This window comes from Cellulosimicrobium sp. CpK407 (genome assembly GCF_051844275.1).
GTDB classification, from domain to species: domain Bacteria; phylum Actinomycetota; class Actinomycetes; order Actinomycetales; family Cellulomonadaceae; genus Cellulosimicrobium; species Cellulosimicrobium cellulans_G.
In genome coordinates this window covers 1-40,817 of the sequence record NZ_JBGNYC010000041.1, presented here as the reverse complement: position 1 = coordinate 40,817, position 40,817 = coordinate 1, and the positions used below count along the sequence as shown (strand labels likewise).

Below are 40,817 nucleotides of genomic sequence, written 5' to 3'. Positions count from 1 at the left end.
GCGACCCCGCAGGTCGAGGAGGTGCGGTCCAAGACGGTCGTGCTGTCCTGGGACCCGCCGAACAACAACGGCGCCGAGATCACCGGCTACACCGTGCGCTCCCAGAACGGCTACGAGAAGGCCTGCGGCACCACGACCTGCACCCTCGACGGCCTCACCAACAACGTCAAGTACACCTTCACCGTGTTTGCGACCAACGCCGTCGGCGACGGACCCGCGTCCCCGCCCTCGGCCGAGGCCCGCCCCGACGAGAAGCCCGACCCGCCCGCCGCGCCCACCCTCGAGTTCGGCGACCAGTCCTTGACCGTCACTTGGACCAACAAGACCTACACCGACCGCTCGCCCATCGAGACCGTCAACCTGGAGATCTCCCCGGCACCGCCGAGCGGCGCCATCCAGATGCAGTCCCTCACCGGGAACCAGACCGTCTGGACCGGGCTGAAGAACGGCGTCGCGTACCGGGTGCGCGTGCAGGCCGTGAACCTCGCCCCCGACCCCTCGGAGTGGGGCGACTACTCCGCCGAGGAGATCCCGGCGGGTCTGCCCGACGTCCCGAAGACGCCCAGCGCGACGCGCGCCTCCGACTCCCCGCTCAACGGCGGGTCCATCGACGTGTCGTGGGAGCCGCCGTTCGAGAACGGCGACGCGATCAAGGCGTACAGCCTGCAGCGCTACAAGAACGGCGCGCGCGACGGCGCGCCGACCTCTCTCACGGGGACGAGCCACAAGGCGACCGGGCTCGACAACGAGTCGTCCTACACGTTCACCGTGACGGCCGAGAACAAGGCGGGCGTGACGGCGGAGAGCCCGCAGTCCGCCGCGGTCGTGCCGTACGGCCGTCCCGAGGCGCCGCCGAAGCCCACCGTGCAGAACGTCGGGTCGTCCTCGCAGGACAGCGGCATCCCGCGCGTCTCGTGGGGAGCCGCCGACGCCAACGGCAGCCCGATCACGTCGTACACGGTCAAGGCCACTCCTGGTGGGACGACCAAGCAGGTCAGCGGGACCTCGGTCGACTTCACCGACCTCGCACCCGGGTCGTACACGTTCACGGTCGTCGCGACGAACAACGGCGGCACCTCGACGTCCAGCCCCGCGTCGGCATCCATCAACGCCTACCAGAAGCCTGGCGTGCCAGGCGTCACCGCGACGAAGTCGAGCGGCACCGCGGGAACGTTCACCATCACCGCCCCGTCCTCCAACGGCGGCAACACCATCTCGCGGTACGAGTGGCGGCTCACCGGGACCCAGAACAAGACCGGCACCACGACGAGCGTCGCGATCAGCGGATACTCGCAGGACGTCTACCTCGACGCGCGGGCGTGCAACGCCGCGGGGTGCGGCGACTGGAGCGCGAAGAAGCGGATCCAGACCGACGCCCCGCCGCCGCCCCCGGACCCGCGGGCGTGGGTGGTCCGCGGGCCACGTTCCGACGTGTCGGGCTGCGTCGGGTCCATGTGCACCCAGTTCCGCGTGCAGGCCAACGCGGACTTCCCGTCGGGCTCCTACACGTTCGAGTGCTTCTGGGACGGCAACAGCGTCTCCGGCAACAGCTACACGCGCCAGCTCAATGCCGGCAGCTACGTCGACCTGCCCTGTGTCCTCGGCAACCCGTACGGCACGCAGCGCACCGCGCAGGTCTGGGTGAGCATCTCGCCCGCCAACGGGATCACCGTCGAACGCCGGTCGTGGCCGATCTGGTGATTCACGGTCGAGGACGCGACGATCTGCCGTCGGCAGATGAGCCCACGGCAGATCGTCGCTCCTCCGATCCGCGCCGGGGCGCACGCTGGTCGCATGACCACGCACCCGACCCACCACCAGACCGGTAACCCGCTGGGCGAAGCCCGGAGACCGCACGCGGAGGCCGCCGCCCCGGCGTCGTCGTCCTTCGACGACCAGCTCACGACGCGCCTGCTGCACCAGCGCATCGTCGTCCTCGGCTCGGCCGTGGACGACGCCGTCGCGAACCGTCTGTGCGCGCAGCTCCTCCTGCTCTCGGCGGAGGACCCGCGCGCGGACGTCGCGCTGTACATCAACTCCCCCGGCGGCTCGGTGAGCGCCGGGCTGGCGATCTACGACACGATGCGGCTCATCCCCAACGACGTCTCGACCGTCGCGATGGGCTTCGCCGCGAGCATGGGGCAGTTCCTGCTGTGCGCGGGGACGCCGGGCAAGCGGTTCGCGCTGCCGCACGCGCGCATCATGATGCACCAGCCGTCGGCGGGCATCGGCGGCACCGCCGTCGACATCGCGATCCAGGCCGAGAACCTCGTGTACACCAAGGGGCTCATGCACCGGCTGACCGCGGAGAGCACCGGCCAGAGCGTCGAGACCATCGCGGACGACTCCGACCGCGACCGCTGGTTCACGGCGCAGCAGGCGCTCGACTACGGCATGGTCGACCGGATCGTCGAGTCCGTCGACGACGTCCGTCCCGCCCGCGCGGCCCGGAAGGTGGGACTGTGATGGCGAGCTACACGATCCCGACCGTCGTCGAGAAGACCCCGCTCGGGGAGCGCGCGTTCGACGTCTTCTCCCGCCTCCTGTCGGAGCGCATCGTCTTCCTCGGCACGGAGATCGACGACGGCGTCGCGAACGTCGTCATGGCGCAGCTCCTGCACCTGGAGTCGGACGCCCCGGACCAGGAGATCGGCCTGTACATCAACTCCCCCGGCGGCTCCGCGACCGCGCTCATGGCGATCTACGACACGATGCAGTTCGTCCGCTGCGACGTGTCGACCATCTGCATGGGCCAGGCGGCCTCGGCCGCGGCCGTGCTGCTGGCGGCGGGGACGCCGGGCAAGCGGTTCGTGCTCGAGCACTCGCGCGTGCTGCTGCACCAGCCCTCGGGCGGCGGCGAGGGCACGATCTCCGACCTGTCGATCCAGGCCGAGGAGATCCTGCGGATCCGGTCCGAGACGGAGGAGGTCCTGTCGCGTCACACGGGGCAGACCGTCGAGCGCCTGCGCGCGGACACCGACCGTGACCTCGTGCTCACGGCGCGCCAGGCCGTCGAGTACGGCGTCGCGGACGCCGTCGTCACGTCGCGCAAGCTCGCCGCGGCGGCCTGAACCCGGGTCGAGCGCTGCGTCCGCGGTCGACGGACGCGTCCCGGGACGCATCTCTCGGCCGCAGACGCAGCACTCGCGGTGCGCTGCCGCACGGGGCCTACCCGCGTCGCCGGAACCAGGAGCGTCGACGCGGCTCCTGCGCGGGCTCGGCCGCCAGGCCCGGTTCCTCCGTCGACGCGGGCTCTCCGGGTTCCGGCACCTCGGCAGCGTCCGGGTCGGGGACATCGGCGGTGTCCGCGTCGGGCACGTCGGCGGTGTCCGCGTCGGGCACGTCCGCGGAGTCCACGTCAGGGTCGACGGCGGTGTCCGCGCCGGGCGCGTGGGCGTCCGGATCCGCTGCTCCCGGCTCGGGATCGTGCGCCGGCGCGGACACCGCGCGCCCCGTCGCCGCGATGCCGGCGATGCGGCCGCGCTCGTCGAACCGGACGGTCACGCTCCCGTCGGGCAGGGCGAGCTCGACCGCGCCGTCGCCCTGCGCCGTCCGGAGCCCGCGAGCGACGGCGTAGGACGCGACGGCGCGCCGGTGGTCGACGACCGTCACGGACAGCAGGCCTTCGCTCAGCACCCGCACGACGCGCGGCACGCTCGGCGCGGGCAGCGCGAGATCGTCGGCGTCGAGGAGGAACCAGGCGCGCGTCCCGCCGCCGACGGGTGCGCTGTAGTGGGTCCAGGTCCCGGTGACGGCCTTCGCCGCGAGCGCGAGGCGGTACGGGAGGTCGTCGGTGAGCGGCAGCTCCGCCTCGGTCGCCTCGCGCAGGCCGGTCTCGCGGGTCTTCTCGGCGGCGCGCAGCACGTCGTCCGGGAAGTCGTTGACGTTGTTCCACGCCCACATCCAGCTCCCGGGGCCGGGCGCGGCCGTGCCGAGGAACTGGAGCCGGCACGTCGTCGTCCCGCCGTCCGGTGCGGTGAAGGTGAACGTCCCCGTGGCCATCTCGGCGCCCCACGCGTCGTCGCCGTGGCGGTCGACGAGGTGGAGCTGGTGCTCGTGCGAGAGGAACGCGGCGTCGTCGACGAGCTCCTGGAGGGCCGGGGCGGTCTGCTCTGCCGTGCCGTGCGCGGTCTGCGGCTCCGTCATCCCTCGACGGTAGCGGCGCCCGCCGCGCCGCGCCGGGGCGCGACACGCGGTGCCGACCAGGAGCCGGCCAGGTGCGGGCCCCGTGCCGGCCGCGCGTCAGCCGGTGCGGCCGGCCCCGCGGGAGTCAGGCCGCGAGGAGCAGCACGTCGGCGGCGCGCACGGTCGCCCGCGCCGCGAGCGTCGTGCGCGCGACCGGGAGGTCGCGCACGGGTTCGCTGGCGGGTGCGGGGTCCCGCGGCGCGGAGAGCGCACCGCGCTCCCGGACGGAGGAGAGCACGCGCACGGGGGCGAGCGGGCGCAGCTCCTCCCCCGTGCGAGCCACGAGGTCCACGAGGCGCAGGCCGAGGGCGCCGCAGACGGCGGCCAGGACCTCGGACGACGCCTCCTTACGGCCGCGCTCCACCTCGGACAGGTAAGCGGTCGAGACCCGTGCGGCAGCCGCGACGTCGACGAGCGTCCGACCCTGCGCGAGCCGGGCCCGTCGGAGGATGCCGCCGATCACGTGGCGCAGGAGCGGTTCCGGCCGACCGCCCTCCCGGGACCGGGGGCTCGCCGGCACTCCGCCCGGCACTCCGCTCGGCCCTGCGTTCGGCACCGCGCTCGTCGCGTCCATGCGGTCACGCTACCCGCGCCCCGCCCGGGTGCCGAGGCACCCGGGCGAGGATCTGCTCCTGGCGTAAGGCCCGACGTCGGGCGCTCACCGGTCCGGGAGGGACGTCACCACCGCTCGAGCGACCACGCCATCTGCCAGAACCGGATCTCGTGGCGGCAGCTCAGCTCGAACGCGCGCTCCATGCGGGCGCGCTCCGCCTCGCCCGCGTCGGCGGCGAGCGCGTCGAGCCGCTCGCGCAGGTCGGCCAGGACCCCCTCGGTGCGCTCGGCGGCGTAGAACTCCCACCAGCCCGCGAGCGGGTGGTCGTCCCCGATCGCGCCGGGCGTCGTCTCGCGCTCGGCGAGCCAGAACCGCCGCGCCGACCAGATGTAGGTCCACGGGCACGGCAGGAGGGCGGCGAGCAGCACGCCGAGCGAGTCGCGGCCCGCGGCGAGCATGTGGTCGACGTACGCCTGCGCGCTCGGGGCGAGGCGGTTCGTCTGCGCGTCCTCGTAGGCCACGCCGAGGAAGTCGCACATCGCGTGGTGGGCGTGCGACTCGTCGTCGAGCAGGAACCCGGCCTTCTCGTGGAAGTACGCGGCCCACTCGCGGTCCGGCGCGAGCGCCATGCCGAGCCCGTAGCAGCGCAGGTACGCCGTGAGGTACTGGTGGTCCTGGCCGACGTAGTGCCGCACCGCGTCCGGCTCGACCGACCCGTCGCGCAGCCCGGCGAGGAACGGGTGGTCGTAGAACTCGTCGAAGAGGTGCGCGTACCGGCGCGCGAGGTCGACCGTGAAGCCGGTCTCCCCCGGCCGGACGAGCGCGGTCGGGTCGTCCGCGAGGACAGGGTTCAGGGTGATGGCAGCAGGCGTCGTCATGCCCACGTTCCTCCGCTCGTGCTAGCGAGATCAGGTTCGACGGGTCCGGGCGGCCGTACCGCTCGTCTCAGTCCCTCGGCCCGGTCGCCCGGGCGGGACGCCCCGCGTGGTTCGCGGCGACCCTAGCAAGGAAGCGCCCCGCGTGTCGGGACCGCCCGACGGCGTGGTGGAATATAGTTGTAGCGACAACAGTTGGAGCAGACATGACCACGAGCACCCCGGGCGCGCCGACCGACCGCCTCCTGTCCCCGTCCACGAGCATGGACGCCGTCACGCTGCGCGTCGGCGACCTCGAGCAGATGACGTCCTACTACACGGGCGCGTTCGCGCTGGCCCCGCTCGAGGAGCGCTCGCGCGGCACCGAGGTGCACCGCGTCCTCGGCCGCGGCACGACGCCCATGCTGCGCCTCGTGCACACGCCCGGTCTGCCCGCCGTCGACCGGCGTCAGGCCGGCCTGTTCCACACCGCGTTCCTGTTCGACGACGCCGCGAGCCTCGCCGCGACCGTCTACCGGGCCGCGCAGGACCGTCGCGGGGCGTTCGTCGGGTCGAGCGACCACCTCGTCAGCGAGGCGTTCTACTTCACCGACCCCGAGGGGAACGGGGTCGAGCTGTACACCGACCGCCCCCGCGAGACGTGGGTGCGCGAGCGCGGCCAGATCGTCATGGCGACCGAGTACCTGGACCCGAACGCGTACCTGCGCACGCACCTCGACCAGGAGACGTTCGACGCCGGGCCCGCGCTCGCCGGGCGGGTGGGGCACGTCCATCTCCAGGTCGGCGACATCGCGACCGCGCGCGACTTCTACGTCGACGCCGTCGGGTTCGAGGCCACGGTCACCGAGTACAGCGGCGCCCTGTTCGCGTCCGCCGGCGGGTACCACCACCACGTCGCGATGAACGTCTGGAACAGCGCCGGCGCCGGCCCGCGCGCCGCGAGCCTCGGGCTCGGCGACGTCGCGGTCACCGTCCCCGGTCGCGACGACCTCGACGCGCTCGTCGCCCGCCTGCGGGCCCGCGGCCTGCAGCACGCCGACGACGGCCGCTCCGTCGTCGTGCACGACCCGTGGGGCACGCGCGTCACGCTGGCCGTGCCCGGCACGACGACCGACGAGCTCCTGGCGCGATGAGCGCGGCCACCGCGCTCGTCGCCGTCCGCCCCGACCCGGGCCCGGCAGGACAGCCCGCCGCGGGGCCCGTCGTCGTGCTGCTGCACGGGTACGGCTCGCACGAGCACGACCTCGCGGGCCTCGGCCCGCACCTGGGCGCGCCGTGGGTCTCGCTGCGCGCCCCGCTCCCTCTCCCCCACGGCGGCTTCGCGTGGTTCCCGATCGTCACGCCGGGCGACCCCGACCCGGAGTCCGTGGCGCGCGCGACCGAGGCCGTCTGGGCGTGGGTCGACGCCGAGCTCGGCACCGACCGGCCGGTCGTCCCCGTCGGGTTCTCCCAGGGCGGGCTCATGGCGACCCAGCTCCTGCGCACGCGCCCCGAGCGCGTGGCGGCGACCGTCGTCCTCGGCGGGTTCGTCCAGGCCGCGGAGCAGCCCGCGGACGCCGCTCTCGCCGCGTCCCGGCCGCCCGTGTTCTGGGGCCGCGGGGCCGAGGACCGCGTCATCGCGCCGCACGCGATCGAGCGGACGACCGCGTGGTTGCCGGGCCGCACGACGCTCGTCGAGCGCGTCTACCCCGGCCTCGCGCACGGCATCGACGCGCGCGAGCTCGCCGACGTCCGCGCGTTCCTCGACGACGCCCTGGGGCGGACCGCCGCCTGACCGCAGGCGCGGGCGGCCGACCCGACGGCGGCGGCCCGGCCCGGCCCGGCCCGGCCCGGGGAGCGCACCCGACGCCGGGCGCGCACGATGGGAGCACCCACCCGTGCGCACCGAGGAGCCAGGCCGATGTTCCGCAGCCTCTTCCCGATCCTCTCCGTGGCCGACGTGGAGCGGTCGCTCGTCTTCTACCGCGACCTGCTGCGCGGGACCGTCGAGTACGCCTTCCCCGACGAGGGCGCGCCCGTGTACGTGAGCGTGCACGTCGGCGGCTCGCCGCTCGGGATCGGGCTCGACGACGGCACGATGCCCGCCGGCGTCGCGCGCACCGCGCTGTGGGTGTACGTCGACGACTGCGACCGGGCCGTCGAGCACCTCGCCGCGGCCGGAGTGCCGGTGCTCCAGCCGCCCACGGACCAGCCGTGGGGCGAGCGCGTCGCGCGCGTGCAGGACCCGGACGGCACCGTCGTGATCCTCGGCCAGGAGGCCGCGCCGCCGCCCGAGCCCGAGGGCCCGACCGGGCTCTCGTGACGTCGGTGCCCCCACCGGGACTCGAACCCGGAACACGCCGGGTTTAAGCCGGCCGCCTCTGCCAGTTGGGCCATGGGGGCGCGGCCCGAATCTACCGCGACCGCGGACCGAGCCGGGACGGTCGACGCCTGCCGAGGAGGCGCCGGACACGTCGGGACGCGACGAGGGGCGAGCCGCACCGGCGGCTCGCCCCTCGTCGTCGGGCACGGCTCCGGGGTCGCCCCCGGACGGCGGTCAGGACGCCTTGGCCGGGACCTTCTCGTCCGCGTCGGCGGAGACGCCCGCCTCGGCCGCGGCGGCCGAGCCCTGCGCGGTCTGCTTGACCGGCTCGCCGTCCTTCTTGGGCGGCACCGACGCGGCGCGGAACTCCGCGCGCGGGTCGTGCAGGGAGCCGAGCGACACGAGCTCGCGACCCAGGAGGAACTGCCCGATCCAGCCGATGAAGATGCGGATCTTGCGGTTGCCCGTCGGCATCGCCATGACGTGGTAGCTGCGGTGCATGAGCCACGCGAGCACGCCGCGCAGCTTGAACACGCCGAACAGCTCCGCGACGCCCTTGTACAGGCCGAGGGACGCGACCGTGCCGACGCTCTTGTGGCGGTACTCGACCGGCTTCTCGCTGTGCAGCTCGAGCGCGAGGTTGTCGGCCAGGCGCGTGGCCTCGCGGATCGCGTGCTGCGCGTTCGGGGGGCAGAACTTGCCCGGGTTGAGCACGTCCGGGACGGCGGCGCAGTCGCCCGCGGCCCACGCGTTCGGCACGACGTTGCCGTCGGCGTCGGCGACCTGGAGCGTCGGGAGCACCGTGACGCGGCCCATCTTGTCCACGGGGAGGTCGGACGCCTCCTTGATGACCGGGTTCGCCTTGACGCCCGCGGTCCACACGATCGTGTCGGAGTCGAACTCGACGCCCGTCGACGTGACGACGTGGCCGTCGACGCACGACGACAGGAACGTGTTGAGGTGGAACTCGATCCCGCGCTTCTTCAGCTCCTCGAGCGCATAGCCCGCCATGGGCTCGCTGAGCTCGGGCAGGATGCGCCCGGCGCCCTCGATCATGACGAAGCGGAGGTCCTTCTCCTCGATCGTCGCGTAGTTGCGGGTCGCGTAGCGCGCCATGTCCTCGATCTCGGCGATCGCCTCGACGCCCGCGAACCCGCCGCCCACGAACGTGAACGTCAGCATGCGGCGACGCAGCCCCTCGTCCCACGTGGACGACGCGACGTCCATGCGGTTGAGCACGTGGTTGCGGACCGCGATGGCCTCCTCCACGTTCTTGAAGCCGATCGCGTTCTCCGCGAGCCCGGGGATGGGGAGCGTGCGCGACACCGAGCCGAGGCCGACGATCAGATGGTCGTACGTGACCGAGTAGTCGTCGCCCTCCTCCGGGTGGATCGTCACGCGGCGCGCGGCGTGGTCGATCGAGACGACCTTGCCCTGGAGCACGTCGACGCCCTTGAGGGCGCGGCGGTGCGGCGCGACGACGTCGCGGCCGTCGATCGAGCCCGCGGCCGCCTCGGGGAGGAAGGGCGCGTACGTCATGTACGGGCGCGGGTCGACGACGACGATCGCCGCCTCGCGGCGACCGAGCTTCTTGCGCAGTCGGCGCGCGGCGTACAGACCCACGGAGCCGCCGCCGAGGACGACGACGCGGGGCACCTTGCGGGGCCGCGGCGAAGCGGTCTGGGCACGGCTGACCGAGGTCAGGTCATTCTGAGGCATGGTTCCAGAGTATTACCGGTTGCGGCACAGGCGAGCCGGAGCGTCCGTCAGACGGGCGTGACGCGCCCCACGCCCGCCCTGCGCACCGGGCAGACCCGACATTCCGCGCGGCACGGACGGCGCCGAACCCGGGGTCGCTCCCGACGGCGACCCCCGGCTGGGGAGCGATCCCGGGCTCGGCGCCTTTCCGTCAGCCGATCGCGCCGACGACGGGGGTCGGTCCCGTCGGTTGCGGCTGCGTGCCGCCCGCGGGCGGGGTCGGCGCGGGCTCGGGTGCCGTGCCCTCGGCCGGGTCCGTCGCGTCGCCGGACGGCGCGGGGTCGTCGGCGTCGCCGGCGCCCGGCTCGCCCGTGCCCGACGTCGCGTCGTCCGCCCCGACGCTGGAGGGCACCGCGGTGGGCGCCTTGAGGAACGGCCACGGCATCTCGCGCGTGCGCGTGCCCGTCGCCGGGACAGGGCGCCCGTCGCCGTCCGCGTACTCGACGTCCTCCTCCGCGACCGCGCGCAGCGGGTAGACGTTCCAGCGCTCGCGGCCGTCCGTCGAGAGCGTCGGCTGGAAGTACCACGCGCCCTCGACGTCCGGCACCGACCACGGGCCGTAGGCGCCCTCCTCGGTCACGGTGCGCACCTGGCGGCCGCGGTCGTCGAAGATCTGGACGTCGCGCACGGGGTCTCCCGCGGCGTCGTAGACGAACAGGTTGGAGACCTGCATCCCGTCGACCCACACGCCGTCGCCGCCCGGCCCCGAGGGGCCGCCGTAGGAGACGGGCTGCGTCCCGCCGCTCGCGTCGGCCCACCCCTGCTGGTAGCCGCTGTCCCACCCGGACACGGAGACCGAGGCGCTCGCCGCGGTGACGTAGAGCACGGTCGGGACCGCCGCGACGGCTGCCGCGACGGATAGCGGGCGCACGACCTTGGGCAGCCAGGTCGTGGGCAGCCAGCGACCCCGACCCCACTGGACGCTCACCACCACGGCGGCGAGCAGCACGACCCGTGCGGAGAGGTCCCGCGGCAGGACCGCGACCTGGTAGCCGCCGAGCAGCGCGAGCAGGAGCGTCGCCACGACCCAGCCGCGCAGGATCCACCACGCGGGCGTCAGGGTCCGCAGGAACTCCATGACGGAGGCCCACTGGGGCGTCGAGGTGACGGGCCGCCACAGGGAGCGCCACCCGGACGACAGGATCCCGCCGAGCACGAGCAACCGCCCGCGCAGCCCGATGCGGGGGCGGCGCGCGCCGCCCGGCGCGGCGACCGGCGGGAGCCCCGCCGCGGCGCGCAGCTCGGCGGCGTACTCGGCGGGCGGGCCGAAGAACGCGACGAGGTCGAGGCTCGTGTCGTCGGCGACGGCTCCGCCCGGGTCGGCCGGGCCGCCGACGGGCAGCGGACGAGCGGGACCACTGCGGCGCGGCAGCGCGCCCGGCGCGTCGACGACCGCCTCGGCGAGGTCGGCCTCGAGCCCGTCGGTGAGCTCCTCGACCTGCTCCGGCCGCAGGTCGGCGAGGTGCGCGCGCACCTGCTGCGCGTACGCGTGGACGTGCCCGTAGAAGGCCAGGCCCACGGGCGCCCCGGCGGGCTGCTGCGCGGGCGTCGTCGTGCTCATCAGGCGGCCACCTCTCCGGTCCGCAGCAGCGCGGACACGGTGCCCGCGAACGTCTGCCACTCCTTGCGGTGCAGGTCGAGCATCGCCCGCCCCTGCGCGTTGATCCCGTAGTACTTGCGGTGCGGGCCGGCGTCGGACGGCACGACGTACGTCGTCAGCGCCCCGCTCGCGTACAGGCGCCGGAGCGTCCCGTACACCGACGCGTCGCCGACGTCGTCCAGCCCCGCCGCGCGCAGGCGTCGCACGACGTCGTACCCGTACCCGTCCTCGGCCTCGACCGCCGCGAGGACCGCGGCGTCGAGCACCCCCTTGAGCAGCTGCGTGGTGTCCATCCGACCCTCCGTCGGGCGTGGCCCTGGTCCGTCCCGGCACTCGGCCCGCCGACACGACGGGCTCACGCGATGCACACTACCGCGCGATGCGCAGTACCACGCACACCGACACTCCGATGCTGGTCGAGGAGAAGCCGAACCCGGGGTCGCTCCCCAGGCCTCGGCGTGGGTAGGGAGCGACCCCGGGTTCGGCGGGCGGGTCAGGCGAGGGACCAGGCGATCCCGTCCAGGATGTCGTGCTCGCTCGTGACGACCTCGGTGAGCGAACCGCCCGCGGTGGCGACGTCGTCGCGCACGCGGCGCACGACCTCCGACCACACGAGCGCGCCCGCGCCGATGACGTCCACGCGGCCCGGGTGCATGAAGCCGAGCGCGGCGCGCTCGGCGCGCGAGCGGTGGAGCAGGTCGTCGCACGCCGCGAGGACCGCGTCGACCGGGAGCACGGCGCCGTCGATCCGCTCCCGCTCGTACCGTGCGAGGCCCAGCGCGTGGGCCGTCACCGTCGTGACGGACCCGGCGAGGCCCACGAGCGTCGCCGCCTCCCCCAGCGGGACGACGGCCGCCGCCTCGTCGAGCGCGGCCCGCACGTCGGCTCGGGCCGCGGCCTCCTCGTCCGCGGTCGGCGGGTCGGAGCGCAGGTGCCGCTCCGTCATGCGCACGCACCCGACGTCCATGGAGAACGCGGCGTCGGGCGTGGTCGTGCCGAGCACGAGCTCGGTCGAGCCGCCGCCGAGGTCGACGACCGCGTAGGGGCCCGGACGCAGCGCCGCGACCGTCGACGTCGCGCCGCGGAACGACAGCGCGGCCTCCTCCTCGCCCGAGACGACCTCGGGCTCCACGCCCAGCGCGGCCAGGACCCCCGCGACGAACTCGTCGCGGTTCTCGGCGTCCCGCGTGGCCGACGTCGCGACGAACCGCGTGCGCGTCGTGCCGAGCTCCGCGATCAAGTCGGCGTAGCGGCGCGCGGCGTCGAGCGTGCGCGCGAGCGCCTCCGGCGCGAGGCGGCCCGTGCGGTCGACCCCCTGGCCGAGCCGGACGACCTCCATGCGTCGGTCGAGGTCGACGAGCGTGCCCGCCGCCGGGTCGACGTCCGCGACGAGCAGGCGGATCGAGTTGGTGCCGCAGTCGATCGCGGCCACGCGCGAGGCGCCGGCCCCGGCAGGGGCGGGCGAGGGTGCCGTCGCGGCGAGCGCGCCCGGGTCACGGGTCAGGGGAGGGGTGGAGCCAGAGGTCATGCGACCAAGCGTGCCACGGCGTCAGCAGGTGCAGCGGTCGGGGCGCCAGACGTCGCGCACGCGCTCGAGCGCCTCGTCGCCCAGCGGGTTCACCCCGGGGCCGGCGGCCAGGGCGTGCCCCACGAGCACGTGCAGGCACTTGACGCGCGTGGGCATGCCCCCGGCCGAGATCCCGTCGATCTCCTCGACGTGGCCGAGCGCCTCGCGCTGCGCGAGGTAGTGCTCGTGCGCACGCCGGTACGCGGCGGCGAGCTCCTCGTCCTCGGTGAGGCGCTGCGACATCTCCTTCATGACGCCGTTCGCCTCGAGCGTCGACGCGGCCGCCACGGCACCGGGGTGCGTGAGGTAGAAGGTCGTGGGGAACGGCGTGCCGTTCTCGAGCCGCGGCGCGGTGCGGACCACGAGCGGGCGCCCGCACGCGCACCGCGCGGCGATGCCGACGACCCCGCGCGGGGTGCGCCCGAGCTGCTCCGCGAGGGTCTCGAGGTCGAGCTCGGTGACGACGGCGTCCGGGTCGTCGGCGGGGATGGCCAGGCGGGCGTCGGGCACGGGTGTTCCTTCGGGTCGGTCGGGCGCGTCGGGTCGACGCGTCACCCATTCTCCCCGCTCGACGGCGCCGCGCCGTCGCCGGCCGGGTCCTCGTCCGCGGGCGGGGACTCCTCGCCAGCCCCGTCGTCGGCCGCCCCGGCCCCCTCGCCCGTTCCCGACGACACCGGCTGCTCGCCCGCGACCTGCACCGACGCCCAGATCGCCTCGTACCAGGGCGTGCCGTCCTCGTAGCCCTGGACGGGGCCGTCGGTGATCGTCTGCCCGGTCTGCGGGTCGATGTCGTCGACGACGGTCTCCGGGTCGAGCACGCGCCACGGCCGCTCGCCCGGCATGACGAAGTTCAGGCGGTCCCGGGCCTCGCGCTCGACGTACGCCTGGTCGTCCCAGCGGTCCAGCTCGGACTGGAGGTCGTCGTGCTGGGCCTGCGCCTGCGCGAGGTCGTTGCGCAGCTCGCGCAGCTCCCCCGTCTGGTTGACGTACGCCCGCAGGGTGGGCAGCAGCAGCACCACGGCGAGCAGCACGACGACGGACAGCACGAGGGTCCGGACCGTCACGACCTCGGGAAGCAGGAAGCCGTACCGGCTGCGGCGCCGGTCCTCCGGCGCGGGGCCGGTGGCCCGTCGCGAGGGTGCCCGCTGCGCGCGCGTGGCGGGGCGACGCGCCCCCGCCGAGGCCTTCGCCCCGGTCGCGCGGCCCGTGGCCGCGCTCTTCCCGGACGTCGGCCTCGCGCCCGACGCGCCCTTCGGCGCGGCCGGCTTCGAGGCCGCGGGACGAGACGCACCGGACGCCGTCGAGCCGGACCGGGGCACCGGCTTCGACCCGGACCCGCGCGCAGGCCCGGTCCCCGGTCGCGCGGGGGCACCGGGGCGCGGAGGGCGGCGCGAGGACGGCATGGCCCGATTGTGCTGCCGCGACGGCCCCGGCCCCGGGAGCACGCGCGGTGCGTCCGCGAACGTGAGCCGATCGACACGACATCTTCACCCGCGGCCGTGACCCGCGGCGGGGTGCGGGTGCCCGCCCGGGCCCCGGACGCGCCGGAGCCCGGCGGGCCGACGAGCGGCCCTCCGGGCTCCGGGTGCCGGGTCGCCCCGGCGGCGTGCGTGACCCGAGGGTCAGCCCTGCACCGTCCAGCGCGGGAACGCGCCGCGACCGGCGTAGCGCGCGGCGTCGTCCAGCGCCTCCTCGATGCGCAGGAGCTGGTTGTACTTGTTGATGCGCTCGCCACGGGCGGGGGCACCGGTCTTGATCTGGCCGGCGTTCGTCGCGACGGACAGGTCGGCGATCGTCGTGTCCTCGGTCTCGCCCGAGCGGTGCGACACCATCGCGGTGAAGCCGTTGCGCTGCGCGAGCTCGACGGCGTCGAGCGTCTCCGTGAGCGTGCCGATCTGGTTGAGCTTGACCAGGAGCGAGTTCGCCGCCTTGAGCTCGATGCCCTTCGCGAGGCGCTCCGGGTTGGTGACGAACAGGTCGTCGCCGACGATCTGGACCTTGTCGCCGACCTCGGCCACGAGCTGCGACCAGGCGCCCCACTCGTCCTCGGACAGCGGGTCCTCGATGGAGACCAGCGGGTAGTCGCGCACGAGCTGCTCGTAGTACGCGATGATGTCGTCCGAGCTCGTCGCCTTGCCCTCGAACTGGTAGGCGCCGTCCTGGAAGAACTCGGTCGCGGCGACGTCGAGCGCCAGGGCCACGTCCTTGCCGGGGACGAACCCGGCCTGCTCGATCGCGACGAGGATCAGGTCGAGCGCGTCGCGGTTGCTCGGCAGGTTCGGCGCGAAGCCGCCCTCGTCGCCGAGGCCCGTCGCGAGGCCCTTGCCCTTGAGCACGGACTTCAGCGAGTGGTAGACCTCCGCGCCCGTGCGCAGCGCCTCGCGGAACGAGGACGCGCCGATCGGGGCGACCATGAACTCCTGGATGTCGACGTTCGAGTCGGCGTGCGACCCGCCGTTGAGGATGTTCATCATCGGCACGGGCAGGACGTGCGCGTTCGGGCCGCCGACGTAGCGGTACAGGTCCAGGCCGGCGCTCTTCGCGGCGGCCTTCGCGACGGCGAGCGAGACGCCGAGGATCGCGTTCGCGCCGAGCTTGCCCTTGTTCGGGGTGCCGTCGAGGTCGATGAGGGCGGCGTCGATGAGGCGCTGGTCCTCGGCCTCGAAGCCGATGAGCTCCGGGGCGATGTCGTCGATCACGGCGTTCACCGCGCCCTCGACGCCCTTGCCCAGGTAGCGGGACTTGTCGCCGTCACGACGCTCGACGGCCTCGAACGCACCGGTCGACGCGCCCGACGGCACTCCGGCGCGGGCGAACGTCCCGTCGTCCAGGACGACCTCGACCTCGACGGTCGGGTTTCCGCGGGAGTCGAGGATCTCGCGCGCTCCAACGGCTTCGATGCTGGCCACAGGTGCTCCTTCGGGGCAGGGCTGCGGGCGCTTCGAACGGTGGTGGCGGACCCGGGCAGGGAAACCCGGGACGCCGCGTGCGCGCCCGCGACGATGGTGGGTTTACGACCACAGCCTAGTGCCCGGATGTGACCTGCGCCGCTGCGTCCGGTCCGTGGGCCCCGGGTCGGGGACCTGCGCGACGACGATCGGGACGAACGTCCCGGTCAGGCCGTCCCCTCCGCGCGCCGCGTCTCGGCCGCGACGATCTCGCCCTCGACGCGCCGCAGCTCCCCGCGCAGCGCCGCCTCGGCGTCGAGCCCGTCCTCCTCGGCGCGCGCGACGAGGGCGAGCAGCTCGCGCCCCAGCCGCTCGTCCGCCGTCGTGCCCTCGTCGCCGACCGCGGCGGGCGCACCGCCCGACGGCGCCGCGAGCGCCGCGCCGACCACGTCGCCGAGGCCGCCGCGACCGGCGCGGGAGAGGACCTTCTGCGCGCGGGCGAGCGCGCCCTGGGTGTGCGAGATCCCCTCGAGCACGGACGTGCGCTGCTTCTCGGCCTTCTTGATCGCGTCCCACTGCTCGTGCAGGTCGGTCGCGTCGGCGTCGGCGAACACGTGGGGATGGCGTCGCACGAGCTTCGCCGCGAGGTCGGCGGCGACGTCGTCGACCGTGAACGGGTCCGGCTCCTCGCTCGCGATGCGCGCGTGGAAGAGCACCTGGAGCAGCAGGTCGCCGAGCTCCTCGCGCATCCCCGCGCGGTCGCCGGTCTCGATGGCGTCGGCGAGCTCGTGCGCCTCCTCCAGCAGGTACCGCACGAGCGACTCGTGCGTCTGCTCGCGGTCCCAAGGACACCCGCCCGGCGAGTACAGCCGGTCCATGACGGCGACGACGTCGCGCAGCGGGTCGGTCGCGGACACGGGCTGAGGAGCCGAGGGCACGGGTGCGGTCACCACGTCATCGTAGGTTCGCCGACCAGGCGATCCGTGCCCGCCGAGCAGGCGGTCGTGGCTCGTCCGGATCTCCGGACGGGCCACGACCACCTGCTCGCCGTCGGCGGGCGACGGGTTGGCGGGTCAGCGGGTCAGCAGGTGCGTGCCTCCACCGCGATGTCGCGCGTCGACGCGGGGCCGCCGGTCTCGAGCGTTGCCGTGATCGTGGCCGTGGTGGCCGGGACCGACGTCGCGCGGACCGCGAAGGACTGGTACGCGTTCGCGCCCGGCGCCACCGCCGGGAACGTCCGCGTCCCGTACGGGGTCGTGAGCGTCACGTCGACCGGCACGTCCTCGCGGTTCGTGGCCCGGACCGCGACGTACGCCTTGCCCGCGAGGCAGCGCGCAGACGCCTCGACGTCGAGCGCGACCTCGGGCGCCGTGCCCGCGCCGACGAGCCGTGCGACGCCCCAGCGCGCCGTCCACTGGTAGCCCGCCCCGGACGGGTCCGCCCAGTTGCGGATCGCGGTGCGCGTGCCCTCGGACGCGTCGTTGACCTGGAGGTCGAGCCCGTGGAACGTGCCCTCTCCGCCCTGGTCGGCGAGGTCGACGGCGAGCTCGACGACGTACCCGTCGGCCGTGCGCGTCGTCGCGCTGGTGACGCGCGCCCGCTGCGCCGCCTCGTCGCCCGTGCCGAACGACACCGCGTTCTCGGCGCTCACGCGGATCTGGGTGTCCAGGTCACGGTAGGCGCCGTTCTTGGCGTTGCCCGCGTCGACGTAGACCTCGACCGAGTCCTGCACCCACGGGTCGGAGCCGCTCACGTCCACCACCGGGTCGGCGACCTCGGCGAGCACGTAGAGCGTCCGGTCGCGCCACAGGGTGCGGACGGTCGCGACCGCGCCGCCGCTCCCCTGGACCTCCTTCGCGGTCGTCACGGGCGCGTTCGCCTCCGCCCACACGGCGTCGATGTCGCCGTCGACCGCGGGCGCGGCCGACGCGTGCGCGACCTCGAGGTAGGACAGCTCCTCGAGCAGGCGCAGCGTGCCCGTCGCGCCGGGCGTGTTCCAGGCGGACGTCGCGCCGCCGTCGGTCGCGCGCACGTCGAGCGCGAGCGTGTCGCCCACGGCGGCGGCGTCGAGCGGGAGGTGCGCGACGACGTCGTACCCGCCCGCGCGCTCGGTCACCTCCGCGGCGGCCCCCGCGCTCGTCGTCCCGTCGCGCCCGACGACGTGCTCCGCGCCGGCGAGCGCGAACGTCACGGCGTCGGCCGCGTCGGCGGTCGCGTCGTCGACGCTCGCGAACGCGGTGAGGTGGTCCGGGGCCCAGCGGAGCTGGAACCCGACCTCTCCCCCGGCAGCCCCGCCCGGCGCGGCGAAGGTGTGCAGCGGGAGCCGCTGCCAGTCCGGGGCCGCGGCGGCGTCGCCGTCGAGCGGGACGTCCCCGGCGAACACGTCGGCCGTGCGCAGCAGGGCGGGCAGCTCGCCGTCGACCACGCCGTGGTACGCGGGCTTGGCCTTCAGGGCGTCGTCGAAGACGAGCGGCGCGCCGCTGTCGACGCGCCAGCTCCGGCCGTCGGTGAGGCCCCACACGGTGACGGAGTAGAGGTCGTCCGCGTGCGCGCGGAACGCCCGGAACGCGTCGCGGTAGTAGTAGCCCTGCTCGACGAGGCTCGCCTGCGTGACCGGGGTCCCGGTCGTCACGTCGAGCTCGGTGACGGCCTGCGTCACGGGCAGGTCGGCGAACCGCTCGATCGCGCCCTCGAGCGCGGAGACCGGCATCGCGAGGCTCACGTGGAACTGGTGGCCCACGCCGTCGACGGGCACGCCGCGCGCCAGGAGGCGCTCGACGAGCGCGTGGTAGCGGTCCTGCTTGCCGCCCTGCTCGGTGTTGTAGTCGTTGATGAACAGCGCGACCGGACGCTCCCCGCGCTCCTTCGCCGCCGGGTCGGCGTAGACGTCGTTGAACGCCTCGTCGGCGTACGCGAACGCGAGGTCGAGGTACTCCTCGCCGAGGATCCGGAACCACTCCGAGCGGCGCAGGCCGTCGGGGTTCTCCGCGCCGTCCGACACGACCTCGTTCACCACGTCGAACGCCGTGAGCGGGTTGTCGCCGCCGAACGGGCCGTAGGCGTCGGCGAGCGCCCCCGCGACGGAGAAGACATGGGTCCGCAGGCGGTGGCGCAGGACCTGACGGTCCGCCTCGGACGTCGTCAGGGGCGCGCCGTCGGCGCCCTCGAAGAACCAGTCCGGCGTCTGCGAGTGCCACACGAGCACGTGCCCGTAGACGCGCAGGTCGTGGGCGGCCGCGTAGTCCATGAGCGCGGTCGCCTCGGGGTGCGTCCGGAAGGTCCGGTCCTCGTCGTACCAGGCCTCGGGCTTCATGTGGTTCTCGGCGGTGATCTGGTCGAAGTGCCGCAGGAGCAGCTCGGACGACGCGCCCGAGGTCTCCCGGCTGTCGATCGCGACCCCGACCGGCACGTCGACGGTCTCCTTGATGCCCGTGAGGTCCTCGACCGCGGGCGGCGGCGGCACGCGCAGCACGACGTCGTCGACGAGCAGGTCGCTCGTGTTGTCGCCGTTGTAGTCCGTCTCCAGGTACAGCAGCGCCTCGTCCGCGGCGGCACCCGGGAACGTCGCGGTGATCTGCGTCCAGCCGGTGCTCGTGATCCCCGAGAGCTGTGCGAGGGTCGAGTACGACGTCGTCCCGTCGACCGTGCGCGCGATGCTGAGCCACACGTCGTCCGCGGGCTGGCCCTCGGCGAAGCGGACCCACGCGCGGAGCTCGTACGTCGTGCCGGCGGCGAGCAGCCCGGTCACGTCGTGCCCGATGCCGTCGCCCTGGCCGTCGCGACCGGAGACGACCGCGGCCTGCGCGCCGCCGTGGGCCACGTCCGTGAGGTCGAGCGACGGCGTCGTCGCGTCGCCCGCGCGCGGCACCCAGCCGCCGAGGCCGTCCTCGAAGCCGGTCTCCAGCAGGACCTCGCCCCCGCGCGGCGGCGTGCCGACGGGGAACGTGAAGTCCCAGCCGGCCGCGAGCCGCTCCGCGACGACCGTCTCGACCGCCGCGAGCGTGCCCGCGCGGTCGCCGCCGCCGTCGTGCGCGAGCACGACCTCGCCGGGCCTCATCGCGGCGCGCAGGTTCGCGGTGAGGGTCTCGACGTCCTGGGTCTCCCAGTCGGAGATCGTGTTGACGACCGCGAGCGGCTGCATGCCGAGCGCGACCGCGACCTCGGGGGTCGCGCCCCACGAGCCGTTCGGCGCGCGGAAGAACGGGACCGGGTACGCCGGGTCGCCGAGCGCGTCGCGCAGGATGCCGAGGTTCTCGACGAGGTCGGCGCGCACCTGGTCGGCCGACCACGTGCCCATGTCGGCGTAGCCCGTCGAGTGGTTGCACAGCACGTGGCCCTCGTCGACGATGCGGCGCAGGAGCTCGGCGCCGCCCGGCGCCTGGACGTTCTGGCCGATGACGCAGAACACCGCGTGCAGGTCGTGCTCGGCGAGGAAGTCCAGGAGCGCGGGCGTCGTGCCGGGGTTCGGACCGTCGTCGAACGTCAGGGCCGCGACGTCGCCGGACCCCTCGGCGAGGCGCACCGGCGTCGGGACGGGGTTCACCGCTCCCCCGGGCACGACGTCGCCCGGGTCGGTCGCGACGGTCGTCACGCGGACGTCGTCCAGCAGGAACGACGGGTGCGCGCCCGCGACCGGCGCGGCCTCGACGTAGAGCGTCGCCGCGGTGAGGCCCGCGGGCAGGGTGTACGTCCCCCCGATCTCCACCCACCCGTCGGCCGTCGTCGCGACGGCCCCGCCGACCCACGTGTACGCGTCTCCCGCCGCGCCGGTCTCCTGCACGGTGAAGTGGACGCCGGACGATCCGGTGGCGCCCGCCGGCAGCTTGACCCACGCCTCGACGTCGTACGCGACGCCCGGCTCGAGCAGCGCGAGCGCGTCCGTCGCGACGCCGTGCCAGTCCGCGGTCCGGCCCGTCACCGCGAGGCTCGACGACCCGCCGTGCGCCTCCGCGTCGGTCAGGGCGACGGTGACCGGCCCGCGCGCGGTCCACGGCGCCGTCGTCGCCGACTCGAAATCGTTCTCTAGAACGATATCGATATCGTTATCGACCTGGGCAGACGTCGACACGCCCATCGCGTCCATCCCCATCGCCGCGCTCGCTCCCCCGCTCGCCACGAGGGTGGCGAGCACCCCCGCCACGGCGGTCCTCCACGTGCGTCTCATCGTCGTCGCTCCCTTGCGATCGGCTGCACGGGGCACGTCGCCCCCGGGCGCACCGGCGCGCCCGGGCCACACCCTAGGGGCACCCACCAGGTTCAGACAATGGTTGAACTATTTCCCGCCACGGTAGCGGCAGACCCCGCCCCGGTCTGGGTGAGACCGGGGCGGGGCCGCGAGGTCACGACCTCCAGGTGTCCGACAGCGTCACGGAGCCGTCCTGTCCGACCGTCGCGGTGCGGTTGCCGCCGCTCTCCCAGACGACGTTCCCGCCGCCGTCGCGCTTGACGTACTTGTACTCGAACGTCGTACCGGCCGGGAGGTCGAGGGTCGCGGTCCAGACGGGGTAGCCCGCCGCCGAGAGCGCGACGCCGTTCGCGGGCGCCCATGACCCGAGCGCCGGGATGCTCCCGACGACGAGCACGTTCTGCCCCCAGGTCGTCGTCGCCGTGACGGAGAACGACGCGTCGCCCTGGCCCTCGACGGGGCCGGGCCCCTCGCCGTCGTCCTCGCACGGGTCGCCCGCCGTGACCGTCCCGCCCGAGACCGCGACGGCGGCGCCCGACAGGGAGTAGTCCTTGCCGCCGTTGTTGTCCCACGCGCCCGAGCCGTTCGTGAACGCCGCCGTGACGGTCGCGGCGGCACCGGTCGCGCCGTCCGGCAGGACGATCTCCTTCGCGACCCAGCCGGTGCAGGCCGCGGTCATCGCGACCCCGGGCACGGCGGTCCAGGCGCCCGTGCCGACGCGGTAGTGGACGTTGTACGCGTTCCAGCCCCTGTCGGTCGCGTAGTAGACGGTCGTCGTGCCGCTCGGGTCGACGGGACCCGGGCCGCCGGTGCCGCCGTCGTCCACGGCGCCGACGTGCAGCGCGAGCGCCCCGTACGCCGGGACCGTCGCGGTGAAGGTGCCGGAGCCGGAGACCGTGACCGTCTTGGCGCAGTCCTTCGACGCGACGACGTCGCAGTACGTGCCCGCCGGGAGCGACGTCTGGTAGGTGCGCGTGACCGCGTTCGCGGAGTTGTTGATCGTCACGTACCCCTTGCTGCCGCGACCGTACGCGACGTGGTTGTTCCCGTCGTCCCACCAGTTCGTCACCGCGGTCCCGGCGACGGCGTTGTGGAAGCCGACCATGCCCGCGATCTCGGTCCAGCGCTGCGTGCAGACCCAGGCGCTGTTCGAGCAGCTCGCGTCCGGCACGGACGTCGCGGACGCGCCCGGGGCGCCGGCGTCCTTGTCGTTCCACGTATAGCCCGAGTAGACGCTCGGCGCGCCGTACGGCCACGAGAGCATGAACGTGTTCGCGAGCTTGTACTTGGCGCCCCACCTGTAGTTCATGGTCTCGCCGTTGCGCTCGGTGTCGTGGTTGTCGACGAACACGCCGGCGCGGTCCGAGGGCAGCTTGTTGTCGCCGATGGTGCGCAGGTCCTTGATCTGGCCGTCGAACCGGGACTTGAGCTCGCGCGCGTAGTCGAACTCGTGCGAGTCGCCCGAGCCGAGGTACTCCGAGGGCTGGATGGGCTCGCCGCCCGCGCCGATGACCTCGTGCACCCAGAAGACGTCCGGGTTCGTGAGCCGCGCCTTGATCGCCGCGAGGTCCGCGGCCGGGATGTGCTTCGCGGCGTCGATCCGGAACCCGGCGACCCCGAGGGAGAGCAGGTCGTTGAGGTAGCCCGCGATCCGGCCGCGCACGTAGTCGGAGCCCGTCCGCAGGTCCTGGAGCGAGACGAGGCGGCAGTTCTGCACCACGTACCGGTCTCCGTACCGGTTGCCGATGTTCTCCTTGCAGTCGTTGAAGTCGTTCGGCCCGTAGAGCCCGGGGTAGTTCTCGACGCCGTACGACGAGCCCGCGACACCCGTCCCGCCGCCCTGGTCCGCACCCGCCATGTGGTTGAGGACGGCGTCGGCGATGACGCCGACGCCCGCGGCGCGGCAGGTGTCGACCATGTTCTCGAACTCCGCCCGAGTCCCGAGCTTCGAGTCGATCCGGTAGCTCACGGGCTGGTAGGAGGTCCACCACGCGGTGCCCTGGATCGTCTCCTGCGGCGGGGAGACCTGGACGTAGCCGAACCCGGCCGGGCCGATCGTGCTGGTGCACTCGGCGGCCACCGAGTCCCAGGTCCACTGGAAGAGGTTGAGGATCACGTCGCCCCGGCCGTTCGGGGAGTCGACGACGGGCGTGGGCACGGGCGGCGCGGCCGCGGCGGGCGCGGCGACCGGGACCGTGGCGGCGAGCGCCGTCCCGAGCGCGAGGGCCGCCGAGGCGACGGTGGCGACGAGGCGCCGCAGCCGACCGTCGCGTCGGTCGGCTCGCGCTCGGCCGCGGTCCGCGGCGGGGGGTGCGGCGGGAGTGGGTGCCGGCGGACCGGCGGGATCGGTGGTGCGCGTCATTGCTGCTCCTTCGAGGTGCTGCGACCGACGGCGCGCTCGGCCTCGAGCGCGGGAGGGCCACGCGGTGCTGACTGCGCCCCGGGGTGTCGGGCGCGTCCGGGACTCGGCGGCGTTGCAGAGAGTTTCCGGATGTTGCTGCAACCTTACAGAGCGCTCGGTGCTCTGTCACGACCTCGTACGCGGCCCGGTCGACACGCCCACGTCGAGCGAGGGCGCTCTCGGCCGAGTGACGCACGTCGGGGTGCATCCCTCGGCCGGGAGGCAGCGCGCACCGGCGGGACCTCGGGCCGCCCACGAGCCATGCACCGTGCGCCCGGACGGCATAGCGTCGAGCCGTACGCACACGGGAGGAGACGACGACATGGGGACCAAGCGCCGCTGGAAGGACCTGACCACGGGTCAGAAGATCGCCGTCGGAGTCGTGGGCGCGGCACAGGTCACGCTCACCGCCGCGGCGTACCGCGACCTGCTGCGCCGCCCGGCAGAGCAGGTCAACGGCACCAAGCTCGCGTGGGGGCTCGCGCTGCTCGTCAACTGGGTCGGCCCCATCGCCTACTTCCTCGACGGCCGGAAGAGCTGACCCCCGCTCAGCGGGCGGCCGACGACGTCCCGACCGTCGCCGCCGCGCTCACCTCGCCGACGATCACGGCGTCGATGAGCTGGCGCGCCCACTCGAGCACCTCGGCGCCGCGCAGCGGGCGGCCGCCGATGCGCGCCGTCGTCGGGTACGGGACGAGGAACGCGCGGATCGCGGGCTTGAGGAGCGTGCCCGGGTAGAGGCGCTTGAGCCGGAGCTGCGCGGACTCCGCGAGGTCCACGGGCGCGAACCGGATGAACTTGCCCTGCGCGGTGACGTCCGTGAGCCCCGCGCGGCGCGCGTGGTTGCGGAAGTCCGCGACGTCGAACAGCGCGGACGCGACGTCCGGCAGGGCGCCGTACCGGTCGACGAGCTCGGCCCGGACCTCGGCGAGCTCGGGCGCGTCGGTCGCCGCGGCGATCTTCTTGTACGCCTCGAGCCGCAGGCGCTCGGTCGCGATGTACGACTCGGGCAGGTGCGCGTCGACGGGGAGCTCGATGGAGATCTCGGGCTGCTCCTCCGGACCGTCGCCGCGGTAGTTCGCCACGGCCTCCCCCACCATCCGCACGTACAGGTCGAACCCGACGCCCGCGATGTGCCCGGACTGCTCGCCCCCGAGCAGGTTGCCCGCGCCGCGGATCTCGAGGTCCTTCATCGCGACCTGCATGCCCGCGCCGAGGTCGGTGTGGGCCGCGATCGTGGCGAGGCGGTCGTGCGCGGTCTCGGTGAGGGGCCGCTCGGGCGGGTACAGGAAGTACGCGTACGCGCGCTCGCGACCGCGGCCCACGCGTCCGCGGAGCTGGTGGAGCTGGGAGAGCCCGAGCATGTCCGCGCGCTCGAGGATGAGCGTGTTCGCGTTGGAGATGTCGAGGCCCGTCTCGATGATCGTCGTGCAGACGAGGACGTCGAGCTCCTTCTCCCAGAACGCGCGGATCACCTGGTCGAGCTGGTGCTCGTTCATCTTGCCGTGCGCGACGCCCACGCGGGCCTCGGGGACGAGCTCGCGCAGCCGCGCCGCGGTGCGCTCGATCGTCTCGACCTTGTTGTGCACGTAGAACACCTGGCCCTCGCGCAGGAGCTCGCGGCGCAGCGCCGCGGCGATCTGCTTCTCCTCGTACGCCCCGACGTACGTGAGGACGGGGTGGCGCTCCTCCGGCGGGGTCGCGAGCGTCGACATCTCGCGGATGCCGGTGACGGCCATCTCGAGCGTGCGCGGGATCGGGGTCGCGGACATGGCGAGCACGTCGACGTTGGTCCGCAGCTGCTTGAGCGTCTCCTTGTGCTCGACGCCGAACCGCTGCTCCTCGTCGATGATGACCAGACCCAGGTCCTTGAACCGCACGCTGCCCGTGATGAGGCGGTGGGTGCCGATGACGACGTCCACCGTCCCCTTGGCCAGCCCGTCCACGACCTCCTCGGACTCCTTGGGGGTCTGGAAGCGCGACAGCGCCTTGACCGTCACCGGGAAGCCCGCGTACCGCTCGGAGAACGTCTCGAGGTGCTGCTGCACGAGCAGCGTCGTGGGCACGAGCACCGCGACCTGCTTGCCGTCCTGGACCGCCTTGAACGCCGCGCGGATCGCGATCTCCGTCTTGCCGTAGCCGACGTCGCCGCACACGAGCCGGTCCATGGGGACCGTCTTCTCCATGTCCGCCTTGACCTCGTCGATCGTCGCGAGCTGGTCCGGCGTCTCGACGTACGCGAACGCGTCCTCCAGCTCGCGCTGCCACGGCGTGTCCGGGCCGAACGCGTGGCCCTGCGTCGCCATGCGCGCCGAGTACAGGCGGATGAGCTCGCCCGCGATCTCCTTGACGTGCTTGCGCGCCCGGGTCTTCGTCTTGGCCCAGTCGGCCCCGCCCATCTTGTTGAGGCTCGGCGACTCGCCGCCCGTGTACTTGGTGACCTGGTCGAGCTGGTCCATGGGCACGAACAGCCGGTCGCCCGGCTGGCCGCGCTTGCTCGACGCGTACTCGATGACGAGGTACTCGCGCGTCGCGGCGTTGCCGCCCGTGCCGAGCGTGCGCTGCACGAGCTCGACGAACCGCCCCACGCCGTGCTGCTCGTGCACGACGAAGTCGCCCGCCTGGAGCTGGAGCGGGTCGACGACGTTGCGGCGCCGGCTCGGCATCTTGCGCATGTCGCGCGTGCTCGTCCCCGCGCGGCCCGTGAGGTCGGCCTCGGAGAAGACGGCGAGCCGCAGCTCGGGCGCGACGAAGCCCTTGCCGACCATCGCCGGGGTGACGAGGACGATGCCGCCCTCGGGCTCGTCGGCGAGCCGCGGCACGAGGCGCGCGGGCGTGTCCGCCGCGCCGAGCTGCTCGACCATGCGCTTGGCGGGCCCGTGGCCCTCCGTCGTGAGCACGAGCCGCCAGCCGGCGTGCTGCAGACCGCGCACGTCGTCGAGCGCGCGCGCCACGTCGCCGCGGTAGGACTCGACGTCGCGCGCGCCGAGCGTGAAGGTCGGGACGCCGTCCGCGCTCTCGCCCACGTGCGCGGCGGTCGTGCCCGACGCCGCGCCCGCTCCGGCCGCGTCCGGCGCACCGGCGTCGGACGCCGCGTCCAGGTCCGGGTTGTCGAGCGCGAACGACGACAGCGTCCACCAGCCCAGGCCGCGACGCTGCGCGACCGCTCGGACCTCGGCGAACGTCTCGAACGACGCCGCGGACAGGTCGACCGGCGCCTTGCCGCCCGCGACGGCACCGGTCCAGGCGGCGGCGAGGAACTCTTCCGTCGTCGCGACGAGGTCGTGGGCGCGGCGGCGCACGCGCTCGGCGTCGTCGACGACGAGCAGCGCGTCGTCGGGCACGAGCTCCAGCACCGGGACCATGCGGTCCACGAGCACCGGCGCGAGCGACTCCATGCCCTCGACCGCGACGCCCGCGGCCAGCCTGTCGAGCATCTCCGTGGCGCCCGGCAGGTCCTCGACGAGCGCCGCGGCCCGCGACCGCACCGACTCGGTGAGCAGGATCTCGCGGCACGGCGGCGCCCACAGCCCGTGCTCGGCGATCTCGAGGCTGCGCTGGTCCGCGACGGCGAACCAGCGGATCTCCGAGACCTCGTCGCCCCAGAACTCGACGCGCAGCGGGTGGTCCTCGGTGGGCGGGAACACGTCGAGGATGCCGCCGCGCACCGCGAACTCGCCGCGGCGCTCGACCATGTCGACGCGCGTGTACGCGGCCGCGACGAGCCGCTCCGCGACGTCGGTCAGGTCGGCCGTCGACCCGGCGTGCAGCTCGACCGGCTCGAGCTCGCCCAGCCCGTCCACGACCGGCTGGAGGAGCGCGCGCACCGGCATGACGAGCACGCGGACCGGGCCCGACGGTCCGACCTCCGGGTCCGGGTGCGCGAGGCGGCGGAACACGGCGATGCGCTTGGCGACGGTGTCCGCACGCGGGCTCAGGCGCTCGTGCGGCAGCGTCTCCCAGCTCGGCAGGACCGCGACGACGTCCGCCAGCTCGTCGGGCAGGTAGGCGCGCACGCTCGCCGCGAGCTCGTCCGCGTCGCGCCCCGTCGCCGTCACGACCACGAGGGGACGCGAGCCCGTCGCCCACGCGTCGCCCGAGGCCGCGCGCTCGTCGCCGCCGGTCACCCCGTCGGCCGGCCCGGTCGCCCGCGCCCCCGCCATCGCGGCGAGCAGCGGCGGGCGCGCGCCGGCCGGGCCGACCACGTCCGCCTCGCCACGGGCGCGCACGTGCTCGACCGCCGCCGTCGCGGCGGGGTCGGCGAGCAGCGCGGGCAGGATGCCGGTGAGGTTCATGCGGTGGGGTCCCTCCGAGGACGGTGGTCGGTGGCGTCGGCGGCCGCACGAGGCGGGCCCGGGTCGAGGACGGTGCCGGGGCTGGTTGAGGACACGACGGGGCAGCACGAACGGCCCGGACCGAGGCTCACCGGGTGGCGAGCGGGTCCGGGCTGGAGCCGTGCGAGACGACGGCTCCCAGCGTACGCCCCGGCGCCCACACGTCGACCGAGGGCAGCCGACCGGCAGCCGACCCTCGGACGTCCGGCAGGCGACCGGGGACGCGACGTTTTCACCCGGCGCGATCCGCCCACGACCGGTGACAGGGTCCCCGCCGCTCCGTCATGCTCGGGGCGTGTCCACCTCGGGGGCGCCGGACCCCGTGCCGCCCCGGCCTCGCTCGTCCGCGCTCCTCGTGCTGCTCGCGCTGGTCGTCGCGGTCTTCGTCGCGCTCTGGGCCGCCTCGCACCTCACCGTGGCCGGGCAGCAGGCCGACGCCGGGGCGTTCCGGACCCTCGCGCCCCTGCACGACGCCGGGCGCGACCTCGCCGGGGCGCTGCGCCGAGGCCTCCCGGTGGCGTGCGCGGCCGTCGTCGCCGTCCTGGGCGTGGTCGCGCTCGTGCGCCGCGCGTGGCGCGACCTCCTCGCCGCGGTCCTGGTCGTGCTGGGGACGGTCGGGATCGCGCTCGGGCTCCGCGAGGTCCTCGTGCGGCCCGACCTCGGGGAGCACGGCTACGCCTACCAGACCTTCCCGAGCGGTCACGTCGCCGTGGTCGGCGGCCTGTGCGTCGCGATCTGGCTCCTGTGGCCGTGGCCGACGTCCCGCGCCGTCGCGGGCTGGGCCGGGCTCGTGGTCACCGCGGTCGCCGCCCTCGCGTCCGTCGTGACGTACGCGCACCGGCCGAGCGACGTCGTCGGCTCGCTGCTCGTCGCCGCCGCCGTCACCGTCGCCGTCGTGTGGCTGCTCGACGTCCCGCGAGGAGCGGGCACGGCGAGCGCGCGCCCCGGAGGCCCTCCCGTCCTGCCCGACGGGACGACCGGCTCGCCCCGCGTCAGCGACCCCTCGGCGTGACGTCGGCGAGCCCCGCGTAGAGGTCCTCGTACCGGTCCACGACCCGCTCCCAGGTGAAGTCCTCGACCCGTCGGCGCCCGGCAGCCCCGATCCGCCCCGCGCGCTCCGGGTCGTCGAGCAGGCCGAGCACGGCCGCCGCGAGCGCCTGCGTGTCCTGGGGGTCCACGAGCACGCCGTCGACGCCGTCGGTGACGATCTCCGGGGGCCCGCCCCGCACGGTCGCCACGAGCGGCCGGCCCGAGCGCCACGCCTCCAGGACCACGAGCGGGGCGGCGTCCGCGCGGCTCGGCACGACGACCACGTCCGCCTCCGCGAGCCGGGCCGCCACCTCGGCGGGGTCGAGCCGCCCGGGGAGCTCGACGCGGTCCGCGAGCCCCGCCGTCGCGACCCGGCGGCGCAGCGCGCCCGCCTCGCTCCCGTCGCCCACGACGACGAGCCGCGCGCGGTCGCGCAGCGCGGAGGACGCGAAGGCGTCCACGAGCAGGTCGAACCCCTTGACGTGCTCGATCCGCCCCACCGCGACGACCACGGGCTCGCGCACCGCGTCCGACCGAGCGGGCTCCCCCGCGGCGACGTCCCGCGGACCGTGATCGACCAGGTCGTACCCGGCCAGGTCGACGCCGTTCGGGACGACCACGGCGTCGGGCGCCCCGAAGCGGACCAGGTCGTCCGCGACGACGCGCGAGCACCCCGTCACCGCGCCCGCGACGTCGATCGAGCGCTCCAACGCCGCCCGCAGCAGCCGCGAGTGCTCGAACACGGCGTGGTCGTCCGCGAACGTCTCCCCGTGGGAGCTGACGACGAGCGGGGTGCGCGTGAGCGTGCGCAGGCCGAGGGCGTACGCGCCGTTGGGGCCGAAGCACTGCACGTGCAGCACGTCGGGCCGGAACGCGCGGAAGGCCCGGCCCCACGCGAGCGCCGCCCGCGGCGCGGCGAGGGCGAACCGGGCGACGTCGCCCGGCCGGCTCGAGGGCTGCGGGGTCGGCAGGTAGCGCACGAGGACGCCGTCGACGCGGCGCGTGCCGAGGCGCTCGCCCCGGTCGACGGTCCAGACCTCCACCGCGGTCCCCCGCGCCGCGAGCACGCGGGCGACGTGACGCACGTGCGACTCGACGCCCCCGGTGTGCGGGTCGAACGAGCTCGCGACCAGCGCCACCCGACGACGCCCTGCCATGCGTCCCTCACCCTCTCGCGGGACGGCCCGCGCCCGGTCCACGATCACCCGCTCATCACCCGCTCCCGCAGGTCCGGCGGGGCGTCCGCGCCACTAGAGTGGGCCACTCTACCGACCGCTCCGGTCGTCCCGACCGTGCCGCACCCGCCGCGCACCACGCCCCGAGGGGGACCCGCCCGATGCCGCAGCTCGTCGTCGCGACCGTCGCGGTCGAGGTGCCCATGGGCGCCCAGGTGTACCAGGAGGAGGTCGCGGCGCGCGCGGCGGGGGCGCTCGCGGAGGGGGGCGCCGGAGCCAGCGCCTGGTCCGTCGACCGCGCCGTCTTCCGCTCGCTCCGCTCCCCGCTGCCCGGCACCCACCGGCTCCCCCTCGGTCGCCTCGGCTCCGCGGCTCCGGCCGTGCGCCGGGCCGTCGGCCGTGCGGTCTACCCGCGGGGCGCCGTCGTGCACCGCGTGGGGCTCGACCTGCCGCCGCACCCGACGCGGGACGTCGTCGCCGTGCAGGACGTCGTGTCGTGGCGCTACGACGACGAGTCCGCACCGGTCCGCGCCGCGGCCGAGGAGGTCCGCCGCGCGGCGGCCGTCGTGTGCGTGTCGGAGTTCAGCGCGGACGAGGCCGCGGAGGTCCTCGGGCTCGCCGAGCGCCCCGCGGTCGCGTACAACGGGGTCGACCCGGTGTACTTCTCGGCCGAGCCGCTGCCCCGCGCGCGCCTCGCGGAGCTGGGGGTGGACGGCCCGTACGTCCTGCACGCGGGCGGCGCGTCGCGCCGCAAGAACCTGGAGGAGCTCGCGGTCGCGTGGGGACGGGTCCGCTCCGCGCGACCGGACCTCACGCTCGTCATGAGCGGTCCGCCGCACCCGCGCCGCACCGGGCTGTTCGCGGAGCTGCCCGGCACCCGGCTCGTCGGGCGCCTGCCGGGCGGGCTCATGCCGGGCCTCGTCGCGGGGGCCGCGGCCGTCGTCGTGCCGTCGCGCTACGAGGGCTTCGGGCTCCCCGCCCTGGAGGCCATGGCCGCGGGCGTGCCGGTGGTCGCGGCGCGCACCAGCTCGCTGCCCGAGGTCGTGGGCGACGGCGGCGTGCTCGCCGAGCCGGACGGCGCGAGCCTCGCGGAGGCGCTGCTGTGGGTGACGACGCGTGACGCCGAGGTCGAGGCGCTCGTCGGGCGCGGGCGCGAGCGCGCCGCCACGTTCACGTGGGAGCGCAGCGCCGCGCAGCACGCCGCGATCTGGCGCGCGGTCGCCGCGCGCGGCTGACCGGGCCCGCCCCCCGGTGACGACGGTCACCCGGCCGGCTCCCACGCCTGGACCGCGCTGATCGCCGCGATCCACTCGCTCTCCGTCGCGAGCGGGACGAAGTCGGGGTGCAGCCCGCCGACGATCCCCGTGTAGTTCGCGGCCAGGACGGGCACGTCGCGCTCGGTCGTCATCGGGAGCGTCACGCGCACGGCCGTGACCTCGACGGGCTCGAACGAGAAGAGCGCGACGCGGTCGAGGAACTGGTCGGTCTGCCGCGCCACGTCCTGCCAGCCGCCGTCGGGCGTCCGCACGGAGACCGTGTAGTCGCGCAGCCCCGACGTGCAGCAGCGGATGCCGGCCGTCGCGACGGCGACGCGGTCGATCGTGCGGGGCCCGTCCGTCGTGACCTCGACGCCGGGCGCCTCGTCGACGGAGCCGTCGGCCAGTCGGCCCGACCGCCACGGCTCGCGCACGGCGAACGTGCCGGACGTGACGACGTCGGGGTCGCTCGCGTCCTCGTGCGTCGACGTCGCGGTCACCGGCCGGCCCTCGAGCACGTCGTCGCCGAACGCCTCGACGGGGGCCACCTCCAGCGCCGTCCCCGCGGGGGCGACGAGCAGGACGGGTGCGCCGTTCACGGGGACCTCGACGCCGCCCGGCGGGACCTCCAGGCCGCGCTGGGCGCCGTACCCGTCCCGCGCGGTCACGGTGACCGCACCGCCCGGCGCGGTGAGCCGCACGGTGGTCGACAGGTCCTCGCTCCACAGCGCGAGCAGCTCCGCACCCGCGACCTCCCCGGCCCCGGGCGCGCGCACGGCGTGGACGCCGGGCGTCCCCGTCTCGACCGCCTCGGGCGGCCCGAACCCGTCGAGGAACGCCGCGCTCGCCGCGAAGGCGGCGCCGGCCGGCTTCACGTACTGCCCGTACTGGAGGAGCGACCACGAGTTCCCGGCCTCGCCGAACCCGCCCTCGGAGAAGAAGTACGTCCACTCGTCGACGCCCTCCACCCCGTACCAGAGGAGCTTGCGCACGACGTCGGACCCGCCCGCCCAGAAGTTCGCGACGCCGTCCGACCACCAGCCGCTCTCGGTATCCCACACGGGGACGTCGCCGCACGGCCCGATCGCCTCGCGCAGCCGGTCCAGCTCGGCACCGTCCGCGGAGAACCCCTCCTCCTCCCACGACCGGTTGAACCCGGTGTAGGGGTGGATCCCCACGACGTCGAGCGAGTCGCAGCCGCCCGCCGCGACCAGGTCGGCCCACCACGCGGGCTCGATCCCGAGCGTGTTGCCGCCCACCACGACGACGTCGGCCGACGCGTCGCGAGCGCCCGCCGCGAACGGCGCGCCGACCTCCTCCTCGTACGCGGCCGCGTCCTCGTAGCCCGTGTTGTTCGGCTCGTTCCACGGCTGCCAGTAGCGGTTCTGCGGTGCGTGCTCGTGGACCGCGGCGACGATCTCGCGCGTCCATCCCTCCCACGTCCCGGCCTCGACCGCGGCCTGCTCCGCCTCGCCGCCCGAGCCGAGCTGGAGCGTGAGGATCACGCCCGTCTCCTCGGCGAGCTCGGCGGCGGCCGCGAGCTCGGTGAACGGGTCGACGTCGGCGGGCTCCTCGCCCTCCTCCTCGTCGGGCTCGAAGGCCGCGTTCGGCAGCGAGTCCCAGACGAGCGCGGCGGCGTCCGGCTCGGCGGTCGGGTCGGGCACGATCGCCCCGAAGTCGAGCTGCGTGCGGTGGCTGCCCACCCCGAGCTGGTCCGCGAGCTGCACGCCCCGCAGCGGTCCGGCGCCGCCCCAGTCCGCGCCGTCCGCGAGCGCCGCCGGGTCCAGGCCGCTGCCCGCCGCGGCCACGGTGTAGCGCAGGCACGTCCCCGAGACCGCCTCGCCCGTCGCGGCGTCGACGAGCGCGGCGTCGACCTCGTACACGCCCGGGCGGGTCGGCGGCAGGTCGAGCGGGAGCTCTCCGCCCTCCGCGGGGAGGTCCACCACGGTCTCCTCGCCGACCACCGGGTCCCACACGCGCGGGTCCCCGCGCACCTGGTAGCGCAGGCGGTACGTCCCGGCGGAGGCGGCCCAGGCGTCGTCGAACGCGGCGACCACGCGCGGCGCGGTCCCGTCGGGGAAGACGCCGTACGGCACGTCCACGAGCAGCCCGGCGCCGAGCCCGAGGCCGCCGAACAGCTCCTCGTTCGCCGCGTTGTACTTCACCGGGGCGCCGAGCTGGTACGCCATCCGGTCGGCCGAGATCTCGGTGAGCGCGAACCCGCCGTCGTCGCCGTGCGTGAGGACGTAGTACGGCGCGTCGCCCGCGGTGCCGTCGCGCAGCACCGGCGTGCTCTCCCACAGCGCGAACGGCTGCTCGAGGTCCTTGTGCGTGTCCGGCCACACGCCGCGGAACACGCCGTCGCTCCCCCACCACCGGAACCCGAGGTTCTCGTCGGCGACGACGAGGCCGTCGCCCTCGGGTCCGGACGAGGGGCCGGTGGTCGCGCCCGTCGTGTCGTCGAGCCAGGGCACGCGCGGGACGCCGAACGGCCGCCCGCGCTCCCACGAGGCACCGAGGTGGAGGGACCCCTCGTCGCCCTCCGGCCCCACGGCGCGCAGGTCGAGCGTGCGGCGCTCGTCGTCGCGCACGTCGGTCTGCACCAGGGCCGCGCCGTCCGGGAGCTGGGCGAGGACGGCGCCCTCGAACGGGATCTCCGCGAGGAGGTCGCCGTCGCCCGACACCTCGTGCAGGACCTCGCCCGCCTCCTGCACCCCGACGACGGTCCGGCCGCCGTCCGTCCAGCGCACGGTCCCGTACAGGTCGAGGAGGTCGCCTGCCGTGTGCTCGCCCTCGGGGATCGTCGTCGACCAGGTCGTGGTCCCGTCGGGCGCGACCTTGAGCAGGTCGCGGCGGTGCATGAGCGTGTCGAGGAGGTAGACGCTCCCGTCGGCGTCGACCTCGAAGGAGTCCGTGCGGAACGTCTCGCTCGCGCCGTCCCAGTCGAGCTCCACCGGCGTCGTCGCCTCCGCGTCCCCCGTCGCGAGGTCGTAGCGCGTCACCGTGTACGTCGCCTCGCGGTCCCACTCGAGCACGTACGCCGCGCCGTCGAGCACGCGGAACGTGACGAGCTCGCCGTCGTCGAGCGTGACGACGTCGTCGACGACCGTGCGGATCCCGTCCAGCTCGTCGGTGTCGACGCCGTCGTCGGTCACCTGCTCGAGGCGGGGGAACCCGCACAGGGGCAGCGCGCCCGTCTGCGTCACGGGTGCCGTCCCGGGGACCGGGGACGCGGTGAACGGCTGCGCGCCCGACGTGCTCCCCGTCCCGGTGCCGCCGATCAGGACGGCGGCGACCACGCCCAGGACCGCGGCGACGACCCCGCCGACGACCGTGGGGTCCGCGCCGCCCCGAGCCCCCGTGCCGTCCTCGTCCGAAGCCATCTCGCCGCCCTTGCCGTCGTCGGGCCCGGCACAGGTGCCGCTCCCGCGATCGTAGGTCGGCCCGGCCCCAGCACCGAGGGCCTGGCGGTACTTTCACCCGCGTTCGTCCGGTTCTGGGCTCGATTCACCCGATCGACCCGGCCTCGGGCCCCGGCGGGACGACTATCTTTCAGGTGTGCAGGCGACCACGGAACCCGCGATCCGCGTCGCCGGGCTGGGCAAGACCTACCGGCTCGGCGCGTTCGGCGAGCGACCGTCCACCGCCGCGGCCGCCGCCATCCAGTGGGTGCGGTCCACCGGCAAGCAGAAGTACACGTTGTTCGACGCGCTCGACGACGTCTCCTTCGAGGTCCCGCAGGGCGAGGCGCTCGGGATCGTCGGGCGCAACGGCGCCGGCAAGTCGACGCTGCTCAAGATCCTCACGCGCGTCACGGCGCCCACGCGCGGGCGCATCGAGCTCACCGGGCGCGTCGGGTCGCTCCTCGAGGTCGGCACGGGGTTCCACCCCGAGCTCACCGGCAAGGAGAACATCTTCCTCAACGGCGCGATCCTCGGCATGACGCGCAAGGAGATCACCCGGCGCTACGACGAGATCGTCGCGTTCTCCGGCATCGAGAAGTTCCTCGCGACCCCGGTCAAGCGCTACTCGTCCGGCATGTACGTGCGGCTCGCGTTCTCCGTCGCGGCCCACCTCGACACCGAGATCCTCGCGATCGACGAGGTGCTCGCCGTCGGCGACGCCGAGTTCCAGCGCCGCTCGATCCAGAAGATGCGCGAGGCCGCCCAGGGCGGTCGCACCGTGCTCTACGTGAGCCACCAGCTCCAGACGGTCCAGGCCCTGTGCACGTCCGCGGTCCTCCTCGACCGCGGGACCCTGACGTACTCCGGGACGGTCGAGGGCACGCTCCAGGCGTACCGCGACAGCTTCGAGAGCTTCGCGGCGGCGCAGTCCGACCCCAAGAAGCGCCCCGGGAACGGCAAGGTTCGGCTCTCCTCGGTCCGCATGGAGGACGAGTTCGTCAAGTCGTCCCAGGACATCGTCGTCGACTTCGAGGCGCCCGCGAGCAAGAAGCTCGTCGGCACCTACTTCGTCTCGATGCACATCAACAACGACCAGGGGACCGTCATCGCGCAGTGCGACTCGCGCCTCGTCGGGAAGTGGTTCGACCCGGAGCAGCCTCAGAAGGGCCGCCTCGTGGTCCGCGACCTGTGGCTCAAGCCGGGCCAGTACACGGTCGACGTCTACGCGTGCCAGGCCGGTGTGCTCGACGCCTGGGAGGGCGCGTGGCGCTTCGAGGTGCTGCCCGACCTTCCGTACCCGGAGTTCACGGAGGCGTCCAGCACCGAGAAGGGCATGGTCTTCGTGAACTTCGAGTACGAGGGGGCCTGACGTGGAGCAGACCGTGCAGCGCACCGTCATCACGCCGCCAGGGCGCCTCAACCTGCCGTCCTGGCGCGAGCTGTGGAACGCGCGCGAGGTCGCCGTCCGGCTCGCGCTGCGCGACGTCATCGTGCGGTACCGCCAGACGATCTTCGGCATCACGTGGGTCATCGCCCAACCCCTGGTCAGCGCCGGCATCTTCACCATCGTCTTCGGGGAGATCGCGGGGCTGTCGACCGGCAACGTCCCGACCTTCCTCTTCACGCTCGCGGGCATGCTCGCGTGGAACCTGTTCAACGGCGCCCTCGGTCGCGCGTCCGGCTCGATGGTCGGCAACCAGTCCCTCGTGCAGAAGGTCTTCTTCCCGCGGCTCCTGGTCCCGATCTCGAGCCTCGCCTCCGTCGTGCTCGACTTCCTCGTCGCGCTCGCGCTCGCGGTCGTCCTGCTCTTCGTCTACGGGATCAACCCCGGCTGGGCGGTCCTTCTCCTACCCGTGTGGGTGCTGCTCATCCTGCTGATCGGGACGGGGCTCGGCCTCGCTGCGGCGGCGTACATGGTCAAGTACCGCGACGTCGGGTACGTGCTGCCCTGGCTCGTCCAGATCCTCCTCTACGCGAGCCCGGTCGCCTACGCGCTGTCCTCCGTCCCAGAGAACCTGCGCTGGCTCTTCGACCTCAACCCGGTGACGTGGTTCCTCGAGGGCTTCCGCTGGTCCCTGCTGGGCACCGACTTCCCGCCCACGTGGCAGGTCGTGGCGCTGGTGGTCGCCGCCCCCCTGATCTTCCTCGCCGGGACGCTCGTGTTCCAGAAGAACGAGCGCGAGTTCGCGGACTTCATCTGATGCGCGTCTCCGCGTACGTCCTCCTCGCCGACCCGAGCTTCCTGCGCGCGAGCCTGCTCGCGTACTACCACCTCGTCGACCGGGTCGTGCTGTCCTACGACGAGACGAGCACGTCGTGGACGGGCACGCCGCTGCCGGTCGACGAGTGCCTCGCGATCGTCGAGGAGATCGACACGGACGGGAAGTGCGTGCACGTCCCCGGGAGCTTCGCCCGGCTCGACGAGCACCCCCTCGACAACGACACGTACCAGCGTCAGGCGGCCCTCGACGCGGCGTCGGAGGGTGCCGACTGGGTGCTCCAGCTCGACACGGACGAGGTCATGCTGGACCCGGCCACGTTCCGCGCGTCCCTCGACGCCGCCGAGCGGGCAGGGGCGGGCGGGCTCCACTACCCCGCACGCTGGCTCTACTCGCGCGTCGCGCCGGGTCGATACCTGGAGTCGAGCACGCGTCTCGGCCGGCCCGCGGCGTCGTACCCCGGGCCGCTGGCGGTGCGTGCCGGCACGACCCTCGCGCACGCCCGCCAGGCCGACGTGCCGCTCTACCGCGTCGACCTGCGACCCTGGAACACGGACCCGAGCCACCCGCACGACACTGTCGTCCACGAGGTCGTCCGCCCCGACCAAGCCGTGCTCCACTTCTCCTGGGTCCGCCGCCCGGAGGCCATGCGGCAGAAGTTCGGGTGGTCGGGCCACACGGCCCACTACTCGCGCCCGGGTGTCTACGAGTCGTGGGTCGCGCGGTCGCGGCGCCCACGCCGCACCGTGCTGACGTCGCCCCTGCGCCGCGAGGACTGGTTCCGCCTCGTGACCGTCCCCGAGCCGCCGGGAGGCGCGCCGTGAGCCCGACCGTGAGCGTCGTCGTCGTGACGTACGGCCGCCCCGAGAGCGTGCGCGAGTGCCTCGAGCACCTGAAGCGGCTCGACACCCCGCCGCTCGAGGTGGTGGTCGTCGACTCGACCCCCGCGGACACGACGCGACGGCTCGTCCGCGAGCAGTTCCCCGACGTGCGGCTCCTGCACAGCACGCTCGGGCGCGGCACGACGCCCGAGTCGCGGCAGATGGGCTTCGCCGTCGCCCGCGGCGACGTCGTGGCCTTCGTCGACGACGACGCCTACGCGTCGCCCGACTGGCTCGACGAGCTCGTCGCACCCTACGCAGACCCCGACGTCGTCGCCGTCGGAGGGCGCGCGGACAACGGCATCCCCGGCGAGGAGCACGAAGGGCTCGACCGTATCGGCCGGCTGCTCCCCGACGGCCGCCTCACCGGGAGCTTCGCCGCCGACCCCGGTCGCGTCGTCGAGGTCGACCACCTGCTCGGGGCGAACATGTCGTTCCGCCGCAGCGCCCTGGCGGCCATCGGCGGCATCCGCGGCAACTACCCGGGCACGTGCCTGTGCGAGGAGTCGGACATCTCGCTGCGGCTGCGTGCGACCGGCGGCCGGCTGCTCTACACGCCGCGGGCCGTCGTGCGGCACATGGCCGCGCCGTACGGGATCGGCGGCAAGCGCTTCGACCGGCGCTACCTGTACTACGCCCGCCGCAACCACCTCGTCATGCTCGTGCGGAACTTCGGGTGGCGGGACCCGATCGTGCGCCGGTACGCCCGCACGACCCTCCGCGACCAGCGCGACTACCTGCGCACGACGGCGCGGCGCCTCGGGCCGACCAAGTCGGACGGGACGCGCCGGTCCCTGCGCAAGCGGGTCACGGCCCCGGTCGTCCTCACGCGGGCGGTGGCCGAGCTGGTCGGCCTGGTCGCCGGCGTCCCCGCGGCGGTGCGCGCGACGCGGCAGGACCGCGCGGACGGGCTCGCGACGCCATGACGCCGGGGGCGGGCAGGCCGCTCGTCCACGCGATCACGCCGGGCGACCACTTCTCCCCGCGGACGGGCAGCGCCGTCCCGACCGTGGTCGACGGGCTCTCCCGGCACCGCCCCGAGGGCAGCCCGCGGCCGACGGTCCTCGTCGCGCGCGGGACCTACCCGGACCGCTACACGAGCGCCGACGTCGTCGAGTACGCGCCGAGGCGATCCCGTCGGACCGACCGCTACCTCGACTCGGCGCTCGCGCGCGTCGGCGCACCCCGGGTCGCCGCACGCCGCGCGTTCGCCACCGTCGTCGGCGGCCAGGACGAGTGGCCGCCGTCGTTCGTGCTCGCCCACAACGCCCCGGCCCTGGTGCCGCTGGTCGACGCGCGGCACGTTCCCGTGCTCTACGCGCACAACCAGGTGCTGCGCACGTACACCGCCCGCGACGCGGGCCGGACGCTCGCGAACGCCCCGGTGGTGTGCGTGAGCGACTTCCTCGCGGAGCAGGTCCGGGCGCGGCTCCCCCGGGAGCTCGGCGACCGGGTCCGCACGGTCCGCAACGGGGTGGACCCGACGCTCCTCGACGTCGTGCGCGCGGACGCCGCCGAGGACGGCCTGCACGTCGTGTACGTCGGTCGGGTCATCCCGGACAAGGGCGTGCACGTGCTCCTGGAGGCGGTGGGCGCGCTCGACCGCGACGACGTCCGCGTGACCGTCGTCGGACGTCCGGGCTTCGACGCCCGGGACCCGTTGACGCCTTACGAGCAGGAGCTCCGCCGGACCGCGGCCGACCTGCGGTCCCCGGTCCGGTTCGCGTCGTTCCTCGCACGCGACGCGCTGCCCGCCGTCCTCGCGACCGCCTCGGTCGTCGTGGTCCCCTCCATCTGGCCCGAGCCGTTCGGGCTCACCGCGCTGGAGGGCATGGCGGCCGGCGCCGCCGTCGTCGCGTCCGACGTCGGGGGGCTGCCGGAGGCCGTCGGGGACGGCGGCCTCCTGGTCCCAACGGGCGACGTCGACCGGCTCGCCGAGGCTCTGGACGGCCTGCGCGACGCGCGGACGCTCGAGCAGGCTCAGACGAGGGCGCGGGCGACTGCGCGGACACGAACCTGGGCGGCGGCAGCGGCCCGTCTCGACGAGGTGCTGGAGGCGTACCGATGACGGTCACCGTGCGGATCGTCGCGCTCGACGACCTCTCACCCACGGACGTCGAGGGCTGGTCCGACCTCGCGTCCCGCGCGGCCGAGCCCAACGCGTTCCTCGACCCGGGCTGGCTCCTGCCCGCGACGCGCTGGTTCCCTGCGGCGCGCGACCTGCGCGTGCTCCTCGCCGAGGACGCCGACCGGGTCCGCATGGTCCTGCCGCTCGGCCTGGAGCGGGGGTTCCACCGGCTCCCGGTGTCGTACGCCACGACGGCGACGCCGTACCTGGCCCGGAACGCCTCCGTCTGCGCCCCGCTCGTGGAGCGCGACGACACCCGCGGGACGTTCGAGGCGGTGCTCGACGCCGTCGGCCGCCGCCGCAGCGGCCTCCCCGGGCTGCTCGAGCTGACGTTGTTCCCGGACGGCCCCCTCCTGGCCGCGCTCCTCGACGTCGCTGCGGACCGTCGGCTCCCGGTCCTCGAGCGCTACCGGCTGGAGCGCGCGTGCCTCCGGGTCCCCGGCGAGGACCCCGTCGCGCACCTCAGCAAGCGCCGGCGTCGGCACGTCCGGCAGGACGCGGCCGCGCTGGCCGAGCGCCTCGGCGGTGAGCTCACGGTCGTGGACAACGGGGGTGACCCGGCCGCGACCGAACGCCTGCTGGACCTCGAGGCGTCCGGGTGGAAGGGCGACCGGTCGCGCAAGGGCGCCGCGCAGCGCAACAAGCCGGACCAGCTCGGCTGGTTCCAGGAGGCGACCGACGAGATGCGACGGCGCGGGCGGCTGCACGTCTTCGAGCTCGTGGGCGGCGGGACCACGGTCTACGCGAGCGCGGTGATCCGTTCCGGCACCGGGCTCTTCGGCTACCTCGACGCCTACGACGAGACCCACGCGGACCTGGGGCCGGGCGTGATCGGCCGGGTCATGACGCAGGAGCTCGTCGCCGCGCGCGGCGACGTCTCCCTCTTCGACCCGTGCATCCACCCCAAGTTCACCGTCCCGTCGACCCTGTATCCCGGACGCCGGGACCTCGTCGGGCTCATGGTCGCCGCCCGCGGACCCGTCGCACGCGCCTGCGTCGGGACGGCGCCCACGGTCTCGTCCGCGCTGCGGCGCCTGCGGCGTCCTCGTCCCGCGGCGTACGACGTTGCGGGCTCGC

31 protein-coding genes, 1 tRNA gene and 1 riboswitch are annotated in these 40,817 nt (G+C 74.5%); of the genes, 15 read left to right on the top strand and 17 right to left on the bottom strand.

Annotation, left to right across the window (positions count from 1 at the left end; genetic code table 11):
• From ABWU78_RS15985 to ABWU78_RS15975, 3 genes are all read left to right on the top strand, one after another.
• Nucleotides 1–1,701, top strand: a 1,701-nt coding sequence (locus ABWU78_RS15985) for a fibronectin type III domain-containing protein (RefSeq protein ID WP_439158928.1), incomplete at its 5' end; no start/stop codon positions are given.
• A gap of 93 nt (nucleotides 1,702–1,794) precedes the next feature.
• Nucleotides 1,795–2,466 (top strand): ClpP family protease, encoded by a 672-nt coding sequence (locus ABWU78_RS15980; protein WP_353708618.1) that lies wholly within the window; start codon nucleotides 1,795–1,797, stop codon nucleotides 2,464–2,466.
• Nucleotides 2,466–3,071 (top strand): ClpP family protease, encoded by a 606-nt coding sequence (locus ABWU78_RS15975; protein WP_087469679.1) that lies wholly within the window; start codon nucleotides 2,466–2,468, stop codon nucleotides 3,069–3,071. Before ABWU78_RS15980 ends, ABWU78_RS15975 begins: the two co-directional genes overlap by 1 nt.
• Before the next feature lie 97 nt (nucleotides 3,072–3,168).
• Here the strand turns inward: ABWU78_RS15975 and ABWU78_RS15970 are convergent, their stop codons facing one another.
• From ABWU78_RS15970 to ABWU78_RS15960, 3 genes are all read right to left on the bottom strand, one after another.
• Nucleotides 3,169–4,146: a DUF6882 domain-containing protein gene (locus ABWU78_RS15970; RefSeq protein ID WP_353708617.1), complete on the bottom strand. Its 978-nt coding sequence runs from the start codon at nucleotides 4,144–4,146 to the stop codon at nucleotides 3,169–3,171.
• Nucleotides 4,147–4,270: 124 nt separating this feature from the next.
• Nucleotides 4,271–4,759 (bottom strand): helix-turn-helix domain-containing protein, encoded by a 489-nt coding sequence (locus tag ABWU78_RS15965; RefSeq protein ID WP_439158927.1) that lies wholly within the window; start codon nucleotides 4,757–4,759, stop codon nucleotides 4,271–4,273.
• A gap of 104 nt (nucleotides 4,760–4,863) precedes the next feature.
• The gene (locus ABWU78_RS15960) at nucleotides 4,864–5,616 is read right to left on the bottom strand and encodes a TenA family protein (protein ID WP_439158926.1); all 753 of its coding nucleotides are present in this window, start codon (nucleotides 5,614–5,616) and stop codon (nucleotides 4,864–4,866) included.
• A riboswitch (TPP riboswitch) is annotated at nucleotides 5,607–5,731 on the bottom strand. (Overlaps the previous gene by 10 nt.)
• Nucleotides 5,732–5,819: 88 nt before the next feature.
• Between ABWU78_RS15960 and ABWU78_RS15955 the strand changes: the two genes are divergently transcribed.
• The 3 genes from ABWU78_RS15955 to ABWU78_RS15945 all read left to right on the top strand — a co-directional run bounded on the left by ABWU78_RS15955 (nucleotide 5,820) and on the right by ABWU78_RS15945 (nucleotide 7,915).
• The gene (locus ABWU78_RS15955; RefSeq protein WP_353708615.1) at nucleotides 5,820–6,746 is read left to right on the top strand and encodes a VOC family protein; all 927 of its coding nucleotides are present in this window, start codon (nucleotides 5,820–5,822) and stop codon (nucleotides 6,744–6,746) included.
• Nucleotides 6,743–7,387 carry an alpha/beta hydrolase gene (locus tag ABWU78_RS15950; protein ID WP_439158925.1) on the top strand — a complete coding sequence of 215 codons (645 nt, stop codon included), beginning with the start codon at nucleotides 6,743–6,745 and terminating at the stop codon, nucleotides 7,385–7,387. The genes ABWU78_RS15955 and ABWU78_RS15950 overlap by 4 nt, the downstream gene beginning before the upstream one ends.
• Nucleotides 7,388–7,513: 126 nt before the next feature.
• Nucleotides 7,514–7,915, top strand: a complete 402-nt coding sequence (locus ABWU78_RS15945; protein WP_353708613.1) for a VOC family protein — start codon at nucleotides 7,514–7,516, stop codon at nucleotides 7,913–7,915.
• Nucleotides 7,916–7,921: 6 nt separating this feature from the next.
• Here ABWU78_RS15945 and ABWU78_RS15940 read toward each other — a convergent pair.
• From ABWU78_RS15940 to ABWU78_RS15890, 11 genes are all read right to left on the bottom strand, one after another.
• Nucleotides 7,922–7,995: transfer RNA gene (locus ABWU78_RS15940), tRNA-Leu, on the bottom strand.
• Between the two features lie 154 nt (nucleotides 7,996–8,149).
• Entirely contained in the window at nucleotides 8,150–9,634 is a 1,485-nt protein-coding gene (locus tag ABWU78_RS15935) for an NAD(P)/FAD-dependent oxidoreductase (protein WP_253052968.1), read from the bottom strand.
• Between the two features lie 190 nt (nucleotides 9,635–9,824).
• Nucleotides 9,825–11,234 carry a hypothetical protein gene (locus tag ABWU78_RS15930; RefSeq protein ID WP_439158924.1) on the bottom strand — a complete coding sequence of 470 codons (1,410 nt, stop codon included), beginning with the start codon at nucleotides 11,232–11,234 and terminating at the stop codon, nucleotides 9,825–9,827.
• Entirely contained in the window at nucleotides 11,234–11,566 is a 333-nt protein-coding gene (locus tag ABWU78_RS15925; protein WP_047234130.1) for a PadR family transcriptional regulator, read from the bottom strand. The genes ABWU78_RS15930 and ABWU78_RS15925 overlap by 1 nt, the downstream gene beginning before the upstream one ends.
• 200 nt (nucleotides 11,567–11,766) lie before the next feature.
• Nucleotides 11,767–12,801 (bottom strand): Ppx/GppA phosphatase family protein, encoded by a 1,035-nt coding sequence (locus tag ABWU78_RS15920; protein WP_439158923.1) that lies wholly within the window; start codon nucleotides 12,799–12,801, stop codon nucleotides 11,767–11,769.
• A gap of 21 nt (nucleotides 12,802–12,822) precedes the next feature.
• Nucleotides 12,823–13,350 carry a DUF501 domain-containing protein gene (locus tag ABWU78_RS15915; protein WP_439158922.1) on the bottom strand — a complete coding sequence of 176 codons (528 nt, stop codon included), beginning with the start codon at nucleotides 13,348–13,350 and terminating at the stop codon, nucleotides 12,823–12,825.
• Nucleotides 13,351–13,391: 41 nt separating this feature from the next.
• Nucleotides 13,392–13,904, bottom strand: a complete 513-nt coding sequence (locus ABWU78_RS15910) for an FtsB family cell division protein (protein WP_253052958.1) — start codon at nucleotides 13,902–13,904, stop codon at nucleotides 13,392–13,394.
• A 558-nt stretch (nucleotides 13,905–14,462) separates the two neighbouring features.
• On the bottom strand, nucleotides 14,463–15,749 hold the full coding sequence (gene eno, locus ABWU78_RS15905) for a phosphopyruvate hydratase (RefSeq protein WP_353708608.1): 1,287 nt from the start codon (nucleotides 15,747–15,749) through the stop codon (nucleotides 14,463–14,465).
• Between the two features lie 206 nt (nucleotides 15,750–15,955).
• Nucleotides 15,956–16,678, bottom strand: coding sequence for a MazG family protein (locus ABWU78_RS15900; RefSeq protein WP_439158921.1), 723 nt, complete (start codon nucleotides 16,676–16,678; stop codon nucleotides 15,956–15,958).
• 131 nt (nucleotides 16,679–16,809) lie between these two features.
• Nucleotides 16,810–20,892, bottom strand: a complete 4,083-nt coding sequence (locus ABWU78_RS15895; RefSeq protein ID WP_439158920.1) for an endo-1,4-beta-xylanase — start codon at nucleotides 20,890–20,892, stop codon at nucleotides 16,810–16,812.
• 175 nt (nucleotides 20,893–21,067) lie between these two features.
• Complete coding sequence (locus tag ABWU78_RS15890) at nucleotides 21,068–23,275, bottom strand: carbohydrate-binding module family 20 domain-containing protein (protein WP_439158919.1); 2,208 nt, start codon at nucleotides 23,273–23,275, stop codon at nucleotides 21,068–21,070.
• 361 nt (nucleotides 23,276–23,636) lie between these two features.
• On the opposite strand from ABWU78_RS15890, the gene ABWU78_RS15885 reads away from it, so the two are divergent.
• On the top strand, nucleotides 23,637–23,855 hold the full coding sequence (locus ABWU78_RS15885; protein WP_141390373.1) for a PLD nuclease N-terminal domain-containing protein: 219 nt from the start codon (nucleotides 23,637–23,639) through the stop codon (nucleotides 23,853–23,855).
• 7 nt (nucleotides 23,856–23,862) lie between these two features.
• Here the strand turns inward: ABWU78_RS15885 and mfd are convergent, their stop codons facing one another.
• Nucleotides 23,863–27,609: a transcription-repair coupling factor gene (gene mfd, locus ABWU78_RS15880; protein ID WP_439158918.1), complete on the bottom strand. Its 3,747-nt coding sequence runs from the start codon at nucleotides 27,607–27,609 to the stop codon at nucleotides 23,863–23,865.
• Between the two features lie 334 nt (nucleotides 27,610–27,943).
• On the opposite strand from mfd, the gene ABWU78_RS15875 reads away from it, so the two are divergent.
• A complete protein-coding gene (locus ABWU78_RS15875; protein WP_353708604.1) occupies nucleotides 27,944–28,660 on the top strand; it encodes a phosphatase PAP2 family protein in 717 nt (238 codons plus the stop codon).
• Here ABWU78_RS15875 and ABWU78_RS15870 read toward each other — a convergent pair.
• The gene (locus ABWU78_RS15870) at nucleotides 28,641–29,834 is read right to left on the bottom strand and encodes a glycosyltransferase family 4 protein (protein WP_353708603.1); all 1,194 of its coding nucleotides are present in this window, start codon (nucleotides 29,832–29,834) and stop codon (nucleotides 28,641–28,643) included. The genes ABWU78_RS15875 and ABWU78_RS15870 overlap by 20 nt on opposite strands.
• Before the next feature lie 179 nt (nucleotides 29,835–30,013).
• On the opposite strand from ABWU78_RS15870, the gene ABWU78_RS15865 reads away from it, so the two are divergent.
• Nucleotides 30,014–31,087: a glycosyltransferase family 4 protein gene (locus ABWU78_RS15865; RefSeq protein ID WP_253052942.1), complete on the top strand. Its 1,074-nt coding sequence runs from the start codon at nucleotides 30,014–30,016 to the stop codon at nucleotides 31,085–31,087.
• Nucleotides 31,088–31,113: 26 nt separating this feature from the next.
• Here ABWU78_RS15865 and ABWU78_RS15860 read toward each other — a convergent pair whose 3' ends face one another.
• Entirely contained in the window at nucleotides 31,114–34,491 is a 3,378-nt protein-coding gene (locus tag ABWU78_RS15860) for a hypothetical protein (protein WP_353708602.1), read from the bottom strand.
• 175 nt (nucleotides 34,492–34,666) lie between these two features.
• Here ABWU78_RS15860 and ABWU78_RS15855 point away from each other — a divergent pair, with 175 nt between their 5' ends.
• From ABWU78_RS15855 to ABWU78_RS15830, 6 genes are all read left to right on the top strand, one after another.
• Complete coding sequence (locus ABWU78_RS15855) at nucleotides 34,667–35,881, top strand: ABC transporter ATP-binding protein (RefSeq protein WP_353708601.1); 1,215 nt, start codon at nucleotides 34,667–34,669, stop codon at nucleotides 35,879–35,881.
• Between the two features lies 1 nt (nucleotide 35,882).
• The gene (locus ABWU78_RS15850) at nucleotides 35,883–36,713 is read left to right on the top strand and encodes an ABC transporter permease (RefSeq protein WP_353708600.1); all 831 of its coding nucleotides are present in this window, start codon (nucleotides 35,883–35,885) and stop codon (nucleotides 36,711–36,713) included.
• Nucleotides 36,713–37,555 carry a hypothetical protein gene (locus ABWU78_RS15845; RefSeq protein ID WP_439158917.1) on the top strand — a complete coding sequence of 281 codons (843 nt, stop codon included), beginning with the start codon at nucleotides 36,713–36,715 and terminating at the stop codon, nucleotides 37,553–37,555. The genes ABWU78_RS15850 and ABWU78_RS15845 overlap by 1 nt, the downstream gene beginning before the upstream one ends.
• Nucleotides 37,552–38,538: a glycosyltransferase family 2 protein gene (locus ABWU78_RS15840; RefSeq protein ID WP_439158916.1), complete on the top strand. Its 987-nt coding sequence runs from the start codon at nucleotides 37,552–37,554 to the stop codon at nucleotides 38,536–38,538. The genes ABWU78_RS15845 and ABWU78_RS15840 overlap by 4 nt, the downstream gene beginning before the upstream one ends.
• Nucleotides 38,535–39,680, top strand: coding sequence for a glycosyltransferase family 4 protein (locus tag ABWU78_RS15835; RefSeq protein WP_439158915.1), 1,146 nt, complete (start codon nucleotides 38,535–38,537; stop codon nucleotides 39,678–39,680). Before ABWU78_RS15840 ends, ABWU78_RS15835 begins: the two co-directional genes overlap by 4 nt.
• Nucleotides 39,677–40,817 (top strand): GNAT family N-acetyltransferase (locus tag ABWU78_RS15830; RefSeq protein WP_439158914.1); only part of this gene is annotated, 1,141 nt, incomplete at its 3' end. The genes ABWU78_RS15835 and ABWU78_RS15830, both read left to right, overlap by 4 nt.

Coding starts and splice junctions, on each gene's coding strand:
- ABWU78_RS15980 (WP_353708618.1), top strand. CDS start 1,795: ATGACCACGCACCCGACCCACCACCAGACCGGTAACCCGCTGGGCGAA.
- ABWU78_RS15975 (WP_087469679.1), top strand. CDS start 2,466: ATGGCGAGCTACACGATCCCGACCGTCGTCGAGAAGACCCCGCTCGGG.
- ABWU78_RS15970 (WP_353708617.1), bottom strand. CDS start 4,146: ATGACGGAGCCGCAGACCGCGCACGGCACGGCAGAGCAGACCGCCCCG.
- ABWU78_RS15965 (WP_439158927.1), bottom strand. CDS start 4,759: ATGGACGCGACGAGCGCGGTGCCGAACGCAGGGCCGAGCGGAGTGCCG.
- ABWU78_RS15960 (WP_439158926.1), bottom strand. CDS start 5,616: ATGACGACGCCTGCTGCCATCACCCTGAACCCTGTCCTCGCGGACGAC.
- ABWU78_RS15955 (WP_353708615.1), top strand. CDS start 5,820: ATGACCACGAGCACCCCGGGCGCGCCGACCGACCGCCTCCTGTCCCCG.
- ABWU78_RS15950 (WP_439158925.1), top strand. CDS start 6,743: ATGAGCGCGGCCACCGCGCTCGTCGCCGTCCGCCCCGACCCGGGCCCG.
- ABWU78_RS15945 (WP_353708613.1), top strand. CDS start 7,514: ATGTTCCGCAGCCTCTTCCCGATCCTCTCCGTGGCCGACGTGGAGCGG.
- ABWU78_RS15935 (WP_253052968.1), bottom strand. CDS start 9,634: ATGCCTCAGAATGACCTGACCTCGGTCAGCCGTGCCCAGACCGCTTCG.
- ABWU78_RS15930 (WP_439158924.1), bottom strand. CDS start 11,234: ATGAGCACGACGACGCCCGCGCAGCAGCCCGCCGGGGCGCCCGTGGGC.
- ABWU78_RS15925 (WP_047234130.1), bottom strand. CDS start 11,566: ATGGACACCACGCAGCTGCTCAAGGGGGTGCTCGACGCCGCGGTCCTC.
- ABWU78_RS15920 (WP_439158923.1), bottom strand. CDS start 12,801: ATGACCTCTGGCTCCACCCCTCCCCTGACCCGTGACCCGGGCGCGCTC.
- ABWU78_RS15895 (WP_439158920.1), bottom strand. CDS start 20,892: ATGAGACGCACGTGGAGGACCGCCGTGGCGGGGGTGCTCGCCACCCTC.
- ABWU78_RS15890 (WP_439158919.1), bottom strand. CDS start 23,275: ATGACGCGCACCACCGATCCCGCCGGTCCGCCGGCACCCACTCCCGCC.
- ABWU78_RS15885 (WP_141390373.1), top strand. CDS start 23,637: ATGGGGACCAAGCGCCGCTGGAAGGACCTGACCACGGGTCAGAAGATC.
- mfd (WP_439158918.1), bottom strand. CDS start 27,609: ATGAACCTCACCGGCATCCTGCCCGCGCTGCTCGCCGACCCCGCCGCG.
- ABWU78_RS15870 (WP_353708603.1), bottom strand. CDS start 29,834: ATGGCAGGGCGTCGTCGGGTGGCGCTGGTCGCGAGCTCGTTCGACCCG.
- ABWU78_RS15865 (WP_253052942.1), top strand. CDS start 30,014: ATGCCGCAGCTCGTCGTCGCGACCGTCGCGGTCGAGGTGCCCATGGGC.
- ABWU78_RS15860 (WP_353708602.1), bottom strand. CDS start 34,491: ATGGCTTCGGACGAGGACGGCACGGGGGCTCGGGGCGGCGCGGACCCC.
- ABWU78_RS15845 (WP_439158917.1), top strand. CDS start 36,713: ATGCGCGTCTCCGCGTACGTCCTCCTCGCCGACCCGAGCTTCCTGCGC.
- ABWU78_RS15835 (WP_439158915.1), top strand. CDS start 38,535: ATGACGCCGGGGGCGGGCAGGCCGCTCGTCCACGCGATCACGCCGGGC.